Source organism: Streptomyces sp. NPDC054796, assembly GCF_053611545.1.
The window spans coordinates 1-55,113 of record NZ_JBSHAO010000049.1 but is presented as its reverse complement, the minus strand read 5'-3'; the positions used below and the strand labels follow the sequence as shown (position 1 = coordinate 55,113).

Annotated in this window: 55 protein-coding genes (1 of these 55 only partly in view); 29 read left to right on the top strand and 26 right to left on the bottom strand. The window is 71.8% G+C overall.

Annotated features, from left to right (window positions below; all coding sequences use genetic code 11):
• Both ACWGJ2_RS31185 and ACWGJ2_RS31180 read right to left on the bottom strand, forming a co-directional pair.
• Positions 1-746, bottom strand: the 5' portion of a protein-coding gene (locus tag ACWGJ2_RS31185) for a PH domain-containing protein (RefSeq protein WP_453349635.1). The gene continues 580 nt to the left of window position 1, outside the view; the window shows 746 of its 1,326 coding nt (coding positions 1-746); it begins with the start codon at positions 744-746; its stop codon lies beyond the left edge, outside the window.
• A gap of 32 nt (positions 747-778) precedes the next feature.
• The gene (locus ACWGJ2_RS31180) at positions 779-1,318 is read right to left on the bottom strand and encodes a PH domain-containing protein (protein ID WP_453349634.1); all 540 of its coding nucleotides are present in this window, start codon (positions 1,316-1,318) and stop codon (positions 779-781) included.
• A 163-nt stretch (positions 1,319-1,481) separates the two neighbouring features.
• Here ACWGJ2_RS31180 and ACWGJ2_RS31175 point away from each other — a divergent pair, with 163 nt between their 5' ends.
• Positions 1,482-2,618, top strand: a complete 1,137-nt coding sequence (locus tag ACWGJ2_RS31175) for an NADH-quinone oxidoreductase subunit D (protein ID WP_453349645.1) — start codon at positions 1,482-1,484, stop codon at positions 2,616-2,618.
• A gap of 320 nt (positions 2,619-2,938) precedes the next feature.
• Here ACWGJ2_RS31175 and ACWGJ2_RS31170 read toward each other — a convergent pair whose 3' ends face one another.
• From ACWGJ2_RS31170 to ACWGJ2_RS31155, 4 genes are all read right to left on the bottom strand, one after another.
• Positions 2,939-4,234, bottom strand: coding sequence for a hypothetical protein (locus ACWGJ2_RS31170; protein ID WP_453349633.1), 1,296 nt, complete (start codon positions 4,232-4,234; stop codon positions 2,939-2,941).
• Positions 4,235-4,371: 137 nt separating this feature from the next.
• A complete protein-coding gene (locus ACWGJ2_RS31165; RefSeq protein WP_453349632.1) occupies positions 4,372-5,358 on the bottom strand; it encodes an ABC transporter substrate-binding protein in 987 nt (328 codons plus the stop codon).
• A gap of 54 nt (positions 5,359-5,412) precedes the next feature.
• Positions 5,413-6,192, bottom strand: a complete 780-nt coding sequence (locus ACWGJ2_RS31160; protein WP_453349644.1) for an ABC transporter permease — start codon at positions 6,190-6,192, stop codon at positions 5,413-5,415.
• Positions 6,193-6,194: 2 nt separating this feature from the next.
• Positions 6,195-6,980 (bottom strand): ABC transporter permease, encoded by a 786-nt coding sequence (locus tag ACWGJ2_RS31155; protein WP_453349631.1) that lies wholly within the window; start codon positions 6,978-6,980, stop codon positions 6,195-6,197.
• A 212-nt stretch (positions 6,981-7,192) separates the two neighbouring features.
• Here ACWGJ2_RS31155 and ACWGJ2_RS31150 point away from each other — a divergent pair, with 212 nt between their 5' ends.
• The 8 genes from ACWGJ2_RS31150 (at position 7,193) to ACWGJ2_RS31115 (ending at position 13,102) form a co-directional block, all read left to right on the top strand.
• Complete coding sequence (locus tag ACWGJ2_RS31150) at positions 7,193-8,377, top strand: ABC transporter ATP-binding protein (protein ID WP_453349630.1); 1,185 nt, start codon at positions 7,193-7,195, stop codon at positions 8,375-8,377.
• Between the two features lie 289 nt (positions 8,378-8,666).
• Positions 8,667-9,206, top strand: coding sequence for a cysteine dioxygenase (locus ACWGJ2_RS31145; protein WP_453349643.1), 540 nt, complete (start codon positions 8,667-8,669; stop codon positions 9,204-9,206).
• Positions 9,207-9,283: 77 nt separating this feature from the next.
• On the top strand, positions 9,284-9,733 hold the full coding sequence (locus ACWGJ2_RS31140; RefSeq protein ID WP_453349642.1) for a rhodanese-like domain-containing protein: 450 nt from the start codon (positions 9,284-9,286) through the stop codon (positions 9,731-9,733).
• A gap of 16 nt (positions 9,734-9,749) precedes the next feature.
• Positions 9,750-10,655 (top strand): dihydropteroate synthase, encoded by a 906-nt coding sequence (gene folP / locus ACWGJ2_RS31135; RefSeq protein ID WP_453349629.1) that lies wholly within the window; start codon positions 9,750-9,752, stop codon positions 10,653-10,655.
• Positions 10,652-11,146, top strand: coding sequence for a nuclear transport factor 2 family protein (locus tag ACWGJ2_RS31130; RefSeq protein ID WP_453349628.1), 495 nt, complete (start codon positions 10,652-10,654; stop codon positions 11,144-11,146). The genes folP and ACWGJ2_RS31130 overlap by 4 nt, the downstream gene beginning before the upstream one ends.
• A gap of 352 nt (positions 11,147-11,498) precedes the next feature.
• On the top strand, positions 11,499-11,858 hold the full coding sequence (gene folB, locus ACWGJ2_RS31125) for a dihydroneopterin aldolase (RefSeq protein ID WP_453349627.1): 360 nt from the start codon (positions 11,499-11,501) through the stop codon (positions 11,856-11,858).
• Positions 11,855-12,451, top strand: a complete 597-nt coding sequence (folK, locus tag ACWGJ2_RS31120; protein WP_453349626.1) for a 2-amino-4-hydroxy-6-hydroxymethyldihydropteridine diphosphokinase — start codon at positions 11,855-11,857, stop codon at positions 12,449-12,451. Before folB ends, folK begins: the two co-directional genes overlap by 4 nt.
• 159 nt (positions 12,452-12,610) lie before the next feature.
• The gene (locus ACWGJ2_RS31115; protein WP_453349625.1) at positions 12,611-13,102 is read left to right on the top strand and encodes a DUF3180 domain-containing protein; all 492 of its coding nucleotides are present in this window, start codon (positions 12,611-12,613) and stop codon (positions 13,100-13,102) included.
• A gap of 35 nt (positions 13,103-13,137) precedes the next feature.
• On the opposite strand, the gene ACWGJ2_RS31110 is transcribed toward ACWGJ2_RS31115, so the two are convergent.
• Positions 13,138-14,088, bottom strand: coding sequence for a LysR family transcriptional regulator (locus tag ACWGJ2_RS31110; RefSeq protein ID WP_453349624.1), 951 nt, complete (start codon positions 14,086-14,088; stop codon positions 13,138-13,140).
• A gap of 94 nt (positions 14,089-14,182) precedes the next feature.
• Here ACWGJ2_RS31110 and ACWGJ2_RS31105 point away from each other — a divergent pair, with 94 nt between their 5' ends.
• The 3 genes from ACWGJ2_RS31105 to ACWGJ2_RS31095 all read left to right on the top strand — a co-directional run bounded on the left by ACWGJ2_RS31105 (position 14,183) and on the right by ACWGJ2_RS31095 (position 17,670).
• The gene (locus ACWGJ2_RS31105; RefSeq protein WP_453349623.1) at positions 14,183-15,775 is read left to right on the top strand and encodes an MFS transporter; all 1,593 of its coding nucleotides are present in this window, start codon (positions 14,183-14,185) and stop codon (positions 15,773-15,775) included.
• Positions 15,776-15,862: 87 nt separating this feature from the next.
• Positions 15,863-16,585 carry a cyclase family protein gene (locus ACWGJ2_RS31100; protein WP_453349622.1) on the top strand — a complete coding sequence of 241 codons (723 nt, stop codon included), beginning with the start codon at positions 15,863-15,865 and terminating at the stop codon, positions 16,583-16,585.
• 161 nt (positions 16,586-16,746) lie between these two features.
• Positions 16,747-17,670, top strand: a complete 924-nt coding sequence (locus ACWGJ2_RS31095) for a LysR family transcriptional regulator (RefSeq protein WP_453349621.1) — start codon at positions 16,747-16,749, stop codon at positions 17,668-17,670.
• 66 nt (positions 17,671-17,736) lie between these two features.
• Here ACWGJ2_RS31095 and ACWGJ2_RS31090 read toward each other — a convergent pair whose 3' ends face one another.
• Positions 17,737-18,330, bottom strand: coding sequence for a pyridoxamine 5'-phosphate oxidase family protein (locus tag ACWGJ2_RS31090; protein WP_453349620.1), 594 nt, complete (start codon positions 18,328-18,330; stop codon positions 17,737-17,739).
• Positions 18,331-18,748: 418 nt separating this feature from the next.
• On the opposite strand from ACWGJ2_RS31090, the gene ACWGJ2_RS31085 reads away from it, so the two are divergent.
• Genes ACWGJ2_RS31085 through ACWGJ2_RS31065 form a run of 5 tightly spaced genes read left to right on the top strand, consistent with a single transcriptional unit; the run spans position 18,749 to position 22,844 of the window.
• Positions 18,749-19,465 carry a 2OG-Fe dioxygenase family protein gene (locus ACWGJ2_RS31085; RefSeq protein WP_453349619.1) on the top strand — a complete coding sequence of 239 codons (717 nt, stop codon included), beginning with the start codon at positions 18,749-18,751 and terminating at the stop codon, positions 19,463-19,465.
• A 53-nt stretch (positions 19,466-19,518) separates the two neighbouring features.
• Positions 19,519-20,487 carry an iron-containing redox enzyme family protein gene (locus ACWGJ2_RS31080; RefSeq protein ID WP_453349618.1) on the top strand — a complete coding sequence of 323 codons (969 nt, stop codon included), beginning with the start codon at positions 19,519-19,521 and terminating at the stop codon, positions 20,485-20,487.
• Positions 20,488-20,495: 8 nt separating this feature from the next.
• Positions 20,496-21,590 (top strand): fatty acid desaturase family protein, encoded by a 1,095-nt coding sequence (locus ACWGJ2_RS31075; RefSeq protein WP_453349617.1) that lies wholly within the window; start codon positions 20,496-20,498, stop codon positions 21,588-21,590.
• Entirely contained in the window at positions 21,587-22,090 is a 504-nt protein-coding gene (locus ACWGJ2_RS31070; protein WP_453349616.1) for a hypothetical protein, read from the top strand. The genes ACWGJ2_RS31075 and ACWGJ2_RS31070 overlap by 4 nt, the downstream gene beginning before the upstream one ends.
• Positions 22,091-22,103: 13 nt before the next feature.
• Positions 22,104-22,844: a nitroreductase family protein gene (locus ACWGJ2_RS31065; protein ID WP_453349615.1), complete on the top strand. Its 741-nt coding sequence runs from the start codon at positions 22,104-22,106 to the stop codon at positions 22,842-22,844.
• A gap of 91 nt (positions 22,845-22,935) precedes the next feature.
• On the opposite strand, the gene folE is transcribed toward ACWGJ2_RS31065, so the two are convergent.
• From folE to dacB, 6 genes are all read right to left on the bottom strand, one after another.
• A complete protein-coding gene (gene folE / locus ACWGJ2_RS31060; RefSeq protein WP_453349614.1) occupies positions 22,936-23,538 on the bottom strand; it encodes a GTP cyclohydrolase I FolE in 603 nt (200 codons plus the stop codon).
• 139 nt (positions 23,539-23,677) lie between these two features.
• A complete protein-coding gene (gene ftsH / locus ACWGJ2_RS31055; protein WP_453349613.1) occupies positions 23,678-25,711 on the bottom strand; it encodes an ATP-dependent zinc metalloprotease FtsH in 2,034 nt (677 codons plus the stop codon).
• 243 nt (positions 25,712-25,954) lie between these two features.
• Positions 25,955-26,494: a hypoxanthine phosphoribosyltransferase gene (hpt, locus tag ACWGJ2_RS31050; RefSeq protein ID WP_453349612.1), complete on the bottom strand. Its 540-nt coding sequence runs from the start codon at positions 26,492-26,494 to the stop codon at positions 25,955-25,957.
• Between the two features lie 87 nt (positions 26,495-26,581).
• Positions 26,582-27,751: a tRNA lysidine(34) synthetase TilS gene (gene tilS, locus ACWGJ2_RS31045; protein WP_453349611.1), complete on the bottom strand. Its 1,170-nt coding sequence runs from the start codon at positions 27,749-27,751 to the stop codon at positions 26,582-26,584.
• Between the two features lie 163 nt (positions 27,752-27,914).
• Positions 27,915-29,075, bottom strand: a complete 1,161-nt coding sequence (locus ACWGJ2_RS31040) for a zinc-dependent metalloprotease (protein ID WP_453349610.1) — start codon at positions 29,073-29,075, stop codon at positions 27,915-27,917.
• A gap of 171 nt (positions 29,076-29,246) precedes the next feature.
• Entirely contained in the window at positions 29,247-30,833 is a 1,587-nt protein-coding gene (dacB, locus tag ACWGJ2_RS31035) for a D-alanyl-D-alanine carboxypeptidase/D-alanyl-D-alanine endopeptidase (RefSeq protein WP_453349609.1), read from the bottom strand.
• Between the two features lie 85 nt (positions 30,834-30,918).
• Here dacB and ACWGJ2_RS31030 point away from each other — a divergent pair, with 85 nt between their 5' ends.
• A complete protein-coding gene (locus tag ACWGJ2_RS31030; protein ID WP_453349608.1) occupies positions 30,919-31,410 on the top strand; it encodes an inorganic diphosphatase in 492 nt (163 codons plus the stop codon).
• A 1,198-nt stretch (positions 31,411-32,608) separates the two neighbouring features.
• Here the strand turns inward: ACWGJ2_RS31030 and ACWGJ2_RS31025 are convergent.
• The 3 genes from ACWGJ2_RS31025 to ACWGJ2_RS31015 form a co-directional block, all read right to left on the bottom strand.
• Positions 32,609-34,261 (bottom strand): threonine/serine ThrE exporter family protein, encoded by a 1,653-nt coding sequence (locus ACWGJ2_RS31025; protein WP_453349607.1) that lies wholly within the window; start codon positions 34,259-34,261, stop codon positions 32,609-32,611.
• Positions 34,262-34,974: 713 nt separating this feature from the next.
• Positions 34,975-35,733: a MerR family transcriptional regulator gene (locus tag ACWGJ2_RS31020; protein WP_453349606.1), complete on the bottom strand. Its 759-nt coding sequence runs from the start codon at positions 35,731-35,733 to the stop codon at positions 34,975-34,977.
• Positions 35,734-35,842: 109 nt separating this feature from the next.
• Positions 35,843-36,463 (bottom strand): PadR family transcriptional regulator, encoded by a 621-nt coding sequence (locus ACWGJ2_RS31015; protein WP_453349605.1) that lies wholly within the window; start codon positions 36,461-36,463, stop codon positions 35,843-35,845.
• A 180-nt stretch (positions 36,464-36,643) separates the two neighbouring features.
• On the opposite strand from ACWGJ2_RS31015, the gene ACWGJ2_RS31010 reads away from it, so the two are divergent.
• Positions 36,644-37,405: a bleomycin resistance protein gene (locus ACWGJ2_RS31010; protein WP_453349604.1), complete on the top strand. Its 762-nt coding sequence runs from the start codon at positions 36,644-36,646 to the stop codon at positions 37,403-37,405.
• A gap of 86 nt (positions 37,406-37,491) precedes the next feature.
• Here ACWGJ2_RS31010 and ACWGJ2_RS31005 read toward each other — a convergent pair whose 3' ends face one another.
• Together ACWGJ2_RS31005 and ACWGJ2_RS31000 are read right to left on the bottom strand one after the other, a co-directional pair.
• The gene (locus ACWGJ2_RS31005) at positions 37,492-38,949 is read right to left on the bottom strand and encodes an aldehyde dehydrogenase family protein (protein ID WP_453349603.1); all 1,458 of its coding nucleotides are present in this window, start codon (positions 38,947-38,949) and stop codon (positions 37,492-37,494) included.
• A 94-nt stretch (positions 38,950-39,043) separates the two neighbouring features.
• Positions 39,044-39,883 (bottom strand): helix-turn-helix domain-containing protein, encoded by an 840-nt coding sequence (locus tag ACWGJ2_RS31000; protein ID WP_453349602.1) that lies wholly within the window; start codon positions 39,881-39,883, stop codon positions 39,044-39,046.
• A gap of 345 nt (positions 39,884-40,228) precedes the next feature.
• On the opposite strand from ACWGJ2_RS31000, the gene ACWGJ2_RS30995 reads away from it, so the two are divergent.
• Entirely contained in the window at positions 40,229-40,741 is a 513-nt protein-coding gene (locus ACWGJ2_RS30995) for an ATP-binding protein (RefSeq protein ID WP_453349601.1), read from the top strand.
• 205 nt (positions 40,742-40,946) lie between these two features.
• On the opposite strand, the gene ACWGJ2_RS30990 is transcribed toward ACWGJ2_RS30995, so the two are convergent.
• From ACWGJ2_RS30990 to rpmG, 5 genes are all read right to left on the bottom strand, one after another.
• Positions 40,947-41,186 (bottom strand): DUF397 domain-containing protein, encoded by a 240-nt coding sequence (locus ACWGJ2_RS30990; RefSeq protein WP_453349600.1) that lies wholly within the window; start codon positions 41,184-41,186, stop codon positions 40,947-40,949.
• Between the two features lie 313 nt (positions 41,187-41,499).
• Positions 41,500-41,736, bottom strand: a complete 237-nt coding sequence (rpsR, locus tag ACWGJ2_RS30985; protein WP_453349599.1) for a 30S ribosomal protein S18 — start codon at positions 41,734-41,736, stop codon at positions 41,500-41,502.
• 63 nt (positions 41,737-41,799) lie between these two features.
• Positions 41,800-42,990, bottom strand: a complete 1,191-nt coding sequence (locus tag ACWGJ2_RS30980; protein WP_453349598.1) for a CobW family GTP-binding protein — start codon at positions 42,988-42,990, stop codon at positions 41,800-41,802.
• Complete coding sequence (locus tag ACWGJ2_RS30975; RefSeq protein ID WP_453349597.1) at positions 42,990-43,244, bottom strand: type B 50S ribosomal protein L31; 255 nt, start codon at positions 43,242-43,244, stop codon at positions 42,990-42,992. Before ACWGJ2_RS30975 ends, ACWGJ2_RS30980 begins: the two co-directional genes overlap by 1 nt.
• A 44-nt stretch (positions 43,245-43,288) precedes the next feature.
• Positions 43,289-43,453 (bottom strand): 50S ribosomal protein L33, encoded by a 165-nt coding sequence (gene rpmG / locus ACWGJ2_RS30970; RefSeq protein WP_453349596.1) that lies wholly within the window; start codon positions 43,451-43,453, stop codon positions 43,289-43,291.
• Between the two features lie 54 nt (positions 43,454-43,507).
• Between rpmG and rpmB the strand changes: the two genes are divergently transcribed.
• From rpmB to ACWGJ2_RS30950, 4 genes are all read left to right on the top strand, one after another.
• Positions 43,508-43,744 (top strand): 50S ribosomal protein L28, encoded by a 237-nt coding sequence (gene rpmB, locus ACWGJ2_RS30965; protein WP_453349595.1) that lies wholly within the window; start codon positions 43,508-43,510, stop codon positions 43,742-43,744.
• Positions 43,744-44,049, top strand: coding sequence for a 30S ribosomal protein S14 (rpsN, locus tag ACWGJ2_RS30960; protein WP_453349594.1), 306 nt, complete (start codon positions 43,744-43,746; stop codon positions 44,047-44,049). Before rpmB ends, rpsN begins: the two co-directional genes overlap by 1 nt.
• 218 nt (positions 44,050-44,267) lie before the next feature.
• Complete coding sequence (locus ACWGJ2_RS30955; RefSeq protein WP_453349593.1) at positions 44,268-46,196, top strand: ABC transporter ATP-binding protein; 1,929 nt, start codon at positions 44,268-44,270, stop codon at positions 46,194-46,196.
• A 217-nt stretch (positions 46,197-46,413) separates the two neighbouring features.
• Positions 46,414-47,439 (top strand): rod shape-determining protein, encoded by a 1,026-nt coding sequence (locus ACWGJ2_RS30950; RefSeq protein WP_453349592.1) that lies wholly within the window; start codon positions 46,414-46,416, stop codon positions 47,437-47,439.
• A 151-nt stretch (positions 47,440-47,590) separates the two neighbouring features.
• On the opposite strand, the gene ACWGJ2_RS30945 is transcribed toward ACWGJ2_RS30950, so the two are convergent.
• A complete protein-coding gene (locus ACWGJ2_RS30945; RefSeq protein WP_453349591.1) occupies positions 47,591-48,046 on the bottom strand; it encodes a Crp/Fnr family transcriptional regulator in 456 nt (151 codons plus the stop codon).
• Between the two features lie 292 nt (positions 48,047-48,338).
• Between ACWGJ2_RS30945 and ACWGJ2_RS30940 the strand changes: the two genes are divergently transcribed.
• Entirely contained in the window at positions 48,339-48,557 is a 219-nt protein-coding gene (locus tag ACWGJ2_RS30940) for a DUF2277 domain-containing protein (RefSeq protein WP_453349590.1), read from the top strand.
• A 299-nt stretch (positions 48,558-48,856) separates the two neighbouring features.
• Entirely contained in the window at positions 48,857-50,650 is a 1,794-nt protein-coding gene (locus tag ACWGJ2_RS30935) for a BCCT family transporter (protein ID WP_453349589.1), read from the top strand.
• Between the two features lie 147 nt (positions 50,651-50,797).
• On the opposite strand, the gene ACWGJ2_RS30930 is transcribed toward ACWGJ2_RS30935, so the two are convergent.
• Positions 50,798-51,742, bottom strand: a complete 945-nt coding sequence (locus tag ACWGJ2_RS30930; RefSeq protein WP_453349588.1) for a DUF389 domain-containing protein — start codon at positions 51,740-51,742, stop codon at positions 50,798-50,800.
• A gap of 183 nt (positions 51,743-51,925) precedes the next feature.
• Here ACWGJ2_RS30930 and ACWGJ2_RS30925 point away from each other — a divergent pair, with 183 nt between their 5' ends.
• Genes ACWGJ2_RS30925 through ACWGJ2_RS30915 form a run of 3 tightly spaced genes read left to right on the top strand, consistent with a single transcriptional unit; the run spans position 51,926 to position 54,981 of the window.
• The gene (locus ACWGJ2_RS30925; protein ID WP_453349587.1) at positions 51,926-52,909 is read left to right on the top strand and encodes a Bug family tripartite tricarboxylate transporter substrate binding protein; all 984 of its coding nucleotides are present in this window, start codon (positions 51,926-51,928) and stop codon (positions 52,907-52,909) included.
• Positions 52,906-53,463, top strand: a complete 558-nt coding sequence (locus tag ACWGJ2_RS30920; protein WP_453349586.1) for a tripartite tricarboxylate transporter TctB family protein — start codon at positions 52,906-52,908, stop codon at positions 53,461-53,463. Before ACWGJ2_RS30925 ends, ACWGJ2_RS30920 begins: the two co-directional genes overlap by 4 nt.
• Positions 53,464-54,981, top strand: a complete 1,518-nt coding sequence (locus ACWGJ2_RS30915) for a tripartite tricarboxylate transporter permease (protein WP_453349585.1) — start codon at positions 53,464-53,466, stop codon at positions 54,979-54,981.
• Positions 54,982-55,113 lie beyond the last annotated feature (132 nt).

Genomic DNA, 55,113 nt, shown 5'->3' with positions numbered 1-55,113 from the left:
AGCCCGTCGGGCGATTCGCCGACGGTCCAGTCGTACTCGCGCAGGAACCGTCCCGCGCTGCTCGCCCACACCGCGCCCACCAGCGGCAGCAGCGTGGCGAGGGCGGCCCAGAGGCTGTCGCTGGCGAGGTAGATGAGGACGGGCACCACGAGGGCCGGGACGAGCAGCCCCCAGCCGGAGCCCGTCAGGAGCAGCGAGAGGAGCAGGGTGCGCGCGTCGACGCGCAGGAGTTCGCGCGCGGGGGCCTCGCCCGCCTCGGGCGCCGCGTCGGGCGCGATGCCCGCCGCGCGGGCGAGGAGTTCGGCGCGCAGCGCGACGGCCTCGCGTTCGCCGAGGAACGCCAGCTCGTCCTTGGCCTCGGTCCCGACGACGTCCAGCTTGAGCTTGGCGACGCCCGCGAGGCGGGCCAGCAGGGGCCGCCCCACGTCGACGGCCTGCACGCGGTCGAGGCGGATGTGCGCGGTGCGGCGGAAGAACAGCCCGGTGCGGATGCGCAGTTCGGTGTCCGTGACCAGATAACTGGTGAACCACCAGGACAGGAAGCCGTACGCGGCGGCGATCGGCAGCAGCACGCCGAACGCCGCCAGCAGCCAGCCCACCGTGAGCTGGGTGAACCACTCGCGGGTGCGCTCCAGGTCCTGCGCCGAGAAGGCGAGGAGCGCGGCGACGGGCGCCCAGGCGCGGCGCCAGGGCGTGATGGGGTGCAGCGGCTTGCCCTCGGGGCGCGGCGGCAGCGGTCCTGGCACCTCACGCCTCCCCGTTCACGGCGCGCACGCCGTCACAGCCCCGCCGAGCGGGCCTCGCCCAGCTCGGTCAGGCGGTCGCGCAGCCGCTCGGCCTCCTCGGGGGAGAGGCCGGGTATCGTCGCGTCCGTGGTGGCCGCGGCGGTGTGGAGCTGGAGCCTGGCCAGGCCGTAGCGCCGCTCCAGTGGACCCGAGGTGACTTCGACGAGCTGCATCCGTCCGTACGGCACGACCGTCAGCTCCCGCCACAGCACGCCGCGGCTGATGAGCAGATCGTCGACGCGCTCGGCATAGCGCCAGGACCGCCAGTTGCGCCGCAGCGCGCCCCAGCCCCAGACGGCGAAGGCGAGGGGCAGCAGCGCGAAGGCGGCCCAGCCCGGACCCGCGAACAGCCCGAGCAGCACGCCCGTCGCCACCGCGAGGGGCAGCAGTGTGGACAGCAGCACGAACCGCCGCATCGGCAGCATCGCGCGCTCCACCCCGCGCCACTGTTCGCCGTCAGGGTCCCCGGAGCCCCCGCCGGGGGCCGGGCCCGGCTCCGGACCGTCGGACTCAACGCCCGCGCCACTCGTCATACGACCAGCCTAGGCGTGACCTGTGACAGTCCGTATCAGACTCAGGGAGGAAGCTGAGAGACTAACGGCCATGAGTCAGACGGGTCAGCAGGGCCAGGCGGCGGCAGCAGCAGCGGCAGGGACAGCGGCGACGGCGACAGCGACAGCGGCCACGTCGGAGACCATGGTCGGCGTCGGCGGCGCGGCCGAGAGCACCGACATGGTGCTCAACATCGGCCCGCAGCACCCCTCCACGCACGGCGTGCTGCGGCTGCGCCTCGTGCTGGACGGCGAGCTGATCAGCGCGGCGGAGCCCGTCGTCGGCTATATGCACCGGGGCGCGGAGAAGCTCTTCGAGGCCCGCGACTACCGGCAGATCATCGTGCTCGCCAACCGCCACGACTGGCTGTCCGCGTTCTCCAACGAACTGGGCGTCGTCCTCGCCGTCGAGCGGATGCTGGGCATGGAGGTCCCCGAACGCGCCGTCTGGACGCGCACCCTGCTGGCCGAGCTGAACCGGGTGCTCAACCATCTGATGTTCCTCGGCTCGTACCCGCTGGAGCTGGGCGGGATCACGCCGGTCTTCTACGCCTTCCGGGAGCGCGAGGAGCTCCAGAACGTCATGGAGGAGATCTCCGGCGGGCGCATGCACTACATGTTCAACCGGGTCGGCGGGCTCAAGGAGGACCTGCCGGCGGGCTGGCTGGGCCGCGCCCGCCAGGCGGTGGCGGCCGTACGCGCCCGGATGGACTCCTTCGACCGGCTGGTGCTCGGCAACGAGATCTTCCGGGGCCGTACGCGCGACGTCGGCTACCTCCCCCCGGAGACGGTCCACGCCTACGGGGTCAGCGGCCCCATCGCACGCGCCTCGGGCGTCGACTTCGACCTGCGCCGCGACGAGCCGTACCTCGCCTACGCGGATCCGGAGCTGCGGAGCGCGCTGAAGGTCGTCACCCGCCAGGAGGGCGACTGCCTGGCCCGCTTCGAAGTGCTGCTGGAGCAGGCCCACAACTCCCTGGACATGGCCGACGTCTGCCTCGACCGCCTCGCGCAGCTGCCGCCCGGCCCGATCAACCAGCGGCTGCCCAAGGTACTGAAGGCCCCGGAGGGCGCCACGTACGCCTGGACGGAGAACCCGCTCGGGCTGAACGGCTACTACCTCGTCTCCAAGGGCGAGAAGACCCCGTACCGGCTGAAGCTCCGCTCGGCCTCGTACAACAACATCCAGGCCCTGACCGAACTGCTGCCGGGCACGCTGGTCGCCGACATGGTGGCGATCCTCGGCTCGTTCTTCTTCGTCGTCGGCGACATCGACAAGTAGGCCGCGCGACGGCCGAACGCGCCCGAACGCCCGGACAGCGTGACGGGGGTGGGGGCGGGAGCGGGTCGCGATCGGGGTCCTCGCCACAGCCGCGCCGTACGCGTCCGGTCGCGGCAGACACCCCGGCCGTACGAGCCGACGAACCCCGGACCGTGCGACGGAGGCGAGGCGCGATCAGGGCCGCCACCACAGCCGCGCCGTACGCGTCCGGTCGCGGCAGACACCCCGGCCGTACGAGCCGACGAGCCCCTGGGCCGTGTGCCGGGGGCGGGGCGGCATCGGGGCCGCCGCCACGGGAGACGAGCCGACGCGCCCCGCGCTCAGATCGCGCTGCGCAGCTCCGTGATGTCCAGGGCCTCGCCGGGCGAAGGCTCGGCCGCCGCTTCCTCGTCCGCGTCTGTACGGGAACGTCCCGTCCCGTCGTCGTCCGTACCCGCGCGCGCCGCCGGGTCGAAGGCCGAGGGGACCGGCTGGGCCGATGGGCGCGGGCCCTGGTTCCTGCCCGCGCCGCCCGTCGCCGCCGCGCGGGCGCGGGCCGCCGAAGCGCCCGTGAACGCGGCGGCCGTGTCCGTCGCACCGCTCGCGCCGCCCGCACCGCTCGTGCCGCTCGGGGACGCGCCCCGGTGGGGGTCCTCGTCCTCGTCGCCGCGCTTGCGCTCGGAGGGCGTGGCCTCCGACGCGCCGTCGCGCCCGCCCGTGTCCCCGTCCTGCTGCCGGGGCAGCCCCTTCGCGTCCCGGCTGTCCCTGCTGTCCTTGCCGTCCCGCCCGCCGCGCGAGTCGCCCTGCGCACCCGGCGCATTCGACGCACCCTGCGCGCCCTGGGAGCCCTTCGACGCGGCGCCGCCCTTGCCGAAGAAGTCGAAGCCGCCCGTGTCCACGCGGTGGACGCTGTCAGGGGCCGGGGAGTGCGGGACGACCGCTGAGGCCGTCGAGCGCGCGTCGGGCTCGGCGACGGGCTCGCGCGCCGCGGCCGCCGCGCGCGCCATCTCGCGCTCCATCCGACGCCGCTCCACCTGCCGCGCCGCGTTCCTCGACAGATGCCGCAGCGCCTCGTGTGCCTGGAGGTACGTCAGCGGCGAGGGCGCGCCCGCCTCGTTGCGGTGGTCCATGGCGGAGGCGGCGAGCGCCTTGGGGGCCTCGGCCGCCTCGATCTCCAGCTGGCGCCGCCCCTCCAGCGCGCTGGCCCGCTCCGTCTCCGCGTGCGCGTAGCGGCGCAGCAGCGCGGCGTGCTCGGTGCGCAGCCTGGCCAGCTCGGCGCGCTTCTCGCGCAGCTTGGACTCCAGGGCGCCACGGGACTCGCGGGCCTCTTCGAGTTCGCCCTCCAGCTCGGCCTGCCGCTCCTCGGCGCGCCACTCCAGGCTCGTCTGCTTCGCCTTCAGCTCGGCGACCCGCCTGCCCGCCGCGCGGTCCCACTTGCGCAGCATGACCGCGCCGGTGACCGCCGCGACGGCCGCCGCCGCGGCGAAGCCGCGGAGCACGACGGTCTCCGTATCGCCGATGCCCGGCTCTCCGGCCAGCCAGGCGCCACCGGCGCAGGCCAGCGCGGCGACTGCGACGGCCGCCGGGGGAAGGAGCCGGTGCAGGGGCGGCGAATGGCGATGACGTCCACGTGGCATGGCCTGGAATTTACCGTGTGTGGCGCGATCGACGACACCGGACAAAGGGCATTGTTATGCCCTCACAACCCGCGCCCCTCCAAGCCCACGGGCCGCGCCCGGACCCGCCCTCGCGACCCGGGCGGTCAACTGCCCGCTCAGAGCAGGTTCTTGGACTTGAGGTACTCCTCGGCCACGTCCTTGGGCTTCTGGCGCTCGGAGTCCACCTTGCGGTTGAGATCCGCCAGGTCCTTCGTCGTGAGCACCCGGGTCAGCTTGTCCAGCGCGTCCGCGACCTTCTTGCCGCCCGCGTCCTTCTCGTTCACGACGGGCAGGACGTTGTCCGCGTTCTGGAGGCCCTTGTCGTCCTCCAGGAGGACCAGACCGAAGTCGTCCAGCGTCGCGTCCGTCGTCGTGGTGAGCACCATCTGGTCCGTGCCCGCCTTGACGGCCTGCTTGGACTGGGTGGTGCCGACACCCTTGGGGTCCACGTCCGTGATGTCGATGCCGTAGGTCTTCTCCAGGCCCGGACGGCAGAACGGGCGCTCGTCGCACTCGTCGCCAGCGGCCAGCTTGATCTTCTCGCCCGACTCGCCCAGGTCCGACAGCGTCTTGAGCTTGTGCTTCTTCGCGAACGCCTCGGTGACGGCGAACGCGTTCTGGTCGACCGCCTTGCCCGCCGACAGCACCTTGAGCCCGCGCGGCTCGGCCAGCTTCTCCAGCGCCGTGACGGTCTCCTCGACGTCGTTCGAGGCGACGGGCTCCGCCTTGGGCCCGTTCTTCTTCGCGTTGAGGAACTCGGCGAGCGTGGCCGCGTACTCGGGCACGACGTCGATCTGGCCCTTCTCCAGGGCCGGCTCGTACAGCTCGCGGTTCTGGAGCTTCTTGATCGAGGTGGAGTAGCCCGCCTTGTCCAGCACCTTGCTGTACAGCTCCGCCATGATCTGCGACTCGGTGAAGCCCGCCGAGCCGATGACCAGCTTGCCCCCGCCGCCGGAGCCGCCGCCCTCCTCCTCCAGGCTGCTGCCGCCGCAGGCCGTCAGGGAGACAGCGAGCGCGGCGGTGGCGCCGACCGCGGTCAGGGTCCGCCGGGCGGTGAGCGGGCGCCGCTTCCGCCGGGACCGTGCGGACTCGGACTCGTACATGGGAACCACCATTCGTCGGACCGGTCGTCAGATCGTCGTTCGTCAGGCCGCTCGTCAGGCCGTCGGGTGCGCGTGCGGGGATGCCTGCGGGCGCCCGCGCGCGGGGGTCACCCTGTCATCAAAGTCGGGGGGAGTCGAACGGGAATCCGAATCCCGGGACGTGCCCGCGCGCCTGCGGCGCATCGGGTCCAGCAGCTTCTCCGCCACGACGAGCACGCCCTCCACCAGCAGCGCCAGCGCCGCGACGAGGACGGCGCCGCCGACGACCTGCGGGGTGTCGTACGTGTTGAAGCCCGCCGTGATGATCCGGCCCAGGCCGCCGCCGCCGGGCAGTGCCGCGAGGGTCGCCGTCGCGACCACCTGTACGGCGGCGGAGCGCACCCCGGTCATGATCAGCGGGAACGCGAGGGGCACCTCGACGCGGGCCAGCAACTGCCACCCGGACATGCCCATTCCGCGCGCCGCCTCGACCACGTCGCGGTCGGCCTCGCGCATCCCGACGTACGCGTTCGTCAGCAGCGGGGGCACCGCGAACAGGACCAGCGCGATGATGGTGGGCCAGTCACCCGCCGTGCCGATCGGGCTGAGCGTCAGCAGCACCAGCACCGCGAAGGTGGGCACAGCGCGCCCGGCGTTGGAGATGTTGACCGCGAGCGCGCCGCCCTTGCCGAGGTGGCCGAGCCACAGCGCGACGGGCAGCGCGATCAGCACGGCGAGCGCCAGGCAGACGCCCGTCAGATACAGGTGCTCGCCCAGCCGGTGCAGGACGCCGTTGCTCCCCGACCAGTTGCCGCCGGAGGAGAGCCACGTCCACACGTCCCCGATGACGCCCATCGTCACGCCACCGCCTTCTCTTTACGGGCCCCGGCACCGGGCCCTCTACGGAGCGCCCCTCGCCCGCGGGCCTTGCCCTTGGTGCGGGCCCAGGGCGTCAGCAGGCGCTGGAGGCCCAGCAGCGCGACGTCAGCCACCACGGCGAGGATCACGCAGATCACGGAGGCGGTCAGCACCTGGGCCTTGAAGAAGCTCTCCATGCCGTTGTAGATGAGGTTGCCGAGGCCGCCGAAGCCGACGATCGCGCCGACCGTCGTCATCGCCACCGTGGACACCGTGGCGATCCGCACCCCCGCCATCATCGCGGGCAGCGCGAGGGGCACCTCGACCTCGAAGAGGAGCCGCGTCTGGCCGTAGCCGAGGCCGCGCGCGGCCTCCCGCGCCTCCTCGGGGACGGCTTCGAGGCCCGCGAGGATGTTGCGCACCAGCACCGTCAGCGAATACAGCACCAGGCCCGTCACCACCACGGCCGCCGAGACGCCGAAGACGGGCAGCAGCAGCGCGAACATGGCCAGCGACGGCACGGTGTAGAGCACGGTGGTGAGGCCCAGCACGGCGCCCGAGGCGCGCTTCCAGCGGCGCGCGACGAGGGCGAGGGGGAAGGCGATCACCAGCCCGAGCACGACGGAGAGGACGGTGATCCACACATGCTGGCCCGTCGCGTCGAGCAGTTCCTGGCCGCGTGAGCGCACGTACTCGCCGCAGATCCAGTCGTTCGCGGAGAGACAGCTCTGCCCGGTCTGCCCCACGGCGGCACCGGCCCCGCTGACGCCACTGACCCCGCTCATCTCCGCTCACCTCCCCCGCTTCGCACGCCTGGTCTCCGGGTCGTCCCGGTCACTTTCGGGGACCCTACCGCCCGCTACCGACAGTCGGCCCGAACTGCCACACTGCCGCAACACGCCATTCACCGTGCGCGCGGAAGGATTCCACCGGCGGAAGGATTTCGTCCGCGGAGAATTCCGCCGCCAGCCACGGACCGAGCGACAAGAATGGGCCCATGATCCGCTTCGAGAACGTCACCAAGCGCTACCCCGACGGCACGACCGCCGTGGACGACCTGTCCTTCGAGGTGGCCGAGGGCGAACTGGTCACCCTCGTCGGACCCTCGGGCTGCGGCAAGACGACCACGATGAAGATGGTCAACCGCCTCATCGAGCCGACCTCGGGGCAGATCTTCCTCGACGGCGAGGACATCGCCTCCGTCGATCCCGTCGAGCTGCGCCGCCGGATCGGCTACGTCATCCAGCAGGTGGGCCTCTTCCCCCACAAGACGGTGCTGGACAACACGGGCACCGTCCCGCACCTCCTCGGCTGGTCCAAGGCGAAGCGCCGCGAACGCGCAGCCGAGCTGCTGGACCTCGTCGGCCTGGACCCCGGCGTCTTCGGCGACCGCTACCCCGACCAGCTCAGCGGCGGCCAGCGGCAGCGGGTCGGCGTCGCCCGCGCGCTCGCGGCCGACCCGCCCGTGCTGCTGATGGACGAGCCCTTCGGCGCCGTCGACCCCGTGGTGCGCGAACACCTCCAGACGGAGTTCCTGAAGCTCCAGTCCTCGCTGCACAAGACAGTGCTCTTCGTGACGCACGACATCGAGGAGGCCGTGCGGCTCGGGGACCGCATCGCGGTCTACGGAGAGGGCCGCGTCGAGCAGTTCGACCCGCCCACGAAGGTGCTGGGCGCCCCCGCGACGCCCTACGTGGCCGACTTCGTCGGCGCAGACCGCGGCCTCAAGCGGCTCTCCGTCACCCCGATCGAGACGGCCGACCTGGAGGCACCCCCCGTCGTCCACCTCGACGACCGCCTCAGCGAGGCGACGGCGCGCATGCGGGCCGAGGGCGCGCACTGGGCCGTCGTCCTGGACGACGCGGACGACCTGCACGGCTGGGTCTCGGCGGAGCCCGCGGACCCGGCCGACGCGGACGCGGAAGCCGAGGTGACGGTGCGGGACCGCGCCCGCCGCATGGAGGCGTGGCTGCCGCTGGGCGCGCCGCTGAAGCAGGCGTTCAGCACGATGCTCCAGCACGACGCGGGCTGGATCGCGGTGGTGGACGGGGCCGCGGAGGGGCACTTCCTCGGCGTGCTGACGCCGACGCGGCTGCACGAGGCGCTGCGGCGCTCGATCGACGCGGACGAGCGGGACGTGGCACGCGCGGACGTGTCGCTGGAGACGGTCCCCGAGAAGTAGCCCGCGAAAGCGGGGGCGTTCCGAGGGGCGGGACGGTGTTGACCCCGAAAAACGGGGCGTGCTCTACTCCGATCATGACCGGCACACGGCTCCAGTTCTGGCGGAGGGTCCACCTGGACCTCCTCCGCTACGCGGGCTGCGTCTGTCCCGCGTCCTGCTGACCGATCCCTTCCCACGCCGCTACGGCGCGCGCCTCGCGCGCCCTCTTACGCGCGCGCTCCCACGATCGCTTTCAGGACGGATTCCCGTGTCTTCCACCACCGCACCCGCGTCACCCGTGCCCGCGTCCCTGCCCGCACCCGCCGCGCCCCGCGACCCCCGCGCCGAGGGGCCTGGCGAGGGCCCCGGCGAGGCCGAACTTCTCGACTTCGTACGCCGCGTCGCCGCCGACACGGCGTACGTCGGCTCGCTCCCCCTCGACCCCGAGGGCCGCACCTGGCTCCGCCTCGAAGGCCCCGGCGGCAGCGAGGCGTGGCTGATCGGCTGGCCGCCAGGCACGGGCACCGGCTGGCACGACCACGGCGGCTCGCGCGGCGCGTTCGCCGCCGCTTCCGGCGCGCTGACCGAGCAGTCGCTCGCGGCGCGCATCCCCACCGAGGGCTGGCGGACGCTGGAGCTGGCCGACGGCGTCGACAGGGAGCGCGTGCTCTCCGACGGGCGCGGGCGCGCCTTCGGGCCGCACCACGTGCACCAGGTGCTGAACCAGTCCGAGGAACACGCCGTCTCGGTGCACGCGTACTACCCGCCGCTCCCCCTGATGCGCCGCTACAGCCGCACGGGCCAGGTGCTGCGCCTGGAGCACGTCGAGCAGCCGGGTGAGTGGGAGTGAGCGCCCCCGGAACGGACGCCCCCGGACAGGGCGACGGCGGCCCCGACCCCGCCCCCGCCCCCAGCCGCGTCGACGCGCTGCTGGCCCGCTCCCGCGAAGGGCTGGAGCGGCTGCCCCCGCGGGCCGCCGCCGACGCGCAGGCGGCGGGCGCGCTGCTGGTGGACATCCGGTACGCGGCGCTGCGCGAGCGCGACGGCACCGTCCCCGGCGCCCTCGTCGTCGAGCGCAACGAGCTGGAGTGGCGGCTCGACCCGACCTGTCCGCACCGTGCCCCCGAGGCCACCGGGTTCGAGCTGCCCGTCGTCGTGCTGTGCAACGAGGGCTACGCGTCCAGCCTCGCGGCGCGCTCGCTCCAGGCCCTGGGCCTCACGCGGGTCGCGGATCTGGACGGCGGCTTCCAGGCGTGGCGCGCGGCAGGACTGCCCGTCGTGCCGGGACCCGCCGGGCCGTCGGAGCCGTCGGAGCCGCCCGCCCCTCCGGGGCCGCCTGGCCCGGCTGCCCCGGGCAGCGGCCCAGCAGAGGCGTAGCGCCTACGCTGGACGCATGAGTGCTTTGCGCGGCCAGGTCGCAGGTCTGCCCGAGTGGGACCGGTGCGCCGTCATGGGAGTGGTGAACGTCACGCCTGACTCCTTCTCCGACGGCGGCAAGTGGTTCGACACCGAAGCCGCGATCAAACACGGGCTCGATCTGGTCGCGGAAGGCGCCGATCTGGTCGATGTGGGCGGCGAGTCCACCCGGCCCGGAGCCACCCGCGTCGACGAGGCCGAGGAGCTGCGCCGGGTGCTGCCCGTCGTGCGCGGTCTCGTGGAGGAGGGGGTCGTCGTCAGCGTCGACACGATGCGCGCCTCCGTGGCCGAGCAGGCGCTCGACGCGGGGGCCGCGCTGGTCAACGACGTGAGCGCGGGCCAGGCCGATCCGGCCATGATCCCGGCCGTCGCGGCGGCGGGCGCCCCGTTCGTCGTCATGCACTGGCGCGGCCAGAGCGTCGACATGAACAGCCGCGCCGTCTACGGCGACGTGGTCTCCGAGGTCATCGACGAGCTGCGCGGCAACCTGGACCGGGCCGTCTCGGGCGGCATCGCCCCCGAGCGGATCGTCGTGGACCCCGGCCTGGGCTTCGCCAAGCGGGCCGAGCACGATCTCGCGCTGGTCGCCGCGACGGGGCGGCTGCGCCGCGAGCTGGGCCTGCCGCTGCTGGTGGCCGCCTCGCGCAAGCGGTTCCTCGGCCGCGTGCTGGCCTCCGGCGAGGACGCGTCCCCGCCCCCCGCGCGCGAGCGCGACGCGGCGACGGCCGCCGTCTCCGCGCTGGCGGCCCGCGAGGGCGCCTGGGCGGTGCGGGTGCACGAGGTGCGGGCGAGCGCGGACGCGGTACGGGTCGCGCACGCCGTCGAGCGCGCGGACAGCGCGCACGCCGCGCCGGGCACGTCGGGCACTGGGCGCGCCGAGTGAGCAGCGCCCGTACGGACATCGAGGCGGTGGAAGCCGCCAACACCGCGCTCTACGAGGCCGTCGAGCACGGCGATCTCGACGCGCTGGCCGAGCTGTGGCTGGACGACGAGATCAGCGTGGTGCACCCGGGGTGGCCGGTGCTGACGGGGCGCGACGAGGTGCTGCGCTCCTACGCGCTGATCATGGCGAACACCGAGTACATCCAGTTCTTCCTGACCGACGTGGAGATCTCCGTCCTGGGCGACACGGCCCTGGTCCGCTGCACCGAGAACATCCTCAGCGGCGGCCCGGCGGAGGAGGACGGCTCGGCGGGCCCCCTGGTGGGCGGCCTCGTCGTGGCGACGAACGTCTTCCGCCGCGCCGAGGACGGAGCGGGCGGCGAGGGCGGCGGTGGCTGGAAGGTGTGGGCGCACCACGGCTCGCCTGTGCTCGTCGAACGCGAGGACGAGGACGACGACTCGGAGCCCGGCGAGGGCGACATCGAACTCTGAACCGAGCCCTCTGCCGAGCCCCGAACCGAACTCCGGGCGAATTCCGCGGGGCTGTCCGCGTACGTCCGCGCGGACGTACGCCCAACCGCCCATCACCGTCAGCGGAGCGTGGGAGAGGCCACTCGTTAGGGCAACGTCATCGGGAATGCGAGAGTGGCCCGGGGCGCTGTCGGGTAGGCCGCGACGCGGGACGCGAGGGGGCACCCCTCGCAGCTCCGGTCCGGCTCTGTCCATAGCCCCCGCGGGCTGGCACTGTCCGTGCTCGCAGGTAGATTCGATTCGGTGGCACGCCCGCGGTGCATGCTGCATTCGTACGACCAAGGACCGAGGACCGAAGACGGGAGTGATACGCGTGGACCGTGTCGCGCTGCGCGGCGTGAGGGCCCGCGGGCATCACGGCGTGTTCGAGCGGGAACGCGTGGAGGGTCAGACCTTCATCGTGGATGTGGACATGGGCCTCGACACGGGGCCCGCCGCCGTCGGAGACGATCTCGGGAAGACCGTTCACTACGGCGTCGTGGCGGAGGAGGTCGTGGCGGTCGTGGAAGGCGAGCCCGTCGATCTGATCGAGACCCTCGCCCAGCGCATCGCCGACACCTGCCTCGCACACGAGGCCGTACGGGAGGTCGAGGTCGTGGTGCACAAGCCCGAAGCCCCGATCACCGTGCCCTTTGACGACGTGACCATCACTATCAAGCGGAGCCGCGCATGACGCCGAACAGTGACCCGACCGTACAGCCGGTGCCCGCTGCCGTGGTGCACCAGGTCGACGCGGCCGACACGACTTTGCACAACCCCCAGTACGCCGTGGTCTCCCTCGGCAGCAACGTCGGGGACCGCCTGGAGAAACTCCAGAGCGCCGTCGACGCGCTCGCCGACACCCCGGGCCTCAAGGTCAAGGGCGTCTCTCCCGTCTACGAGACCGAGCCGTGGGGCGTGGAGCCCGGCAGCCAGCCCTCGTACTTCAACGCGGTGGTCGTCGTGAAGACCACCCTGCCGCCGTCCTCGCTGCTGGAGCGCGGGCACGCGATCGAAGAGGCCCTGGAGCGGACGCGGGACGAGAAGTGGGGCCCGCGCACGATCGACGTGGACATCGTCACCTACCAGGACGTCGTCTCCGACGACCCGACGCTGACCCTCCCCCACCCGCACGCGCACGAGCGTGCCTTCGTGCTGGTGCCGTGGCTCGACGTGGACCCGGAGGCGGTCGTCCCCGGCCGCGGCGCCGCGGCCGAGCTGCTGGCGCGCCTGGGGACCGAGGGCGTCACGGCGCGCGCGGACCTGGAACTCAGCCTGCCCGAATAGTCGTTGGGCTCCCGTGTTGCGTTTTCCCGGAGGGGCGGTTTCCCGGGGGCTCCCCCGGGAGCCCCCGGCCGGTGCCGCGGCGGCGGCCCCGCCGGGTCGATCCGGACGAGACCGTGAGCCGGCACGTGAGGCGACAGACGAGACCGTGAGGCGACAGACGTGAAGGAACTCCGTATCCGCACCCTGGCGGGGCTCTTCGCCGTGGCCGGAATCCTGTCGTGGGCGGGCGCGCGGCTGTGGGACACCGTGGGCACCCTGCCCAGCGTCCCGGTCGCGGCGCCCGTCGTGCTCGCCGTCATCGCCGTGGTGCTGCTGGCCACCGCGCTGTCGCTGCGGGCCCGGCTCAAGGCCCAGCGCGAGCGGGAGCCGGGCGCCAAGGGCGTCGATCCGATGATGGCGGCGCGCGCCGTCCTCTTCGGGCAGGCCAGCGCGCTGGTCGCGTCGCTGGTCGCCGGGATGTACGGAGGGGCCGGGGTCTATCTGCTGCTGGGCGCGCCCGACGCGGCGGCCCGGCGCGATCAGACCGTCTACGCGGGCCTGTCCGTGCTCGCCGGGATCGCCGTGGTGGCCGCCGCGGTCTTCCTGGAGCGCGTCTGCAAGCTGCCCGACGACGACAGCGACGAGCAGCCCCCGGCCGCCTCGGCCGCCTGACGCCCATCGCCCATCGCCCATCGCCCATCGGGGGCCTAACCGCTCGGCGCCGCGGCCACGCCCGCAGCCCGTGCCGCCTCCCCGGCAGCCTCCGTCGGCGCCCAGTGCTCGCGCGCGATGGCGGACAGCTCCTGGAGCACCCGCGTCGGGCTGCGGTCCTTGTGGCGGACGAAGAACACCTCCAGCACCGGTTCCTTGTCCCAGCGCAGCTCGGCCAGCTCGCCCCGCCGCACCTCGTCGGCGACGGAGGCGGCGGGCAGCATGGCCACCCCGAGACCGGCCGACGCACAGCGCTTGAGCGCCTCCACGCTGACGAACTCCATCGTCGGCGGACGCAACTGGAAGCGCCGCAGCTCCCGGTCCATCACCGTGCGCTGGGCGCATCCCTCCTCGATGAGGAGCAGCGTCTCGGCGCCCAGGTCCACGGTGCGCACCCGCTCCCGCGCGGCGAGCCGGTGCTCGGGCCTGGCCACCAGGCGCATCGGCTCGCGCATCATGAACTCGGCGTGCACCATCGGGTTCTCGACGGACTCCTCCAGCAGGAAGCCCACGTCGAGCGTGCCCTCGGCCAGCGAGGCGAGCAACTGGGGCCGCCCGGCGGGGCCGAAGGAGACCCTGAGCTGCGGGAACGTGTCCTGGAGCGCGCGCAGCACGGGCGGCAGCCGGTAGGCGCACAGGCTCTCCGGCGCGGCGATGCGCAGGGTGCCGCGGATCTTCCCGGGGTCGTCGCTGGCGCCCTGGACCGCCTCGCGGGTCTGTTCCGCGTAGCCGACGAGGACCTGCGCGTAGCCGCACAGTTCGCGTCCGGAGTCGGTGAGCGCGACCCGGCGCCCCAGCCGTTCGAAGAGGGGCACTTCGAGATCGGCCTCCAGGGCCTTGATGTGGGCCGTGACGCTGGACTGGACGTAACCCAGCTCCTGCGCCGCGCGGGTGAAGTTGAGGTGCCGCGCGACCGAGAGGAACGTCGTCAGATGCTTCAGCTCCATCTCCCCATCGTAAGCGCACCCATCGCGAATGCCGATCGGGAGCATCGAGAACATTCGTTGGACGTGATGAGTCCGGTACCCGTAAACACGAGGTATGGCACTTTCCGTCACTCGACAGCGCGGGCGCACCGGTGACCCGCCCACCGACGACCGCCGCACCGGCACGACGGGCTCCACGCGCTCCGGCCGTTCCGGCCGCTCCGACCCGACGGGGCTGAACGGCCGGGACTTCCGGCTGCTCATGATCGCCACGCTCGGCACCTTCGCGAACTACGCGGCGCTGCTCGCCGTCGTCCCCCTGTGGTCGGCCGAAGGCGGCGCCAAGTACGGCGGCGTGGGCGCGGCGACGGGGGTGACCATGGCGGCCACGGTCGCCGTGCAGTTCTGCATGGGGAGCCTGCTGCGACGGCTCTCGCTGCGGCAGATCCTGGCCGTCGGAGCGCTGCTGCTGGGGCTGCCGACGTTCGCCTACCCGTTCTCGTCCGGCCTCGGCTTCGTGCTGGCCGTGTGCGCCGTGCGCGGCGTCGGCTTCGGCATGGTGGCCGTCGCGGGCAGCGCGCTGACGGCCGATCTGGTGCCGGAGCACCAGCGCGGCAGGGCCGTGGGCCGCTACGGGTTCGCGGTGGGGCTGCCGCAGGTGGTGCTGCTGCCGCTCGGGGTGTGGACGGCGACGGCGTTCGGCTTCACGGCCGTCTTCCTGGTCACGGGCGCGCTGTGCGTGCTGACGGTGCCGCTGGTGCTGGCCATGAGCGGGCGCCGGGCGCCCAGGCTCGCGGAGGAGGTCCGGGACGACGGACGAGTCGACGGCCAGGCCGACGGCCAGGGGGGCGAGGCAGACGCGCGGGAGGGGAGCGCGTCGGCCGGTGTGCACGAGCCGGGCACGGGCGGTCCCGGCGGCACGGCCGGTACGGACCGTACGGCCGGTACGGACGCGCAGCCCCGCGGCTTCGCCCGCTACCGCGAACTGGCCACTCCCTTCGCGCTGCTCCTGGCCTCGGCGGGCGCGCTGGGCGGGCTGACCTCGTTCCTGCCGCTCTCCCTCGACGCGCCCGGGACAGCCCCCGTCACGCTGACCGTCCTGTTCACCGCGGGCATGGTGGGCCGCTGGGCGGCGGGGGTGCGCAGCGACCGCGTCGGCGTCGGCGGACTGCTGCCCGCCTCCGTGGCCGCCTGCGCCCTGGGCATGGCGGGCTTCGCTGCCACCGACGCGCTGGGCGGCGCGGGGAGCGTCGCCGAGGGCGTCGCCGCCGTGGCCTCGGCCGCCGTGTTCGGGCTGGGCTTCGGCGCCCTCCAGAACGACACCCTCGTGGTGATGTTCCGCCGCGCGGGCCCCGAGGGCAGCGGCACGGCCAGCACCGTCTGGAACATGGCGTACGACGGCGGTACGGGCGCGGGCTCCCTCGCGACGGGCCTGCTCGCGCAGGGGCTCGGCTTCGCGGGCGGCTTCGTCACGGCGGCGCTCGTCATCGCCGGGACAGCACCCTGGTCCCGCCCCTCGAAGCACCGCCCGGCGCCGCACCACGCGGAACGGCACCACGCGGAACCGCGCAGCCCGGAACCGCACCACCCGGAACCGCACCCTCCAGAACCGCATCGGCCCCGAGTACCCCGGCCCGAGGCGCACGCCACCCAGGCACACCAAAACGTCACGGCCCGGCCGGAGGACCCCCACGAACCGGCTGGCTAGCACGCGCTGGCTGGAACACAGCGGCCACTCGTGACGACTCGCCGCCCATGTCCGAACATCAGAACCACGCAACGAGGAGGCTCCCTCATGGCGAACCAGTCGCTTCCGCCCCGCGTCACCGGGCGGCATCACAACGGTGCGTCACGCGGCACCAGCATCGTCGACCTCAGTCACGAGATCGTTTCCGGCTCCACGGGATACCCCGGGCTGCCGCAACCCGAGCTGACCCCCTACATCACCCATGAGGAGTCCCGGGAGCTGTACGACCCCGGCTACACCTTCTACACCGGCAAGCTGTGCATGGTCGGCCAGAGCGGCACCTACATGGACGTGCCGTTCCACGCCTTCGCCGACGGCTTCGACCTGACGCGGCTCGATCTGCGGCAGGTCGTCAACGTGCCCGTCACGCTGATCGAGACCGACAAGCAGGAGATACCGCCCGAGGTCTTCGCGAAGGCGGATCTGACCGGGCACGCGGTGCTCATCAGGACAGGTTGGTCGCGGTTCTGGGAGACCGAGGCGTACGCGAACGGCCAGCACCCGCACCTGTCGGCCGACGCGGCGAAACTGCTGGCCGAGGCGGACCCCGCCGTCGTCGGGATCGACTCCCTCAACATGGACGGCACCCACACCGGCTCCAGGCCCGCGCACCACGAACTCCTCGGCGCCGGGATCCCGCTCGTCGAGCACCTCACGAACCTGGACCAGGTACCCGACAAGGGCGCGCGGTTCACGGCCGTCCCCGTCAAGGTCTCGGGGCTGGGCACCTTCCCGGTGCGCGCGTTCGCCTCCTGGACGCGGTGGATGTGACGGGCGTGGCGGGAGTGGGGGACGCGAGGGGCGCGACGGGCACGAGGGGCGCGACGGGAGTGATGAGTGTGACGTGACATCGGCCGACCGACGCCCGCGCTCAGGGCGTGGTGACGCCCTGAGCGTGCCACCGACCTCCCCCCACCGAGCGAAAGGCAGTCATGGCGACCCTTCAGCAGTTTCGGACGCTGCGGTCGGTACAGGTGCACGGCGGTATCCACGCCGCTGCCAAAGAGCTTCACCTCTCCCCCTCGGCGGTCTCCCAGCAGATCAAAGCGCTCGCCTCCGAGTGCGGCTTCTCGCTCCTCGAACCCGACGGCCGGGGCGTCCGGCTGACGGACAGCGGTTCGGAACTGGCCCAGATCGGCTCGCAGATCTCGGAGCTGTGGGAGCGCTCCGTCAGCCGGCGGCAGCGTGATCCGGGCCCGGTGCGCGGCGCCCGGCGGCCGGTGCGCCTCGGTGCCTTCCCGTCGGCCATGGCCAGCAGCGTGCTGCCCGCGCTCGACCAGCCCGAGCGGCTGGGCTTCGGCGTCGAGCTGTTCGAGACCACCCCGTACGAGGGCCGCGACCTGGTGGAGGAGGGCACCCTGGACGCCGCGCTCTCGATACAGGAGGTGACGCGCGACGACAGCGCCCCGTGCCAGGTGGCGCCGCTGTGGCACGACCCGTTCGTGCTGGTGGGGCCGCGCGGGCTGCTGTCCTCGGTGCTGCGCTCCGACTCCCCGCGCGCGCTGTCGGCTACCCCGTGGGTGCTGCCCAGGGTCGGCTCGGACTGCGACCGGCTGCTGTCCAACCACTTCGCGCGGCACGGCATCCGCGCCCACGCCGTCGGCCGTACGGACGACTGGCTGCTGGCCCAGCGCATGGCCACGGTCCTGCGCGCCGTCGCCTATGTGCCGTCCTCCGCGCTGCTCCAGGACTCGGAGCTGAGCCGCGCCGTGGACATGGGCAGCGTCAACGCGCCCGCGCGGACCGTGGCCCTGGTGGCGCCGCCCGCCGCCGCGGCCACCACCTGGTTCCCCGTGCTCCAGCGCCATCTGAAGCGGGCCCACACCCGGACGACGGGGATGGCCTACAGCACCTGAGCCACCGCCCCGTCCGTCCCGCCCGCTCTCCCCGCTCCCCCTGCCCCCTTGACGGGGCCCTGCCCCTCACCGGGCGCCGCGACGCACCAGGCCGTCGTACTCGGTCTTCAGCTTCCAGTCCGGGTCCGGCGGCACGTGTCCGGGCTGCGGGATGTACTTGGAGTGCCCGGCCCGCCTGACGTCGTGCAGATAGCGCGGGCAGTTCTCGAACGCCTCCCTGATGTCCACCTGGACCACGGCGTCCGCCTCGTGGAACGCGTCGAGGAGAACGGGGTCGGTGGAGACGCGGGCATCGCCGTTGACGCGGAGCTTGATGGGCTTTTCGTAGTCGATGAACAGCATGCCGACGCGCGGATTCTCCAGGATGTTTCCGAGACTGCGGAACATGCCGTTGCCGTCGTAGCTGGGAAAAAGAAGGACGCCCGGTTCGGGAATGCGCACAAAGCCGGGAAGCCCGCCCTTGTACGAGCAGTCCGGCGCGCCCGAGGCGTCCACGGTGGCCAGGTAGAAGCAGTCCGCCGCGCGCACGATCTCCTGCGCGTCGGCGTCGAGTTCAGCGGCCACATACCTCCCCGCGATGTGATCGGCGAGCCGTTCCGTGCCGATCGTCCGCTGCATCTGCCGGGCGCCGCTTCCGTAGAACTCATCCGTCGTTGTCACTTCCCGCGCTCCCTTCGGCCGGTTGCTTGTGCGCCACCCTGGCCCCGCCTGTACGCACCGACAACGACCGTTCGAAATCCCTGTACGGTCCACCGTTCCAGGTTTCCGTTGAATGCGGCACTTCTCCGGGAGCGCCCGCGTCAGGACCTTCGCACCGTATTCGGCTGTCGTCCGGCATCTGAACATGATCGGGAATGAGTGGATCATTTACTCATTCGATCCGGTGCGGATTTTCCGGATGGGGCCGCAGAGACTCATGTGTGTCCCTGCGGTCCACAGCGAGCGGAACTCGCCAGAACCCGTCAGGTACCCGCGAGGAAACCCCCTGGAACCCCTCAGGAACCCCCAAGGAACCCGCGAGCTGAACGGAAGCGAACGGGACGGAAATTCCTCGTGACCTCCGGACGAGAGGAAGCGCATGTCCCCCCGGTTATCAGCACAAGCGCTGCGCGACCAGTGGTACTCACGCGGCCAGGCCGAAGACCTGATCGGTCCCGAGGCGAACTCGTCGAGGGACTGGAAACTGTTCGCGGAAAGCTGGAACGGCCTCCCCGTCGACACCTTCATGGGAGGCGGGGAAACCTACCGGCGCCGTCGCCACACCGTGTTCAACGTCCACACCGACGGGCAGTTCGAGCAGCTCGCCCCGCGCCCGTACGTACAGAGCTCGGAGATCAACAACCTGGAGGGCGACGTACAGCGGTACTTCGAGCCCATCGAGCCCGAGGTCACCGGCAGCGCCCTGTTCGCCGGGCTCCTCTCGGGGCTCAGCGCGATCCTCGAAGAGCTGCACGGCCCCGACGTGTGGCACCACCAGTGCTTCCAGAACCGCATCGTCACCAGCACCGAGAAGACCGGCGACCCCACACCCTGGGGCCCGCACTGCGACGGCGTCGACTACGTCGTCACCCTGCTCGTCGCACGCCACAACGTGCGCGGAGGGCGCACAGGCCTCTACGACGCCGGTACCAAGGAGCGGCTGCACGCGGAGACGCTGCTGCCCGGCGATCTGCTGATCGCCGACGACACCCGCACCCTCCACGACGCCACCCCGCTCACCCCGGTCGACCCGGCAGAACCCGGGCACCGCGATGTCTTCATCGACGTCATCACGCGCGGCTCCGAACCCCGATGAGCCCCGCGGCCTCTCCGAACGTCAAACCCGATCCGCTCGGAAGGAGCCGGACCATGACCATCACCGCCACCTCCACCTCCACCCTCACCACCCCGCGCCCCCGCTTCGAGGACGAACTGAACCGCGCCTTTCCCGCCGACGGCGCCCCGCCCGAGCCGGCGGCCCGCGAGGCGCTGCTCTCCCAGCTGCACGCGCACTACGTGGCCTACATGTCGGGCCCGGAGGACTTCACGCGCGTGCCGCGGCTCAACACCGACCCGCAGATCACCGCCACCGAGGAGGCGTGGCTGCGCTGGGAGGACGCACAGGTCGACGAGTCGCAACTGCCGAAAACCGGTGAGGAGTTCCGCGAGTGGTTCCTGGCCGTCGCGGACGCGCACACACAGCCCGAGTTCTGCCGCTACCTCGCCGAGGACGCCACCCTCGAACAGATGGCGCTGTTCTTCATGGGTGAGGAGCTGGTGGACAGCAAGTTCGACGACCTCATGGCCATGGTGCAGATAGGCACCGAGGGGCACACCAAGCTCACCATCGCCGAGAACTACTGGGACGAGATGGGCGAGGGCGACATCAACGGGGTGCACACCCGGATGTTCGAGCACTCCGCCGTCTACATGCGGGCCCGGCTCGCCGACGCGGGCGTCGACCGCAGCGCCCTCAACTGCCCCGAGGCGTTCGAGAACGCGTCCCTGCTCCTCATGTACGGCATCCACCGCCACCTCAACCCGAGGGCGCTGGGCGCGATGGGCGTACTGGAACAGAGCGCGTCCCCCCGCTTCCAGGCGATGGTCGACGGCTGCGACCGGCTCGGCGTGCCCTCGGACGTCATCGACTACCAGCGCGTCCACGTCCATGTGGACGCCGACCACGGAGAGGAGTGGTTCAAGGGCGTCTTCGTGCCCCTCGTCGGCCGCTCCCCCGAGCTGCTGCGCGAGATCAGCCTCGGCGTGGCCACCCGGGTACGCGTCGCGAACGCGTACTACCAGCGCATCTGGGGCGCGATGCGCGCCCTTCAGAGGTGAGGCGGCCCATGTACCGTTCCTCATCCGACACGAACCCGGCGCCGCGCACGGCGGCCCCGAACAGCGGCACCGCAGCCGCCCCGGCCAACGGCACGGCGGCGACGGACACCGGCACCACCGCGCCCCGTACCGACCGCAAGGCCGCGGCACGGGACGACGGCGGGGTCCTCTTCCGCAAGGTACGGGTGTCCGCCAGGGACCAGCGGGTCTTCATCGGCAAGCTCGTCCTGGCCCTGGCTCTCGCGGGCGGGGCCGGATATCTGGCCCTGCGCCCGAACTGGCTCGTGGCGCTGCTCGGCGCCTGCCTGCTGGGCGCCGTCTACACCCACATGGTGGAGTTGCAGCACCAGTGCCTGCACCACTCCTCGTTCCGCTCCTCCCGGCCGCACCGGCTGGTCGGAGTGCCACTGGGAGCGCCGCTGCTGGTCGCCTACAGCCACTACCGCGTACGGCACCTCCAGCACCACCGCCACCTCGGCACCCCGCAGGACTCGGAGTTCTTCGGCTTCGACACCCGCAAGCCGCTGACCTGGGGCCAGTTGCTGCGCGGCGCGTTCGACTACGCGCGGCTGCTGGGCGTCGCCCGTGACATCGGGCTCTCCCTGGCCAACCGCTGGACGTACGACCTGGGCCAGATCGCCGAGCGCCGGCGACGCGAGGTGAACGCCGAGTACCGGCTGTTCGGGCTGCTCATCGTCGCCGCCGTCGCGGCCGTACCGCTCGGCGCAGGCGAGCTGGTGCTGCGCCTGTGGGTGCTGCCGCTGCTGTTCGCGGTGCCGATGCACTTCCTGGTGGAGCTTCCCGAGCACATCCTGTGCGACACCGAGACCACGGACGTGCTGCGCAACACCCGCTCCATCAAGGGGAGCTGGTTCACCACCTGGTACACCAACGGCAACAACCTGCACGTGGAGCACCACGCGGCCATGACCGTCCCCATCAACCAGCTGCCACAGCGGCACGACGAGGTGCGGCGCCGCGCCGTCCACGTCGAGTCGAGCTATCCGGCGTTCTTCCGCCAGGTGATCAAGGCGGTGCGCCCCGGATCCCGACCCCCGTCCCCGGAGCAAGAGACCGCAGTCAGCACGGGAGCCCTGCGATGACCGTCTCCGCACACCTCCGCGCCCGTATCCAGGTACGCGGCGCCGCCATCCACCACTCGACGCTCCTGTCCGACGGCGCGATACCCGGCCTCACCGGCATGTCGTGCGTGGACGACACCGTCCATCTGGACGTGCCCGAGGGCGAGTTCCGGATCGATCTGCTGGAGCGGCCTGGCCAGGGCACCCTGCTCACCTTCCGGGCCGTCTTCCGCGAGGAACCGCCTGCCGAGGGCACGTGGTGGTCGAGCTGGGAGACCGAGATCGCGGCCCCGGCCGCCTCGCCCCAGGTGAGCGGCACGCTGGTGGCCGAGATCAACGAGAGCCGCCGCCGCTTCGCAGCAGCGCTGGCGGACGCGCGAGCGCACGCGCTGGCATCAGCATCGGCGCGTCCGGATCCGGGGCCGGGGCCGGGTCCGGGTCCGGGTCCGGACAGCCGGGCCCCGTCGGCCAAGGGCAGTGCCTCGTCGGCCAAGGGCGACGGACCGCTCGCGGCGGCCTGAGAGGAGGAGCGCCATGGAGCTGACGGAAGCGGTGCTCACCCGACGCAGCAGGAAGGATCTGGCCGAGCCCGCACCGGACACGGCCGAGTTCACCGCGCTCCTCCAGGCGGCGGCCTCGGCCCCCGACCACGGCCGGCTGCGGCCGTGGCGGTGGGTACTGCTCCGCGGCGCCCAGCGCTCCCTGCTCGGCGCGGCCTTCGCGGCCCACGCGCCCGTCCCCGCACGGGACCGGGCCGCCGCGAAGGCCCGCCGGGCGCCCCTCCTGGCGTCGGTGGTGTTCGCCCCCAGGCGGGACACCTCCGTCCCGGAGTGGGAGCAGCTCGCGGCGACCGCGGGAGTCGTGCACAGCCTCGAACTGCTGCTGCACGACAGGGGGTGGGGAAGCATCTGGCGCACGGGCCGCGAGGTGGACTCCCCCGTCGTACGGGAGACGCTCGGCCTCGCCCCGGACGAGAAGCTGCTCGGCTGGCTCTACATCGGCACCCCGCTGCCGGAGCAGCAGGAACAGCCGGAGCAGCAGGAGCAGCCGGGCCCGGATACCGGGGAACAGGGAGGCGTCGTCGGCACCGGCACCGGCACCCAGGGGAACGGCGCGGCTCCAGGGCCCCGCGCCGCGCTCAGGCCCGGTGCGCCGCGACGGGTGCCGAAGCGCACGGCTCCCGTCGACGCCCTCGTCTCCACCGTCCTGCCCCCGCATCCACCGTCCGCCGGTACCGCCCCGGCGGCGACCCTCAGAAGAAGGACCGCGTCCTGAGCCAGTGACGCCGTCGTGTGCGTGGCACCACCACGCGCGCGGCGGCGTCGCCGGTTCGACGGCCCCGAGGCCGCCCCCGTCGCTCGGGGACTCAGCGGAGGATCAGGCTCATCGCCTCGGAGCGGGTCGCCGCGTCGCGCAACTGGCCCCGGACGGCCGAGGTGAGCGTCTTCGCACCCGGCTTGCGGATGCCCCGCATCGACATGCACATGTGCTCGCACTCGATGACGACGATGACCCCGCGCGGCTCCAGTATCCGCATGAGGGAGTCGGCGATCTGCGTGGTCAGCCGCTCCTGGACCTGGGGGCGGCGCGCGAACACGTCCACCAGACGGGCCAGCTTCGACAGCCCGGTGATCTTGCCGCTGGCGGCCGGAATGTACCCCACGTGGGCGACGCCGTGGAACGGCACGAGGTGGTGCTCGCACGTCGAGAAGACCTCGATGTCCTTGACCAGGACCATCTCGTCGTGGCCGAGGTCGAAGGTCGTGGTCAGCACGTCCTCCGGCTCCTGCCGCAGCCCGGCGAATATCTCCTTGTAGGCGCGGGCCACGCGGCTGGGAGTCTCCAGCAGGCCCTCGCGGTCGGGGTCCTCACCCACGGCGATCAGGAGTTCACGGACGGCGTTCTCGGCCCGCTTCTCGTCGAACTCGCCGATCTTGCCCTCGCCGTCCAGAGTCACCGGGTCGGTCATCAGTTGCCTCGTTCCTCGCACATGTGCAGCAATAAGCCGCGCCCCTCAGGTTAAAACCCGAGGGGCGCGGCTCACATTCCAGGTCCGTTCCCGCGGCCGGTGAGGCCGGTCACACGGGAAACGCGCTGGTCATCGCAGGTCAGTTCTCCGTCGGATCGACGGGCTCGACAATGGCGTCCGAGTCCCGCGGGCCGATCTCCTTGCCGCCGCTCTTGTCGAGCGCGGGCGAGGAACCGTTGGCACCGTTGGCCAGGGCCGGAGCCGAGACCGGGGGCCGGGTGGAGGGGGTGCGCCGCGAGGAGCCCGTCCATGCGGGGCGAGCGGGACGCTTGACGACCGTGGCGAAGACCTCGGCGATCTCCTCCTTGTTCAGCGTCTCCTTCTCCAGCAGGGCGAGGACCAGATTGTCGAGGACGTCGCGGTTCTCCACCAGGATTTCCCAGGCTTCGTTGTGCGCCGTCTCGATCAGCTTCTTGACCTCCTCGTCCACCAGCCCGGCGACCTCCTCGGAGTAGTCGCGCTGGTGGCCCATCTCCTTGCCCAGGAAGGGCTCGGAGTTGTCGGAGCCGAACTTGATCGCGCCAAGCCGCTCGGTCATGCCGTACTGCGTGACCATGGCGCGGGCCGTCGCCGTCGCCTTCTCGATGTCGTTCGCCGCACCCGTCGTCGGATCGTGGAAGACCAGCTCCTCCGCCGCGCGCCCGCCCAGCATGTACGCCAACTGGTCGAGCATCTCGTTGCGCGTGGTGGAGTACTTGTCCTCGTCGGGCAGCACCATGGTGTAGCCCAGCGCCCTGCCTCTCGACAGGATCGTGATCTTGTGAACGGGATCGGAGTTGGGCGAGGCCGCCGCGACCAGGGCGTGACCGCCCTCGTGGTACGCGGTGATCTTCTTTTCCTTGTCGCTCATGATCCGGGTCCGCTTCTGCGGGCCCGCCACGACGCGGTCGATCGCCTCGTCCAGGAACTTGTTGTCGATCAGCTTCTGGTCGCTGCGCGCCGTGAGCAGCGCGGCCTCGTTGAGGACGTTGCTCAGATCGGCGCCCGTGAAGCCCGGGGTGCGCCGGGCGACCGCGCTCAGATCCACGTCGGCAGCCATCGGCTTGCCCTTCTGGTGGACCTGGAGGATCTCCAGACGGCCCTGCATGTCCGGGCGGTCCACCGCGATCTGGCGGTCGAACCGGCCGGGACGCAGCAGCGCCGGGTCCAGGATGTCCGGGCGGTTGGTGGCGGCGATCAGGATGACGCCGCCCTTCACGTCGAACCCGTCCATCTCCACGAGCAGCTGGTTCAGCGTCTGCTCGCGCTCGTCGTGACCGCCGCCCATGCCCGCACCTCGGTGCCGGCCGACGGCGTCGATCTCGTCGACGAAGACGATGGCGGGTGCGTTGGCCTTGGCCTGCTCGAACAGGTCACGGACGCGCGAGGCGCCCACACCCACGAACATCTCCACGAAGTCGGAGCCGGAGATCGAGTAGAAGGGGACACCGGCCTCGCCCGCGACGGCGCGGGCCAGGAGCGTCTTACCCGTACCGGGCGGGCCGTAGAGCAGCACACCCTTGGGGATCTTGGCACCGACCGCCTGGAACTTGGCGGGCTCCTGGAGGAACTCCTTGATCTCCTGGAGTTCCTCGCACGCCTCGTCGGACCCCGCGACGTCCGAGAACGTCGTCTTCGGGGTGTCCTTGGTGATCAGCTTGGCCTTGGACTTGCCGAAGTTCATCACCCGGCTGCCGCCGCCCTGCATCTGATTCATCAGGAACAGGAAGACGACGATGATGAGCACGAACGGCAGCAGCGAGAGCAGCATCCCGACGAACGGGTTCTGCTTCTGCGGCGCGACCGTGTACCCCTTGGGGATTTCCTTCTGCTCGAATTTGGCCTGGAGCTTCTTGGCGAGATCGACACCCTGGTCGTCGATGTAGCTCGCCTTGATCTTGTCGCTGTCTTCGACCTTGGCGCCGTCCTTGAGCTCAAGCTTGACGACTTGTTCGTCGCCGGTTGTGAGCTCGGCCGACTTCACCTTGTCCTGGTCGATCGCCTGGACGACCTGGCCCGTGTCCACCGTCTTGTAGCCGCCGGACGAGCCGACGACCTGCATCAACACGACCACGGCAAGGACGGCCAGCACGATCCACATGACCGGCCCGCGGAAGTATCGCTTCACGTCCATCCATACGGAGCGCGTGCGCCCCGTCCCTCCTGCCACAGTGAGTTGAAAAGCCTGACCTTCGGACGGTACCCCAGCATTGTCACCCGGCGCCGCCGAGGACGGTCAACTGAAACCCCTCCGCATGCTCCAACGGCCCGAAACCGCCCTGTGTTCCCGCCCCGGCGGCCCCGCGGGGCCCGGGGGGACACGTCGCGGGCCGTTGCGCCGACCGGCTGCACCGCCGCCGACGGCTCACCGGCGCGCTCAGCCGCCGTAGACGTGCGGGGCGAGCGTGCCGACGAAGGGGAGGTTGCGGTACTTCTCGGCGTAGTCGAGCCCGTAGCCCACGACGAACTCGTTCGGGATGTCGAAGCCGACCCACTTCACGTCGATCGCCACCTTCGCCGCGTCGGGCTTGCGCAGCAGCGTGCAGACGTTCAGCGAGGCGGGCTCGCGCGAGCCCAGGTTGGACAGCAGCCACGAGAGCGTCAGACCGGAGTCGATGATGTCCTCGACGATCAGGACGTGCTTGCCCTTGATGTCCGTGTCCAGGTCCTTGAGGATCCGGACGACGCCGGAGGACTGGGTCCCCGCGCCGTAGGAGGACACCGCCATCCAGTCCATCGTGACCGGGGTGGAGACGGTGCGCGCCAGGTCTGCCATGACCATGACGGCGCCCTTGAGGACGCCGACGAGAAGCAGGTCCTTGCCCGCGTACTCCGCGTCGATCTTCGCGGCCAGCTCTGCCAGCTTCGCGTCGATCTCTTCCTTGGTGATGAGCACCGACTTCAGGTCGGTGCTCATGTCTTTCTCGTCCACCCGTGCCGCTCTCGTTCGAGGTCCCGTCTCACGGCGCCCACGACTCCGACGGCGCCGACGCCGACGGCGGCGTCAGCTCAGTGGTGTCGGTGAGGCCGGTGAGCCATGCCGGACGACCAGTCTGCCACCCTGCCTCCTGGCCTCGACACGGCCGGGCAGGTTGATGGCCCGCTGCCCGCGCCACGCGGTGACCAGACGGTCCACCTCCTCGATGTGCCGCGCGAAGAGCGAGCCGGCCGGCGCGCCCGCCTCGATGGCGGCACGGCGCAGCACCCGGCGCCGGACGGCGGGCGGCAGCCCGTGCAGCCGCTTGGTGTCCAGCTCGCAGCCGTCCCAGCCCTCGGTGCCCGGCGCGTCCGTGCGTACGACGCGCTCGGCGTCGGCCGCCCAGGCGTCGAGCGCGTCCGCGTCGTCACGGGAGAGCTGGGCCGTACGGGCGAGGGCCTCGACGACGCCCTTGCCGAGCGCCTTCTCCAGCACGGGCAGCACCTCGTGGCGCACGCGGGAGCGGGTGTAGGCCGGATCGGCGTTGTGGGGGTCGTCCCATACGGGGAGGGACTGGACCATGCACGCCTTGCGGGTGGTCTGGCGGTCGACGGCGAGGAAGGGGCGGCGGTACAGCTCCGAGGTGCCCGAGATGGCGGCCATGCCGGAGAGGGAGCGGGTGCCGGAGCCCCTGGCCAGACCCAGGAGCACCGTCTCCGCCTGATCGTCGCGGGTGTGCCCGAGCAGCACGGCCGCCGCGCCGAGCCGCCGGGCCGCCTCGTCCAGCGCGGCGTACCGCGCGTCACGGGCGGCGGCCTCGGGGCCCGTGCCCGTACGGCCGATGGTGACGGCCGCCGACTCGGCGGGGGTGAGGCCGAGCGCGGTCAGCCTGGCCACGACATCGAGGGCGCGCTCCTCGGAGCCGGGCTGGAGGCCGTGATCGACGGTGACGCCTCCGGCGCGGACGCCGAGCCGGGGGGCTTCGAAGGCGAGGGCCGAGGCAAGGGCCATGGAATCGGCGCCGCCCGAGCAGGCGACGAGCACGAGCGGGGGCCCGGCGCTGTGAGGGGAGGCGGCGGAAGCGGCGGGCGCTGAGGCGTCGCGGGGGCCGCCGTGGGCACCGGGACCCGCGGGCGCGTGGGCCCAGGTGGGGGGCGTGGGGGAGGAGCCTTCGCGGGCGGCGTGCTCGCTCAGGACATCGTGGAGTGCGCGGCGGACCGCCAGGCGTATTGCGGCGACCGCGGGATGGGGACCCATTGTCCGTTTCACATCCTCGAAGGGGGGTTGTCACTCAGAGTGCGTCGATAGTGACAGAGACGAACCGTATTCCCCGAGCATCGCACGCGCACCCGGCGATCTCGGTCCCTCAGAAGGGTGATTGCCGGGGATTCCGGTGGTCTGTGCGGCGCCCCGATGGTCCTCAGTCCGTCTTGCGGTGCACCCGTGCGATCCAGTCCGCCGGTTTGGCGATCTCCGCCTTGGTGGGCAGCGTGTTCGGGGACGTCCACACCCTGTTGAAACCGTCCATGCCGACCTCGTCGCAGACGGCGCGCACGAAGCGCTCCCCGTCGCGGTACTGGCGCAGTTTCGCGTCGAGCCCGAGCAGCTTGCGCAGCGCCTGGTCGAGGCGGCCCGCGCCACTGGCCCTGCGCTGCTGGAACTTCTCCCTGATCTCGGCGACGGAGGGCACGACCTGCGGCCCCACCCCGTCCATCACGTAGTCCGCGTGGCCCTCCAGCAGCGACATCACGGCCGTGAGCCGCCCCAGGATCTCGCGCTGCGCCGGGGTCTGGACCAGCTCGACGAAGCTGCCCCTGGCCCCCTCGTCAGCATCGTCCGCACCGCCTTCGGCCCCCTCGCCCCGCTCGCCCTCCGGCCTGCTCCCGGTCAGCGACTGGACGGCCTCGCGCAGCCGCTCCAGCAGCGTAGAGGGGTCCATCTCGGTCTCGCCGAGGAAGGACTGGATCTCGCCGCGCAGGTGGTCGCGCAGCCAGGGGACGGCCGTGAACTGGGTGCGGTGCGTCTCCTCGTGCAGGCACACCCACAGCCGGAAGTCGTGCGGGTCCACCTCCAGCTCCCGCTCCACGTGCACGATGTTCGGCGCGACGAGCAGCAGCCGCCCGCCCCCGTCGGGGCCGGCGGGCAGCTCGCGGCTGGCCGGGGCGAACGTCTCGTACTGCCCGAGGACGCGCGAGGAGAGGAAGGACAGCAGCATGCCGACCTCGACGCCCGTCACCTTGCCGCCGACGGTGCCGAGCACCGAGCCGCCGGGGATGCTCGCGCGGCGCTCCCGCATCTTGCCCAGCAGCGGGGACAGCAGCTCGCGGAAGCCCGCGACGTTGGCGCGCACCCAGCCGGGCCGGTCCACGACGAGGACGGGCGTGTCCCCGGCCTCCCCGGGGGGCGTCAGCCGGGTGAAGCCCCGCACGTGCTCCTCCGACGCCTTCGCGTGCCGGCGCAGCTCCGTGACGACGTCGCGCGCCTCGTCCCTGCTGACTTCGGGCCCCGGCCGTACGAGCCGGGTCGCGGTCGCGACCGCGAGATTCCAGTCGACCATCTCCACACCACCGAGGCTCGTCATGACTTCACGGTACGTGCCGCCGGAGCCGTTCGGGAGGTCACCGCTGGACGGGCCTGGACGAGCCTGGACGGTCCCGGAGCGAAAGCCCGGCCTCCATACGGCCTTCCCGGTACGCGGACGGGGACGGAAGCGGGCTCCGGGAGGGGACCCGCGAGTGGCCGCGCGGGGCGGTCAGCCCGACGAGGGCGAGTCGCGGCAGCCGCAGTTGGCCAGGGCCGAGGCCATCCGGTCCAGCGCGTTCTTCGCGCCCTCGGCGTCCTTGGTCCCCGAGGTCATGAAGGCGAAGGCCAGCAGCCGCCCGTCCGCGTCCACGACCGTGCCCGCCAGGGTGTTTATGCCGGTCAGCGTGCCCGTCTTGGCCCGTACGAGGCCCGCCCCCGGCTTGTTCTGCTCGTCGCCGTAGCGCTCCTCCAGCGTGCCCGTGAAGCCCGCGACGGGCAGGCCCGTGAGGACGGAGCGCAGCTCCGTGCGGCCGGGGTCCGCGGCCCGCGCCAGCAGTTGAGTCAGCAGCCCGGCCGAGACCTTGTCGGCGCGGTCCAGTCCGCTGCCGTCGGCGAAGCGCGCGCCCTGCACGGGCAGACCCAGCTTGTCCAGCTCGCGCCGCACGGCGGTCTCCGCGCCCGCGAAGCTGGGCTCCTCGCCCTTGGCGAGCGCGGTCTGCCGGGCGAGGGCCTCGGCGATGTCGTTGTCACTGTTGGTCAGCATCCGCTCCACCAGCTCGGACAGCGGCGCCGAACGGTGATCGCCCAGCTCCTTCGCCCGCGCGGGCGCCCCCGCCCGCTCCGGGCCCCCCTTGACCTCGACGCCCTGCCGCTCCAGCGCCTCGGCGAAGTCCTCGGCCGCGTCCCTGGCCGGGTCGGCAGAGCGGGGTGCCGGGCCGTGGTCGGAACCGTCGAGCCGCCCCTCGTTCACCATCAGCGGGGTGACGGCCGCGATGTTCTCGTTGGGGCTTATGGGGTGCTGGGTGGTGCCCTTGTAGCGGGAGGTGTCATAGCCGACGGAGACCTCGGGGGCCCCGCCGCCCTTGTCGGCCTTCTTCAGCGAGCGGGCCGTCTCCTTCGCGATCTCGCGGATCCCGTCCGCGTCGAGCGTCGGATCGCCGCCGCCGACGAGCACCACGCTCCCGCCCCCGCCACGCACCGCCCTGGTCTCGATCCGGTGGCCGTCCCCGCGCGCGGAGAGCGCCGCGACGGCCGTGGCCAGCTTCACCGTCGACGCCGGGGTGGCGGACACGCCTGCGCCGACGGTGTAGAGCTTGCGCCCGGTGGCCGCGTCCACGACGGAAGCGCTGCGTACGGGGCCCAGCGCGGCGTCCTCGAGCAGCGGCTCCAGCGCGTCGGCGAGCGCGGAGGAGGTGGGGGGCGGGACGTTGCCCGAGCCAGGGCCGCGCGTCGGCTCGTCGGCTGCGTCGGTACCGAGGGCGCCGAGCACGTCGGGCGCGTCCTCGGGCGCGGGGCCGCGTCCGTCACCCGCGCCGCCGGTGTGCTTCGCGCCACTCCCCCGGTCCTGGGAGGCGGCCCAGGCGCGCTCGGCCGTACGCTGGCCCGAGTCCCACGGCCCCGTCGCGGCGACCGCCACGACGGCGACCACGAGTCCCAGAACGGCGGAGCCCGCCGTCACGACGGCCGTCTGCCGCTCCCGCGGCGACGCGGTCCGCCAGCGCTGCCGGGCCGTCCGTACGGACCGCAGGGTGTACGCCCGCACCGCTCGGTAGGCCCGGATCGCGGTGTTCCGCACCTCGGATGCGGTGTCACGCACCTCGACCAGCCCCTTTCGCGAGCGCGTACGTCCGTGGGGGACACTTAACCATCAGATACATGTGCTGATCACGGAGGAGCCTCCCTTGGAGTTCGACGTCGTCATCGAGATCCCGAAGGGGTCGCGGAACAAGTACGAGGTGGACCACGAGACCGGTCGCATCCGGCTCGACCGCCACCTCTTCACTTCGACCGTCTACCCGGCCGACTACGGCTTCGTCGACAACACCCTGGGCGAGGACGGCGACCCGCTGGACGCGCTGGTGCTGTTGGAGGAGCCCACCTTCCCCGGCTGCATCATCAAGTGCCGTGCGATCGGCATGTTCCGCATGACGGACGAGGCGGGCGGCGACGACAAGCTGCTGTGCGTGCCCGCGTCCGACCCGCGCATGGAGCACCTGCGGGACATCCACCACGTGAGCGAGTTCGACCGGCTGGAGATCCAGCACTTCTTCGAGGTCTACAAGGACCTGGAGCCCGGCAAGTCGGTCGAGGGCGCGAACTGGGTCGGCCGCGCGGATGCGGAGTCCGAGGTCGAGGCCTCCGTGAAGCGCCTCGAGGCCAACGGCGGCCACTGACCGCTCGCCACTGGGGCCGCACGAGGCGATCACGGGTACGCCCGCGAGCCAGCGTGACGCCTTCGAAGGGGCGCCCTTCCTTGTGTGGGGGGCGCCCCTTCGGCTTGGGGTCCCCCTTGTCGGGGGTGTTGCGCGGGGTGCGGAAGGAAACGGTGGGTTCTGGTTGACCGGGGGTGTTGCGCGGGACGGTTCGCCGGTGAGGTGGGCGCCGTAGGGTCCCGCGCTGATTTTTGTGCCGCTGCACGCGTGGGGCTCCCTTCGCGGGGGCGGAGCGCCGTTTCCGGGTACGGGCCGGTGGCTACGGCGCGGCGTGTGGACCGGTTGTTCGCGGCCAGGGCCGCGTGATTCTTGGCTTGTGCCGGTGGCCGTGTGGGATTGCTGTGTGGTGGGGGTCGGCGCCGCGCCGGGGTGTCTCCTCGGCGTGAAGCCATCGTGTTCGGCTTTCCGCCGGTGACTTTCTCGACCTGCGGGGACACCCCACCGCACCACCTCCCACCCGGTGGCCACCCTCCGGCCCGCTCCCCTTGCTGTGGACAAGCCTCCCCCTCGGCGGAACGAGTGGGCACCGGGACTGCGCCCCCTTCGCCGGGGGTATTGCGCGGGACGGTCGGCCCGTGGAGTGGGGACCGTAGGTCCCGCACTGGTTTTCGTACCCCTGCCGACCCGGAGCGGGGGTGGGCCACCGGCGGGACGGGGACGCGGTGGGGTGTCCCCGCAGGCCGAGACGAACGACGGCAGAAAGCCGAAAACGAGACCTTCACGCCGAGGAGACACCCCGGCGCGGCACCGGACACCCCCACCCACACACCCCACACGGCCACCGGCACAAACCAAGAACCACGCGGCGCCAGCCGCAACGCACCGCACCACACGCCGCGCCGAAGCCACCACCCGCACCCGACCACGACGCCCCGCCGGGCGACGGCGCCAAAAGTTGTGGGCAATCGTCCCGCTGGCGAGGGGGCACCTCCCAGCGGTAACTGGGGGAGGGTGGGCACAACCCGTGCCACCGGCCCGCCACACGCGAACGAAACCCCAAGAGGGCGCCAGGCAAGGCGCACCCCTGCGAGAAACGGGCACCCCGTGTGGCCTTCACCGCGCACCCCGTGAAGGGGCGCGGACCGGTGAAGGGGGAACCCCCCGTTTCCTTCCGCACCCCGCGAAGGGAGCCGCACTCCCGCGAAGGGGAACCGTTTCCTTAGAAGCCTCGGGTGCGCTTGGCCGCGCGGCGGCCCGGGAGGGGGGTGTCGACGCCCGGGGTCTTGATGAAGAGGCGGGCCAGCTCGCCGCCGAGGTTCACGCCGATCGCGATGCCCAGCGCGATCGCCGCCGCCTGCGACAGGTGCTGGATCCCCTTGTCCATCTCGCCCTGCGCGATGTTCAGCAGCCCGAAGTACGTCGCACTACCAGGCAGCAGCGGCCCGATCGCAGCCGTGATGTACGGCAGCGAGGAAGCGAACTGGTACCGGGACAGCAACTGGCCGAAGAGGCCGACCAGTCCGGCGGCGGCCACCGTCGAGGGCACCGTGTCCACGGGCCCGACGTCGTGCAGCGCACCGTAGACCACCCAGGCGACGCCCCCGTTCAGCGTGGCCAGCAGCACGGTGTGACGTTCCTGCTGAAGCAGCACACAGAAGGCGAGCGCCAGCAGCATGGCCGCGAAGAGCTGGATGAACGGGCGCTCCTCGCGCTGGAGCTGGTCCGGGACCAGCTCGGCCCTGAGCTGCGCGCCGATGTAGAGGACGAGCAGGACGCCGCAGACGATGCCGACGATGAGGTAGACGACCTCCAGCAGGCGCGCCGCTGCGGTGATGTAGAAGCCGGTCAGCCCGTCGTGCACGGCCGCGACCAGCGCCCGCCCGGGGATCAGCGCGAAGAGTCCACCGGTGATGACCGCCGCCGCCTTGAACTGGGACGAGTCGCCCGGAAGGGTCAGCGCGACCGTGACCCCTATGGCGGCGGGCGGCATCGCGGCGGCCACGAACTGGTAGAACTCCGGCAGCCCGCGCCCGGCGCACATCCACGCGAGCCGGTCGCCGAGCATCGCGCCCAGCGCGGCCAGCACGAACACCAGCCCGTCACCGCCTACGAGCATGGACGCGGCGCCCGAGAGCGCGCCGCTCGCCATGGTGAGCGCGCCCTTGGAGTACGGGTGCCGGTTACGCCGTATCGCGGCGAGGCGGCGGTACGCCTCCTCCAGGGAGACGTCGCCCTTGGTGATGTCGTCGACGAGCCGGAAGACGGCGGCCAGCCGCGTGTAGTCGGTGCCCCGGCGGCGCACGGTGCGCCCGACCGTCACAGGGTCGTCGACCAGCGAGGGCTGGTGGGTGATCGAGATGAGGGTGAAGGTCACGGTCGGTTCGCAGCGGTCCAGGCCGTACGCCTGGGCCACGCCGAACATCGCCGCCTCGACGTCCTCCGCACCCTCGCCGCCCGCGAGCAGCAGCTCGCCGATGCGGAGCGTGAGGTCGAGGACGCGCGGGACGGCGAAGCCGGGTTCCGCTTCCTCGGTTCTGGTGGGCCGGTCGAGCGCGGGCCGCTCCGCGAGCGGCATGCGGATCATGGTCCGCATGCGGTCCTGCCAGGGCGTGCCAGGACGGGCGAGCGGGCCGATCTGGGGGATGCCGTCGGGCGGTGTGAACGCGCTGCTGAACTCCTGTGGCGGTGAGGTCAGCAGTCCCTCGGGCACGGCGAACTCGGAGGTGGGGGACTCGTCCTCGGGGGGAGGCGGCATGGGCACGCCGAGCGGCGGCGTGAACGCGCTGTGCGCCTCGTCCGAGAGCGGCTTGGCGTCCTCCGGGCTGTCCGCAGGCTCTCCTGCCCCGCCGTTCCGCTTGGGGTCCCCGACCACTTTCTGTCCGCTCCTTACCTCTTGAGACGTTAAGCCTCCACTTGATGCCACATGCTCGACGCCGGGTCAGGTACGGGCGGTTCCCTCCAACCGTGGTGGCGGTGGGGTGATTCTGCCCGCACAAGCGCAGGCCCTGTCCCGGGTTCGCCTACGAACCGAAGCATAAGATGGGTTTCGTTTCACTGCCTTTGACGGTCGGTGGGTGGGACGCTCGGCGCATGGGTCACTTCTGCCCACGTGAACTCACGTGACCCGCGACTGTCCAGCCGAAACCCGCACCCGGTACCCCTTCCTGATCCGCCGCGCGGTCCCCCGTCGCGCCGCCGGGCCCGGCGATCGGGGCCCTGTGGTCGGATCGGTCCGATGTCGCTGAACTGTCAGTCGTACGTCGATCCGACGCCTCCGTCAGGGCACCTCGCCCTGACCGCGCCCCAGATGCAGCCGTGCGGCGCAACCCGGACGGCCCTGGACGCACCCGTCACGGCGCCCGCCGCGCGCCCGCCCCGGCATCCGCCACGACCGCGGGCCCGGACGTGTCCGGGACATGACGGGGCCCTGTGGTTCACGGACCGTGGCGGAGCCGCCGGGAAGGGGCCGCCCGGGTCACGGTCCCACGAGGGTGCGGCGCCCGCCCCGGCCCGTACGGACGTGGCGAGGGCCCGCCTCCCCGAGACGGGCCCTCGCTCCCCCGCACGGCCGCGCGACGGCCGCCGTCACTCGCCGCGTGCGGCGTTCGCCCGCATGATGTCCCTCATGTAGACGGCGAGACCTGGCCGGATCTTTTCGTAGTACGCGGTGAACCGCGCGTCCTCGACGTACATCTCGCCGAGCTTGACGTGCATCTCGCGCGAGCACGCGTAGTTGGTGCGCGTGATGAACAGCCGGTGCTCCTCGGCCAGCGCCACCGCCTCGGCGGAGTCCGCCGGTGCGCCGCTCGCCTGGAGGTCCGCGATCCGCCGGTGGATACCGTCGAACTCCTCCTGGAAGCTCTTCCAGTCGTCCTTGGTGTAGCGCGCCGTGCGGCGCTGCGACTCGCGGTAGGCGTCCGTGCCGCCCCACCGCCGCTCCGCTTCCGCCGCGTACTGGTCCGGGTCGAACTCCCCGAAGACCTCGAACTTCTCCTCGGGTGTCAGGTTGATCCCCATCTTCCGTGCCTCCATGGCCCGTTCGACGGCCTCGGCCATCTCCCGCAGCTTGCCGATCCGCGACTCCAGCAGCTCGTGCTGGCGGCGCAGATGTGCCATCGGATCCGCTTCCGGATCGTCGAGCAGCACGGCGACCTCCTCCAGCGGAAAGCCCAGCTCCCGGTAGAAGAGGACGCGCTGCAACCGGTCCAGGTCGGCGTCGCTGTAGCGCCGGTGCCCCGCGTGGGTGCGGTCGCCCGGCGTCAGCAGCCCGATCTCGTCGTAGTGGTGCAGCGTGCGCACCGTCACGCCGGAGAACGCGGCGACCTGGCCGACGGAGTAGCTCATGCCCGTCTCCTTCGCTTCCCTTACGGCGACCACGGTGCTGCCTCACGCCACGTGAGGCGCAAGCCCCGGCGGCACGGGACAGGGGGCGCGGGCGGGGGCCCGGAGGGGGCTACTCGTCCGCGAACGGGTTCGGCACGCCCTCGGGGAGGACGTCCGGGGTCCGCTCACCCTCGCCCGCCATGACATACGCGCCGCCCTCCAGCCGCGCGATCAGGCCACGCGTCCACGCGGCGGCGCTGTCGGAGTTGTGCACCCACAGGTCCATGATCTCGCCGATGTGGCCCCACTCGGCGGGCGTGCCCTCCTCAGGCCGCCAGTGCCGCGTGACCTCGCTCCGCCACGCCTCCAGCGAAGCCACCCGCTCCTTGAGCAGCGCGACGGCCTCCTCGCGGGGCAGGTCGACGAGGAAGCCCACGCCCGAGGTCAGCATGTCCTGCTTCTCCTCGATCGACGTGAGCGCGTGCCGCAGCAGCCTCATGAACTCGGCCTCGCCCTCGGAGGTCAGCTCGTACTCCGTACGCGGCGGACCGCCCGCCGTGCTCGGCGCGGTCTCGTGGGCGCGGAGCAGTCCCTGCTTGGCCATGTGTTTCAGCGCGTGGTAGATCGACCCGGGTTTGGCGTTCGACCACTCGTGGGCCCCCCAGAACTCCAGGTCGTTGCGGACCATGTAGCCGTGTGCCCGCCCGTGCTGGCGCACCGCTCCCAGCACCAGCAGCCGGATCGCCGACATCGTCTCCCTCTCCGCGCCTGCGCGCCGCCGCGCCTCCGCACTGCCCGCCTCCGCACCTGCGCGTCTTCACGCCTCCGCGCCCGGTCCTTGACACAAGGTGTCATCCCGTGTCCTGGACCAGACTAGACGGCGCACGTAATCAAGTTTGACTAGCCTCGCAGGCGTGTCTAGCCTCACCCCATGGGCGACCAGAGAGAGCAGACGATCCCGATCCTCCCGTGCCCCTCCGTCCCGGATCTCGTGGACTTCTACGCGACGCTCGGCTTCGAGACCACCCATCTCCAGACCCGGCCCAACCCGTTCGCCTCGCTCCGCTACGGCGCCGAAGGCGACGGCTTCGAGCTTCAGTTCTTCGGCCACAAGTCCGTGGTCCCCGAGGAGTCCTGGAGCACCTGCTACGTACTGACCGAACGGGTCGACGAGCTGTACGCCGCCTTCCGCGCCGGTCTCAAGCGCGCCTACGGCCGCGTGCCCACCCGGGGCATCCCCCGGCTCGGGCAGCTCAAGGACACCTCGTACGGAGTGCGGCAGTTCCTGCTCACCGACCCCGGCGGCAACTGCGTGCGGATCGGCCAGCCCAACGGCGAGAGCATGGACCACGCGCCCATGCCCAAGGAGAAGTTCGCGCGGGCGCTGCGCCAGGCGTGGCTGCTCGGCGTCTCCAGGGGCGCCAAGGGCGACGCGGCCCAGGGCGCCAGAATCCTCGACCACGCGCTCGCGACCGCGACGCCCGCCTCGGCGGCCGAACGCCTCAAGGCGCTCGTCCTGCGGGCCGACCTCGCCTGCACGCTCGACGATCCCGCGCTCGCCGCCTCGCTGCTCGCCGAGGTGCGGAAGGCCGAGGACGGGCTCGGCGCCGCCGAGCGGACGGCGCTGAGCGACGACCTCATCCGCGCCGCCGACCTCCGCGACACCCTCCGGGAGGCGGCACAGGACGGGTGAGGGGCGGATGACGGCCTGGCGGACCGGAAACCGGCCCGGCCGCCCGGCCGACGCAAAAAATCCGGCCGGTCAGAATCAGAACAGCGTCAGAAGGGGAAGCCGCTGCGGCCGTGCTGGATGGAGATCCACTTGGTGGTGGTGAACGCCTCCACCATCTGGTCCCCGTTCAGCCGTCCCAGCCCCGAGCTCTTCTCGCCGCCGAACGGGACGATCGGCTCGTCCGCGACCGTCGAGTCGTTGACGTGCACCATGCCGGTGTCGATGCGCCGCGCCACCCGGATGCCCCGGTCGATGTCGCCGGTGTGCACCGCGCCGCCCAGCCCGTAGGGCGTGTCGTTGGCCACGCGCACGGCCTCTTCCTCGCCGTCGACCTGGATGATCACGGCGACGGGCCCGAAGATCTCCTCGCGCAGCGCGGGCGAGTCGTCGGGCAGGTCGGTGAGGACGCTCGGCGAGACGACGTTGCCGTCGACCGTGCCGCGCAGCAGCGCCGTCGCACCGCCCGCCACGGCCTGCTCGACCAGCGCGTTGACGCTCTCGGCCTGGGAGGAGTTGATGAGCGGGCCGATGTGCGTGCTGGGGTCCTCCGGGTCGCCGACCTTCAGCCCTTCCACCTTGGCGACGAACTTCGCCGTGAACTCCTCGGCCACGCTGCGGTCCACGACGAGCCTGTTGGCCGCCATGCAGACCTGCCCGTGGTGCACGAAGCGGCTGAACACGGCCGCTTCCACCGCGTAGTCGACGTCGGCGTCGTCCAGGACGATCAGCGCGCTGTTGCCGCCCAGTTCGAGGATCGCCCGCTTGAAGTGGCTCGCCGCGACGGTGGCGACGTGCCGGCCGACCTTGTCGGAGCCCGTGAAGGAGATGACCTTGGGCACCGGGTGCTCCAGCAGCGCGTCCCCGATCTCCGCGATGTCGGTGATGACGACGTTCAGCAGCCCCGGGGGCAGCCCCGCCTCCTCCAGCACCTTGGCGACGAGCGCCCCGCCGCACACCGGGGTGTTCTGGTGGGGTTTGAGGACGACCGCGTTGCCGAGCGCGAGCGCGGGCGCCACCGACTTCAGAGAGAGGAGGAAGGGGAAGTTGAAGGGGGAGACGACGCCGACGACGCCCACGGGGACGCGGTAGACGCGGTTCTCCTTACCGTCAACGGGCGAGGGCACGATGCGGCCCTCCGCGCGCAGCGCGAGCTGGATCGCCTCGCGCAGGAACTCCTTGGCCAGATGCAGCTCGAAGGCCGCCTTGAGCCGGGTGCCGCCCAGCTCGGCGATGATCGCCTCCGTTATCTCCTGCTCGCTCTCCTCGATGATGCGTATCGCACGCTCGAAGACCAGCCGGCGGGAGTACGGATTGGTGGCGGCCCAGTCCCCCTGGGCACGCTCGGCGGCGCGGTACGCCTGGTCGATCTCGTCGACGGTCGCGACGGTGATCGACGCCAGCTTCTCCCCGTTGTACGGGTTGAAGTCGATGATGTCCCAGGAGCCGTTCCCCGGACGCCACTCACCGTCGATGTACTGAAGCGCCAAGTCCGTGAAGTAGGACATGCCATTCCTTCTGGGGGCTGGAAGGGGCGACGCGGCGCCGCACGGCGCGGCACCACTCAGCTCGGTGCTGATGGCATGTCATCGTACTTGTCTCTTACGCGAGTTGGCGGATCCTGTGGAGATGCTCGCGGGTCTCGGACGGGGACAGACTGTTGTCCACCAGCCGCTCCAGTACCTGCTCGTACTGCGCGACCTCGTCCCGCTTGTCCAGGTACAGGGCGCTGGTGAGCTGCTCCAGGTAGACGATGTCGTTCAGGTCGGACTCCGGGAAGCGCAGCAGCGTGAAGGCGCCGCTCTCCGCCGGATGGCCGCCCAGCTCGAAGGGGACGACCTGGACCGTGACGTTGGGCCGCTCGGAGATCTCGGCCAGGTGCCGGAGCTGCGCGTCCATGATGGCGCGGCTGCCGAACGGGCGGCGCAGCGCCGCCTCGTCGAGCACGCAGAGGAAGTGCGGCGCGTTCTCGCCGAGCAGCAGCTTCTGCCGCTCCTGGCGCAGCGCGACGCGGCGCTCGACCTCCTCCTCGGGGATGTGCTCCTTGTGCCCGGCGGTGACGACCGCGTGTGCGTAGTCCTCGGTCTGGAGCAGCCCGTGGATGAACTGCACCTCGTAGGTGTTGATGTGGGACGCGGCGCCTTCGAGCCCGACGTAGGTCTGGAACCAGCCGGGCAGCACGTCGCTGTACGTGTGCCACCAGCCCGCGATGCTGGACTCGCGGGCGAGGCCCAGGAGCGGCTCGCGCTCGGCCTCGTCGGTGACTCCGTAGAGCGTGAGCAGATCTTCGACGTCGCGCGCTTTGAAACTCACCCGGCCCAGCTCCATCCGGCTGATCTTGGACTCGGAGGCTCGGATCGAGTATCCGGCGGCCTCACGGGTCACGCCCCGTGCCTCGCGGAGCCGCCGCAACTGGGACCCGAGCAGGATGCGTCGCACCATCGACCCACTTGAGCTACTCGCCCCGTTGACGCCGCTATTCACACCGCTTGCCGCTTTCGTTTCCATTTCGATCAGCCCTCCGCCCCTGCCTGAAGGGCAGTGTGCCATCAATGCGCTCCGTTGCGTGCCCGTGCGGTTACAGACGATCGAAAGTATCGCGTGCACGTGCATCTGCCCTTGCATCTGCTGTGGGCATTGGGAACCATGGGGGAAAGCACAAGTGCACTCGGTGCCAGGCACGTTGGCGACGCGTTCAGCACTGTGCAGCGAGACCCGTCCGGAGGAGCACAGCCGACAGGATCCACACAGGATCGACACTGCCGCGAACGCCAGGAGTGGCTCGTCATGGGGACCGAAGGATCGACCGTGCTAGAGCCTTTATGGCAAGGGCTCCCGCCTCTCGACCCGACAGCCGTCTCCGGCTCGGCGTCCTGTGCACTTTCCCCACGCTACGAAGCGGTCAAGAGCGCCCGCGAGTTCACGCGGACGACGCTCCTGAGATGGGACCTGGTGACCGAGTTCGACAGCGTGGCGCTCGTCGTCTCGGAACTGGTGACGAACGCGCTGCGCCACGCGCTGCCCGCCGAAGAAGGGCCCGCCGGGGCGCGGCCCGAGCAGGAGCCGCAGGTGCGGCTGCATCTGATGCGCTGGTCGGCGCGGCTGGTGTGCGCGGTGCGCGACCCCAGCGACAAGGCGCCGGAGACGCGCGCCTGCGACGACGAACTGGTGGACTTCTCCGCCGAGTCGGGGCGCGGCCTCTATCTCGTCGGCTCGTTCAGCGACAGCTGGGGCTGGCACCCGCTGTCCGGAGCCCTCGCGGGCAAGGTCGTCTGGGCCCTGTTCCGGCTCAACCCGTGACGGCCCGCCTCGACCCGTGACACCCGTGACGAGGCTCTCCACCCCGTCACCCTCCTCGCCCTGGCGCGATTCCGCGCCCCGGAGCAACCCCGTACGCGGAAAAGGCGTCCTCCAGGGCACCCGAGCACGCGTACGGGCAGCCGCACGGGCACACGTACGGAACTGACCGCGTTCCGCGCGACGCAGCGGAGCGGGGCGGGGCGGATCAGTCCCGCACGAGGTGGTCGAACTCGCCGTCCTTCACGCCCAGGAGCATCGCCTCCATCTCGGCGGGCGTGTAGACGAGCGCGGGGCCGTCGGGGAAGCGCGAGTTGCGCACCGCGATGTCCCCGCCGGGGAGCTTGGCGAACTCCACACAGGTCCCCTGCGAGTTGCTGTGACGGCTCTTCTGCCACGCGACCTCGGGGAGGTCCCTGGCGGCCATGCCGTTGTACGCGTGAGGCACTTGGATCTCCCGGGACTAGTGCTGTGGGGGGCGGCGCCGGGCAGTGCCGAACCGCCCAACTGACGGGGATCATAACGTCGTTCACGTGCCTCTGCATGTGCCAATGCACGTGCACGACACCCTGTCGCGGCCTCATCACAGCCGGTCAAAGCGGGTCGCACAGAGCTGACCCCCCGTTACCCGGGGTCCCCATCCGCCCCTCGGCGCACGGCGGGAACACGCAGAGGGGGCACCGCCCGGGTCCTCGCCCGGACGGTGCCCCCGAGGGGCCCGCGGCTGGCGCACGGGGTCGCCCCCGCGCCTGGTTCCCGCGTCAGCGGGAGGCGTACGGGAGCAGCGCCATCTCGCGGGCGTTCTTGATCGCGCGGGCCAACTGCCGCTGCTGCTGGGCCGTGACGCGGGTGACGCGACGGCTGCGGATCTTGCCGCGGTCGGAGATGAACTTCCGCAGCAGTTCGGTGTCCTTGTAGTCGATGTAGGTGATCCCGGCCGCGTCGAGCGGGTTCCTGCGGCTCTTGACGGGCTTGTGGTGCGGGGTTCGACGGGCCATGCGCGTGCGTTCCTTTGTTCCTTTACCTGGGTGGGGGTGAGGGGGCGGGCGGCCGGGGCGGCGCTACGAGACGGGGTCGAGCAGTTCGTCGAAGGCCGCGGGGAGGCGGCGCCACGCGTCGGGCCCGCCCGCGTACTCGGCGTCGGTCAGCACGCACGAGTCGAGCAGCTCGCGCAGCCCGTCCGCGTCCAGACCGGGCGCCGTGAAGACCAGGTGCTGGCCGCGGTCGCCGTGCTCGGGGTGCCAGCCGAGGGCCGCGGCGGCGCGGCGTACCGGCGGCACCAGCTCCCAGGCCGCGTCCGGCAGCGAGGCGAGCCAGGGCCCGGCGTTCTCCACGCACAGCGCGCCGCCCGCCGCGTCCCAGGAGAGCAGCGTGTCGGGGCGGTCGGCGAGCCAGAAGCGGCCACGGCTGCGGACTGCCGCGCAGGTCAGGTCCTCCAGCGCCGCGTACAGCCGCTCCGGGTGGAAGGGCCTGCGCCGCTCCCAGACGAGCGTGGCCACGCCCTCCGCGTCCGCCTCCTGCGGCAGCAGCGCGCAGGCCGGGTGCTGACGGGCAGCGGCGGCGGCGACGTCGAAGCCGACCGTCGCGGCGCGGGCGAAGTCCGGCGCGTCCACGCGCACCTGGTCCGCGACGGGGTGCAGTTGCGCCAGCAGCGCCATGTCCGCGCCCTCGGCCTCCTCCGTGCCGTCTGCGAGGGCGAGCACGGGCGCGTACTCCAGTTGCCGCGCGAAGGTGTCGCCCACCGTGCGCTGGTCGGAGGGCGCCGCGGCGAGCCCGGCCTCGGCGAGGTCGTCGCCGTTGCCGAGGTACGGGAGCAGCAGCGCGGGATCGACCGCCGTGACGACCCCGGTCAGACGCATCCCGGGCCCGCCGTGCGCGTCGATGACCTCGGCCATCGCGCGCGGCTCGACCGAGTCCCACAGCTCGACGACGGCCAGCCCGCACGCGCCGCTGTCCGCGAGCCGCTCCAGCTCGGGCACCAGGTCCTCGCGCAGGGCGCAGCAGGCGCAGTCGTTGACGAGCGGTGCCTCGCCCTCGTCCAGCACGCCCCGCGCCGAGCGCACGGTGCGGCGCACGGCTCCGGCCGCCGCCGCTGCCGTCAGGTCGTGGTGGAGCGCGACGCTCGTGGGCACGGTGGTCAGCAGCCGTTCGACGGCCGCCCGCCTGGCCTCGGCGTGCAGCCCGGCGACGAGGACGACGGGCATCAGGCCCGGGCCCGCGTGCGGGGCGCCCGCCTCTTCCGCGCCCGCCATCAGTGGTCCTCGCGCTTGCCGTAGCGGCGCTCGAAGCGCTCGACGCGGCCCGCGGTGTCCATGACGCGCGCGGTGCCCGTGTAGAAGGGGTGGCTCGCCGAGGAGATCTCGACGTCGATCACCGGGTAGGTGCGGCCGTCCTCCCACTCGACGGTCTTGTCGCTGGTGGCCGTCGACCGGGTGAGGAAGGCGAAGTCGCCGGCGCGGTCACGGAAGACGACGGGCTGGTACGTGGGGTGGATTCCGGGCTTCATGGGGGTTCTCCTCGCCGGTCGGCGGGTCGAGCGGGTGAGCGGGGTCAGCGGGTCTCGCGGAAGGCGACGTGGCGCCGCGCGACGGGGTCGTACTTGCGCAGCTCCAGGCGGTCGGGGTCGTTCCTGCGGTTCTTGCGGGTCACGTAGGTGTAGCCGGTGCCTGCCGTGGAGCGGAGCTTGATCAGGGGTCGTAGTTCGCTGCGTGCCATATGGGCTACTCTACACAAACGACAATCGTTTTCAATAAGAGAGGAGACCGGCCCTTGTCCGCGCACTGCCAGCTCACCGGACGCCAGCCCGGGTTCGGCAAGAACATCTCGCACTCCCACCGCCGCACCAGCCGCCGCTTCGACCCCAACGTGCAGCGCAAGCGCTACTGGCTGCCCAGCGAGGGCCGTCACGTGCGGCTCACGCTCAGCACGAAGGGCATCAAGACCGTGGACGTCATCGGCATCGAGGCCGCGGTCGCCCGTATCCGCGCACAGGGAGGCCGGGTCTGATGGCGAAGCAGAGCAAGATCGCGAAGAACGAGAAGCGGCGGCTCGTCGTCGCCCGCTACGCCGCACGCCGCGCCGCACTCAAGGCCGTCATCCGGAACCCGCGGACGCCGGAGGACGAACGGCTCGCCGCGCAGCGCGAGCTGGGCCGCCAGCCGCGCGACGCGAGCGCCACCCGCGTGCGCAACCGGGACAGCGTCGACGGCCGCCCGCGCGGGCACCTGCGCGCGTTCGGGCTCTCGCGGATCAACGTCCGCGAGCAGGCGCACGCCGGATATCTGCCGGGGGTGCGCAAGTCGAGCTGGTGAGCCGGGCCTGATCCGGACTGGTGCCGTGGCACGGGCCACGGCACCAGCGGTCCGCGCGCTCTCCCCTTTTATGTACCGCCGCCCCCGCTCCGGTGCCATGCTGCGAACAGAACCCTTGACTTGAAGTTTCCTTCAACTTCTACGGTCGTGGACGACGCACCGCACCACCCCGCACCACCCGCGTCACCACAACCGAACCGAGCGGACCGGAGAGCGCCATGAGCATGGAGATGACCGCGTGGAACGCGCTGTACAACTCGCGCCACGCACTGGAGGACGCACACCCTTTCTCGCGCGCCGCCGTCGCCCGCATCCTCAGATTCGCGAGCGGCCACCGCCGCAAACTGGTGGCCTTCCTCCTCCTGAGCAGCGTCCTCGCGCTCCTCGCCGTCGCCACCCCGCTCCTCGCGGGCAAGGTCATGAACGCCATCGTCGACGGCGCCGCGTCCAGCACCGTCGTCACGCTGGCCGTGCTGATCGCGGTGATAGCCGTCGCCGAGGCCGGGACCGGGATCCTGACCCGCTGGCTCTCGGCCCGTATCGGCGAGGGCCTGATCCTCGATCTGCGCACCGCCGTCTACGACCACGTGCAGCGGATGCCCGTCGCCTTCTTCACCCGCACCCGCACGGGCGCGCTGGTCAGCCGCCTCAACAACGACGTCATCGGCGCGCAGCGCGCGTTCAGCAACACGCTCTCCGGGGTCGTCAGCAATCTGGTGACGCTGCTGCTCACGCTCGCGGTGATGCTGCGCCTGTCCTGGCAGATCACGCTCCTCGCCCTCGTGCTGCTGCCGCTGTTCGTGCTGCCCGCGCGGCGCATGGGCACCCGGCTGGCCCGGCTGGAGCGGGAGCGCGCCAACCACAACGCCGTGATGAGCACCCAGATGACCGAGCGCTTCTCCGCGCCGGGCGCCACCCTCATCAAGCTCTTCGGCAGGCCCGACGAGGAGTCGGCCGAGTTCGCCCAGCGGGCCGGGCGTGTACGGGACATCGGGGTCCGTACGGCCATGCTCCAGGAGATCTTCTTCACCGCGCTCACCCTCGTCGCGGCCCTCGCACTCGCCCTCGTCTACGGGCTCGGCGGCGTCTTCGCGCTGCGCGGCTCCCTCGACGCCGGTGCCGTCGTCTCCCTCGCCCTGCTGCTCACCCGCCTCTACGCGCCGCTGACCTCACTGGCCAGCGCCCGCGTCGAGGTGATGAGCGCGCTGGTCAGCTTCCAGCGCGTCTTCGAGGTGCTGGACCTCAAGCCGCTGATCGCCGAGAAGCCGGACGCGGTCGAGGTGCCCGAGGGCCCGGTCGGCGTGGAGTTCGAGGACGTCGGCTTCGCCTACCCCTCACCCGACAAGGTGTCCCTCGCCTCCCTGGAGGAGGTCGCCACGCTGGACACGCGCGGCGGCGAGACGGTGCTGCACGGCATCTCGTTCCGCGCCGAGCCGGGCCAGATGGTCGCCCTCGTCGGCTCGTCGGGCGCGGGCAAGTCCACCATCGCCTCGCTGGCGCCGCGCCTCTACGACGCCGACACCGGCACCGTGCGGATCGGCGGCACCGACGTACGCGACCTGACCGCGGAGTCCCTGCGGCACACCCTCGGCATGGTCACCCAGGACGGCCACCTCTTCCACGACACCATCCGCGCCAACCTGCTGCTGCCCCGCCCGGAGGCCACGGACGAGGAGCTGTGGGACGCGCTGCGCCGCTCGCGCCTCGACGGGCTCGTCGCCTCGCTCCCCGACGGCCTCGAAACCCTCGTCGGCGAACGCGGCTACCGCCTCTCGGGCGGCGAACGGCAGCGGCTGACGATCGCCCGGCTGCTGCTGGCCAGGCCGCGCGTCGTCATCCTGGACGAGGCGACGGCGCACCTCGACTCCACCTCGGAGGCGGCCGTCCAGGAGGCGCTGGCCGAGGCACTGGCCGGGCGGACCTCCGTCGTCATCGCCCACCGGCTCTCGACGGTACGGGCAGCCGACGTCATCCTCGTGCTGGAGGAGGGCCGCATCGTGGAGCGCGGCACCCACGAGGAGCTGCTGGCGCTCGGCGGGCGCTACGAGCAGCTCTACCGCACCCAGTTCAGCGAGGACGACGAGCGGCACGACGGGGCGGAGGAGCCGCCGAGGGCGCCGAAGGCGCGGCCCCGTCCCGTCGGCTGACGCCCGCCAGGGCCATCGGCCGACGCCCGCCAGGGCCGTCAGGACCGTCGGCTGACGCGCCGCCGGAACCGTCCGCTGACACCCCGCCAGAAACGGCCTCGCCCGTCCGGCTCAGCCCGGCGCGCGGGGCCGTTCCCGTGCACGCAGGATGATGATCGGGCCACGCTCCGCGCTCGGCCCGGCCGCTCTCCGCCCATCGGGAAGGACCGGAACCTCAGTGACCTACAGCCTCGACAACCTGCGCCGCTGCTCCGTGGCCGTCGACCTCGGGTCGAGCCGGACGCGCGTCTACATCAAGCAGGCGGGGCTCGTCGTCGACGAGCCGTCCGTCGTCGCCGTGAACACCTTCACCGGGGCGCTCTTCGCCGTCGGCACCTCGGCCGACGAGATGGACCGCCGCACGCCCGACTACATCCGGGTCGTCCGCCCCGTCTCCAACGGCACCGTCATCGACACCGAGATGGCCCAGCGCATGCTGCGGGCCCTCGTGGGCACCTCGGTGCGCCGGGCCTGGCGGCGCTGGGGCGCCATGCTGCGCACCGCCGTCACCACCCCGTACGACGCGGACCCGCTCGCGCGCCGCGCCCTCGTCGAGACCCTGACGGGCGTGGGCGCGCGCCGGGTCGAGCTGGTGGACGCGCCGACGGCGGCGGGTGTCGGCTGCGGGCTGCCCGTCGAACAGCCCGAGGCCACGATGATCCTGGTCTGCGGCGCGACGAGCACGCAGGTCGCGGTGCTCTCGCTGGGCTCGATCGTGGCCGCGTCCAGCGTCGCCATGGGCGGCGACACCATCCAGCGCGCCATGGTCCAGCACCTGCGCAACCACCACGAGCTGCTGCTGCCCAGCCAGGCCGTCCGCCCCCTGCACCTCGCGCTCAACGGCGGCGGCACGACGGGCCAGGCGTCCGAGGTGCTGGGCCGCGATGTGACGACGGGCCTCGCCCGCACCGTGAGCATCGACGCGTCCGACGTACGGGCCGCGGTCCAGGTCCCGCTGACCGCGCTCTCCGACGCGATCCGCGACGTGCTCCACCGCTGCCCGCCCGACCTGGTCGCCGACCTCGCCGAGCGCGGCATGGTGCTGGCCGGGGGCAGCTCGCGGCTCCCCGGGCTCGACGAGTGGCTGCGCCAGGTCACGGGCATGGCCGTGCACATCGCCGACCAGCCCGAGCTGAGCGCCGTCAACGGACTGGCGGCCCTGGTGGAGGGCCGCGTCTCCCCGCTGCGGGTCGGTGCGCAGTAGCCCACCCGTACGCGGCGGGGCCGCGACGGGCGCGCTCGGGAGCGGGCGGCGCGGCTCGCGGGCCGCGCGTGGAAGGTGCGCGCGCGGCCCGCTCCTGCGGGAGCGCGGCTCACTCCGAAGGGAGCGCGGCTCACTCCGAAGGGAGCGCGGCTCACTCCGAAGGGAGCGCGTACGGGCCGAAGAGGTCGATCAGCCGGGTGCGGGAGCGCTGGAGGCGCTGCCCGATGACCCCGGCGACGGAGTGGGTGAGCGCGTGCCCCAGCTCCCTGTCCCGCTCGCAGAGCGCCCGCACCGTGTCCGCCTCGAACTGGAGCGCGCGCACGGGGCTCGCGGCCTCGCCGCCCATCTGCCAGGTGAAGGGCGGGAACATCCAGGACCAGCCGACGAGTTCGCCGTGCCCCAGGCTGTCGATGACCACCGCACGCCGCCCCGGGACATGCATGTCGAGCGTGACGGAACCGGTGTGGATGATCCAGAAGCGGTCGGCCCGGCCGCCCTCCTCGAACATCCGGTCTCCGGCGGCGAAGGCCACGTCCCGGCCGAGCGCACGGAGCTGCTCCCGCTGATCCGGTGGAAGAGTGCCGAGCACTCCAGACATAGTGCGCATAACCGCCTCCTCCCGTTCACGGTACCTCGCCGCCATTCGAGTGGCGAGCGAGAGCGTAACCGCAGGTCAGAGCGGGCGCGATGGAGAGGCGACCAGGGTGCTCACCGGGATGCCCACCGGGGTGCCCTGCGGGCTGGACGAGCCGCACCGGGGGTTGGCTCGTCCAGCCCGGTCCTCCCCCTCCCCCACTTCTCCATCATGACCGCGCGGGCCTGCTCCCGGAGGGGGCCGAACGGCCCTACTCCCCGCCGAACCGCCCCCTTCGCCGAGCCGTCGGCGTACGGTCGACGGCATGTGCCGAAGCATCAAGACCCTGCGCCCCCCGTACGCGGAGGCCGTCACCGACGAGGACGTCCGCGCCGCCGCGCTCCAGTACGTGCGCAAGGTGTCCGGCTTCCGTCAGCCCGCCGCGCACAACGCGGAGGCGTTCGAGCTGGCCGTCGACCGGATCGCCGCGGCCACGGAGGAGCTGCTGTCCTCACTGGAGGTCCGCGGCACCCACGGCACCTGAGCGCCCCGCGCCCGCGCGGCCTCCCCTCGCCCCTCGATCCGTATCCCTTCAGATCCCGAAGACTGTGCCGGGTCATTCGAACGGCCCATACGAACCCGTACAGGACGGGGGTTGCCGAGCCGCCCGCTCAGCCGTTATTACCCTCTTGAGCTGCGGAAACCGGTCCCGATGGAGGCCCTGTCACGGTTTTCGTCGCTCAAACCTCGAACGGCTGTCCCTTTGCGTATTGTTGACTCTTCATCAGCACATGCCGCGCGTGAAGTCGGGTAGCCGCTTCCCGTGCTTGCCCTGTCCAAAAGATGAAAGGTCCCAGCGTGCCGGAGGAACGGGTGGAACGGAACGCACCAGAGAAGGAGTCGCCGCCAGGCGCCTCACCGAGCCTGCGGACCTCCCTGGTCCCGCAGACCGACCGCGTGGTCTTCGGCGTCACGGCGCTGCTGACCCTCGCGTTCGTCATCTGGGGAGGCGTCGCGAGCGGCTCCCTGGAAGACATCTCGACGAAGATGCTCACCTGGACCATGCACAACGGCGGCTGGGCCTTCGTGCTCGCCGCCTCCGGGTTCGTCGTCTTCGCTCTCTGGCTGGCGTTCAGCCGTTACGGAAAGATCACCCTCGGCAAGGAGGGAGAGGAACCCGAGTTCAAGACCGTCTCATGGGTCGCGATGATGTTCAGCGCGGGCATGGGCATCGGCCTGATGTTCTACGGGGTGAACGAGCCGCTCACCCACTTCGCGGACCCGCCGCCCGGTACCAACCCGTCCGGCAACTCCGAGGCCATGGAGCACTCCATGGCCACGACGCTCTTCCACTGGACGCTGCACCCGTGGTCGATCTACGCGGTGGTGGGCCTGGCCATCGCGTACAGCTGTTTCCGGCGCGGACGGCGGCAGACGATCAGCGCGGTCTTCACTCCGCTGATCGGCGAGCGGCACGCCAACGGCGGCGTCGGCAAGGTCATCGACATCCTCGCCATCTTCGCCACCCTCTTCGGATCCGCCGCCTCGCTGGGCCTCGGTGCCCTCCAGATCAGCAGCGGTGTGAAGGAGGTCGGCTGGGCCGACGGCGTCAGCGAGGGCCTGCTGGTCCTGATCATCGTGGTGCTGACGGCGGCCTTCGTCGCCTCCGCGGTCTCCGGCATCGCCAAGGGCATCCAGTGGCTGTCCAACATCAACATGGTGCTCGCCGGTCTGCTGGTGCTGTTCATCTTCATCGCGGGTCCGACGATCCTGATGCTGAACCTGCTGCCCACCTCGGTCGGCTCGTTCATCGGCGACCTGCCGCAGCTCGCGGCCCGTACGGAGGCGACCGGCGGCAAGAACGTCGCGGACTGGCTCTCGGGCTGGACCGTCTTCTACTGGGCGTGGTGGATCTCCTGGACGCCCTTCGTCGGCATGTTCATCGCGCGCATCAGCCGCGGCCGTACGATCCGCCAGTTCGTCGGCGGCGTCATCCTGGTGCCGAGCGTCGTGAGCCTCGTCTGGTTCGCGATCTTCGGCGGCACGGCCATCCACCTGGAGGAGCACGGCGCGAAGCTCACCGACGAGGCGACGGCCGAGGGCCAGCTCTTCGCGGTGCTGCGGGAGTACCCGATCGTCAGCGTCACGACCCTCGTCGTGATGATCCTGGTCGGCATCTTCTTCGTCTCCGGCGCGGACGCCGCGTCGATCGTCATGGGCACCCTCTCCCAGAAGGGCACGCTGGAGCCGACCAGGCCCGTCGTGATCATCTGGGGTGTGCTGACCGGTGCGGTCGCCGCGATCATGCTGCTGATCGGAGGCGGCGGGGATACGGCACTCACGGGGTTGAAGAACCTCACGATCCTTGTCGCCGTGCCGTTCACGGTCGTGATGATCGGGCTCTGTGTCGCGCTCATGCGTGACCTGCGCCAGGACCGTCTCATCGTGATCGGCGAGCGCGGCGAGGAGGCCATCGAGACGGCCGTCGTCGCCGGTCACGAGCAGTACGGCGGCGACTTCGAGATCCGGATCGGCCCCACCACCGGGACCGACGAGGACGAGGACGAGTCCGACGGACCGGCCGACGGCGACCACGGCAGCGCCCCGAAGGTCACGGCCACCCGCCTGGACGACTAGCCCGCGGGACCCGGGAAGCCTGCGCGGCCCGGGACGAAAAAGCGCCCTGTCACGAGCACTTCGTGACGGGGCGCTTTCGCGTCGCAGGAGCCAGGGGCCAGAGGCCAGGGCCCAGGGGCCGACGGCCCACGCCAAAGAGGGGTGGCCTCAGCCGGACACCGCTGGCCGCTTAGCGCGCTGGCGGGCCCAAAACGCCTTCTGCGCCAGCAGAGTGACCGTTCCGGCCAGCAGGATTCCCGCCGTGTTCACGCCGAGCTGCACGGCGGAGCCCCACGTCTCGCCGAGGTCCCCGTAGCTCAGCGCGAGGGCCGCGTTCGCGGCGGCGGGCACCGTGGTCACCGAGATCGCGACGCCCACCAGCGCCCCGGACTTGGACGAGGTGAGGGAGAGGATCCCGGCGACACCGGCCAGCAGGGCGACGACGAACGACGAGAGGTCGGGCTGCCAGATGAACTCCGTCGAGGGGTGCGGCGCGTGGTACTGCTCCTCCGAGAAGACCCCGGTCACATCCATCACCATGCCGAACACGCCCGTCGCCACCATCGCCAGCGGAAAGCCCACGAGCAGCGCGCCCAGCGAGCGCCACGCCAGCCACCAGGCCCGTCGCACCAGCCCCGTGCACACCCCGGCGAGCGGCCCGAACTCGGGCCCGACGACCATCGCGCCGACGATCAGGATCTCGCTGTCGAGCATCACACCGCAGGCGGCGAGCATCGTCGCGAGGGTGAGGAAGGCCAGGTAGGTGACCGAGAGCCGCGACTCCTCGTGCGTCGCGTCGGTCAGCGAGTCCCACAGCACCGCGTCCACGCCCTCGCCGGGCGCGTCGGTCTCGGCCTTGTCGGCGCGTTCGGAGAGGGACAGATCGATGTTCTCGACGGTGATGCAGCCGTCGGCGGGCAGCCCGAGACCGCGCAGCTCTCCGATCAGATCGTCCGCCGCCTCCCGTGCGACGTCGCACATGACGACGTCGCCCTCGGGGTCGCGCGCGGCACCGGCCAGCACCGCGAGGTGCGCCGTGCCGACCGTCGTACGCAGCAGTTCCACGACCGTTTCCGTGCGGTCGTGGGGTGTGATCATCCGCAGATGGAGCATGGCGGAACTTTACGGTGCCCGCGCGGGCGCCCGCGCCGGGATGCCGTGAACAAAAGGACCACAACGAACACAAGATTCCTTAGCTGCACAGGGGGCGACACCGCCGTATGGGGTGTGCAGCATGTGGCCCGTCCCACACGCTCCTACCCCCTAGGTTTCACCACCGGAAGGCGGTGCCCCCGCGTGCGCCTGCGCACCTATCTTTCCCCGCTCGGGGCGGCGCTGCTCCTGCTGATCGGCCCCCCGCTGATCACCACGGGCAGCGGCGCCGAGACCGGGACGAACATCCCCGGGCTCCAGTTCATGGTGCCCAACACCCCCGGCGGCGGTTACGACATCACCGCCCGTACCGCGGCCAAGAACGCGGAGGACGCCGGGCTGAGCCACAACGTCGAGGTGTTCAACCTGCCCGGCGCGGGCGGCACCGTCGGGCTCTCCCGGCTGGTCAACGAGCGCGGCAACGGCAAGCTGGCCATGTCCATGGGCCTGGGCGTCGTCGGCGCCGTGCACACCAACCACTCCCCCTCCGGGCTGGCCGACGCGACACCCATCGCGCGGCTCGTCGAGGAGCCGGACATCGTGGTCGTCGCCAAGGACTCCAAGTACAAGACGTTCGAGCAGCTCCTCGCGGACTGGAAGAAGAACCCGCGCAAGCTGGCCGTGGGCGGCGGCTCCTCCGCCGGCGGGCCCGACCACTTGGCGCCGATGCTCATGGCGGGCAAGGCGGGCATCGACACCAAGTCCGTCAACTACGTGCCCTTCGACGGCGGCGGCGAGCTGCTGGCCTCGGTCCTGGGCGGCAAGGTCGCCTTCGGCGTCTCCGGGATCGGCGAGTACCGCGATCAGATCGAGTCCGGCGAGCTGCGGATGCTCGCCGTGACGGGCCCCGAGCGCATCAAGGGTTTCGACGCGCCGACGCTCAAAGAGGCGGGCGTGGACGTGGAGTTCACCAACTGGCGCGGCGTGATGGCACCGCCAGGGCTCTCCGACGCCGAGCGCGACAAGCTCATCCACTTCTTCGACGCGCTCCACAAGTCCCCCGAGTGGAAGAAGTCGCTGGCCAAGAACGGCTGGGACGACGCGTATCTGACGGGCGAGAAGTACGGCCGCTTCCTGAAGGGCCAGGACAAGCGCGTCGACACGGTACTGAAGGGACTGGGCCAGTGAGCGGCACCGACACCGACACCCCCGCGCGGGAGCCGGAACCCGGAAGCGCGCCGGGCGGGCTGCGCGCCAAGCTGCGCGGACGCTCCGAACTCGGCGTCAGCGTCCTGCTGCTGGCCGTCGGCGTCCTCGTCCTCACGGACGCGGTCACCATGGACACCGTCTCCTCGCAGCGCGGGCCCGTCGGGCCCAGGACCGTGCCCCTCGTCGTGGGCTGCGCGCTGCTGCTCGTCGCCGCCGTGCTCGCCGTCGACGTGCTGCGCGGCGGTCGCGGCGAGGCCGAGGGCGGCGAGGACGTGGACCTGGACGAGCCCGGCGACTGGCGCACCGTCGCCCTCCTCGCGGGCGTCTTCCTCGCCTTCGCCGCGCTCATCGACCCGCTCGGCTTCCCCCTCTCCGGAGCGCTGCTGTTCTGGGGCTCTGCCTACGCGCTGGGCTCCCGCAACCCGGTCCGCGATCCGCTGATCGCCGCCGTGCTGGCCTTCGCCACGTACGCGCTCTTCAACACCGCGCTGGGCGTCCCGCTGCCGGGCGGCCCGCTGATGGGGGTGATCTGAGTGGATTCGCTGAACTCACTCCTCGACGGATTCGGCACCGCGCTGACCCCGCTCAACCTGCTGTGGGCGGCCGTCGGCGTGCTGCTGGGCACCGCCATCGGCGTCCTGCCGGGCATCGGCCCTGCCATGGCCGTCGCGCTGCTGCTGCCCGTGACGTACGGGCTGGACCCGACGGGCGCGTTCATCATGTTCGCCGGCATCTACTACGGCGGCATGTTCGGCGGCTCGACCACCTCGATCCTGCTCAACACCCCCGGTGAGAGCGCCGCCGTCGTCGCCGCCATCGAGGGCAACCCGATGGCCAAGTCGGGGCGCGGCTCCCAGGCGCTGGCCGCCGCCGCCATCGGCCACTTCGCGGGCGGCATCATCGGCACGGTGCTGCTGGTGGCGCTGGCGCCGACGGTCGCCTCGCTCGCCGTGGACATCGGCGCGCCCGACTACTTCGCGATCATGGTGCTGGCCTTCATCGCCGTCACCTCGGTGCTGGGCTCCTCGCGGGTACGCGGCTTCGCCTCCCTGCTCATCGGCCTCACCCTGGGCCTGGTCGGGCTCGACCAGATGACGGGCCAGCAGCGGCTGACCTTCGGCAGCCTCCAGCTCTCGGACGGCATCGACGTGGTCATCGTCGCCGTCGGCCTCTTCGCCATCGGTGAGGCTTTGTGGGTCGCGGCCCATCTGCGGCGCGGGCAGGGCGAGTCGATCCCCGTAGGACAGCCCTGGCTGGGCCGCTCCGACCTGCGGCGCACCTGGCGGCCGTGGCTGCGCGGGCCGCTGATCGGCTTCCCGTTCGGCGCGATCCCGGCGGGCGGCGCTGAGATCCCGACGTTCCTGTCGTACGTGACGGAGAAGCGCCTCTCCAAGCACAAGGACCAGTTCGGCAAGGGCGCCATCGAGGGCGTCGCGGGCCCTGAGTCGGCGGCCTCGGCGTCGGCGGCCGGGACGCTGGTCTCGATGCTCACGCTCGGGCTGCCGACGACGGCCGTCGCGGCGGTCATGCTGGCCGCGTTCCAGCAGTACGGCATCCAGCCGGGCCCGCTGCTCTTCGAGCGGGAGCCGGAGCTGGTGTGGGGCCTGATCGCCTCGCTGTTCGTCGGCATGGTGCTGCTGCTCGTCCTCAACCTGCCGCTGGCCCCCGTCTGGGCCAAGCTGCTGCGCATCCCGCGCCCGTATCTCTACGCGGGCATCCTCTTCTTCGCGGGCGTCGGCGCCTACGCGGTCGGCGGCGAGGCCATCGACCTGGTGATCCTCCTCGTCATCGGCCTCATCGGGCTGATGATGCGGCGCTTCGGGCTGCCCGTGCTGCCCGCCGTGATCGGCGTCATCCTCGGCCCGTCGGCGGAACAGCAGCTTCGACGTGCGCTCCAGATCAGCGACGGGAGCGTGACGGGGCTGGTGAACACCCCGTTCGCGGTGACGGTGTACGCCGTGATCGTCGTGCTGCTGGCCTGGCCGTGGCTGAAGCGGGGGGCGCTGGCGCTGGTGGGGCGGGGGAACGGGGAGGGGGCACGGAAGGACTGAGCGCGGGGCGGAGGGGGCGGGATCGGCAGGGGCGGCGAGCGGGGGGTGCCTCTATGTCCTTCGTCAAGCCTGAGCTGGTCATGCGGCGGTTGTTTCAGGGAGGCGGGGTTCGTAGAAGGTGCCGTCGCGGAG

What these genes read in the sequence shown, in the direction of transcription:
- ACWGJ2_RS31165 (WP_453349632.1), bottom strand. Translation starts at nt 5,358, where the DNA reads ATGTACGAGTCCGAGTCCGCACGGTCCCGGCGGAAGCGGCGCCCGCTC.
- ACWGJ2_RS31160 (WP_453349644.1), bottom strand. Translation starts at nt 6,192, where the DNA reads ATGGGCGTCATCGGGGACGTGTGGACGTGGCTCTCCTCCGGCGGCAAC.
- folP (WP_453349629.1), top strand. Translation starts at nt 9,750, where the DNA reads ATGAGTGCTTTGCGCGGCCAGGTCGCAGGTCTGCCCGAGTGGGACCGG.
- ACWGJ2_RS31070 (WP_453349616.1), top strand. Translation starts at nt 21,587, where the DNA reads ATGACCGTCTCCGCACACCTCCGCGCCCGTATCCAGGTACGCGGCGCC.
- ACWGJ2_RS30955 (WP_453349593.1), top strand. Translation starts at nt 44,268, where the DNA reads ATGAGCATGGAGATGACCGCGTGGAACGCGCTGTACAACTCGCGCCAC.
- ACWGJ2_RS31040 (WP_453349610.1), bottom strand. Translation starts at nt 29,075, where the DNA reads ATGACGAGCCTCGGTGGTGTGGAGATGGTCGACTGGAATCTCGCGGTC.
- tilS (WP_453349611.1), bottom strand. Translation starts at nt 27,751, where the DNA reads ATGGGTCCCCATCCCGCGGTCGCCGCAATACGCCTGGCGGTCCGCCGC.
- ACWGJ2_RS31175 (WP_453349645.1), top strand. Translation starts at nt 1,482, where the DNA reads ATGGTCGGCGTCGGCGGCGCGGCCGAGAGCACCGACATGGTGCTCAAC.
- ACWGJ2_RS31110 (WP_453349624.1), bottom strand. Translation starts at nt 14,088, where the DNA reads ATGGAGCTGAAGCATCTGACGACGTTCCTCTCGGTCGCGCGGCACCTC.
- ACWGJ2_RS30975 (WP_453349597.1), bottom strand. Translation starts at nt 43,244, where the DNA reads ATGAAGCCCGGAATCCACCCCACGTACCAGCCCGTCGTCTTCCGTGAC.
- folK (WP_453349626.1), top strand. Translation starts at nt 11,855, where the DNA reads ATGACGCCGAACAGTGACCCGACCGTACAGCCGGTGCCCGCTGCCGTG.
- ACWGJ2_RS31080 (WP_453349618.1), top strand. Translation starts at nt 19,519, where the DNA reads ATGACCATCACCGCCACCTCCACCTCCACCCTCACCACCCCGCGCCCC.
- hpt (WP_453349612.1), bottom strand. Translation starts at nt 26,494, where the DNA reads ATGAGCACCGACCTGAAGTCGGTGCTCATCACCAAGGAAGAGATCGAC.
- ACWGJ2_RS31105 (WP_453349623.1), top strand. Translation starts at nt 14,183, where the DNA reads ATGGCACTTTCCGTCACTCGACAGCGCGGGCGCACCGGTGACCCGCCC.
- ACWGJ2_RS31015 (WP_453349605.1), bottom strand. Translation starts at nt 36,463, where the DNA reads ATGTCGGCGATCCGGCTGCTGGTGCTGGGAGCGGTGCGCCAGCACGGG.
- ACWGJ2_RS30935 (WP_453349589.1), top strand. Translation starts at nt 48,857, where the DNA reads ATGAAAGGTCCCAGCGTGCCGGAGGAACGGGTGGAACGGAACGCACCA.
- ACWGJ2_RS31010 (WP_453349604.1), top strand. Translation starts at nt 36,644, where the DNA reads ATGGGCGACCAGAGAGAGCAGACGATCCCGATCCTCCCGTGCCCCTCC.
- ACWGJ2_RS31100 (WP_453349622.1), top strand. Translation starts at nt 15,863, where the DNA reads ATGGCGAACCAGTCGCTTCCGCCCCGCGTCACCGGGCGGCATCACAAC.
- ACWGJ2_RS31095 (WP_453349621.1), top strand. Translation starts at nt 16,747, where the DNA reads ATGGCGACCCTTCAGCAGTTTCGGACGCTGCGGTCGGTACAGGTGCAC.
- ACWGJ2_RS31150 (WP_453349630.1), top strand. Translation starts at nt 7,193, where the DNA reads ATGATCCGCTTCGAGAACGTCACCAAGCGCTACCCCGACGGCACGACC.
- rpsR (WP_453349599.1), bottom strand. Translation starts at nt 41,736, where the DNA reads ATGGCCCGTCGAACCCCGCACCACAAGCCCGTCAAGAGCCGCAGGAAC.
- ACWGJ2_RS31005 (WP_453349603.1), bottom strand. Translation starts at nt 38,949, where the DNA reads ATGTCCTACTTCACGGACTTGGCGCTTCAGTACATCGACGGTGAGTGG.
- ACWGJ2_RS31085 (WP_453349619.1), top strand. Translation starts at nt 18,749, where the DNA reads ATGTCCCCCCGGTTATCAGCACAAGCGCTGCGCGACCAGTGGTACTCA.
- ACWGJ2_RS31180 (WP_453349634.1), bottom strand. Translation starts at nt 1,318, where the DNA reads ATGACGAGTGGCGCGGGCGTTGAGTCCGACGGTCCGGAGCCGGGCCCG.
- ACWGJ2_RS30945 (WP_453349591.1), bottom strand. Translation starts at nt 48,046, where the DNA reads ATGCGCACTATGTCTGGAGTGCTCGGCACTCTTCCACCGGATCAGCGG.
- rpsN (WP_453349594.1), top strand. Translation starts at nt 43,744, where the DNA reads ATGGCGAAGCAGAGCAAGATCGCGAAGAACGAGAAGCGGCGGCTCGTC.
- ACWGJ2_RS31170 (WP_453349633.1), bottom strand. Translation starts at nt 4,234, where the DNA reads ATGCCACGTGGACGTCATCGCCATTCGCCGCCCCTGCACCGGCTCCTT.
- ACWGJ2_RS31065 (WP_453349615.1), top strand. Translation starts at nt 22,104, where the DNA reads ATGGAGCTGACGGAAGCGGTGCTCACCCGACGCAGCAGGAAGGATCTG.
- ACWGJ2_RS30930 (WP_453349588.1), bottom strand. Translation starts at nt 51,742, where the DNA reads ATGCTCCATCTGCGGATGATCACACCCCACGACCGCACGGAAACGGTC.
- ACWGJ2_RS30940 (WP_453349590.1), top strand. Translation starts at nt 48,339, where the DNA reads ATGTGCCGAAGCATCAAGACCCTGCGCCCCCCGTACGCGGAGGCCGTC.
- folE (WP_453349614.1), bottom strand. Translation starts at nt 23,538, where the DNA reads ATGACCGACCCGGTGACTCTGGACGGCGAGGGCAAGATCGGCGAGTTC.
- ACWGJ2_RS31075 (WP_453349617.1), top strand. Translation starts at nt 20,496, where the DNA reads ATGTACCGTTCCTCATCCGACACGAACCCGGCGCCGCGCACGGCGGCC.
- ACWGJ2_RS31020 (WP_453349606.1), bottom strand. Translation starts at nt 35,733, where the DNA reads ATGAGCTACTCCGTCGGCCAGGTCGCCGCGTTCTCCGGCGTGACGGTG.
- ACWGJ2_RS30995 (WP_453349601.1), top strand. Translation starts at nt 40,229, where the DNA reads ATGGGGACCGAAGGATCGACCGTGCTAGAGCCTTTATGGCAAGGGCTC.
- ACWGJ2_RS30980 (WP_453349598.1), bottom strand. Translation starts at nt 42,990, where the DNA reads ATGGCGGGCGCGGAAGAGGCGGGCGCCCCGCACGCGGGCCCGGGCCTG.
- ftsH (WP_453349613.1), bottom strand. Translation starts at nt 25,711, where the DNA reads ATGGACGTGAAGCGATACTTCCGCGGGCCGGTCATGTGGATCGTGCTG.
- rpmG (WP_453349596.1), bottom strand. Translation starts at nt 43,453, where the DNA reads ATGGCACGCAGCGAACTACGACCCCTGATCAAGCTCCGCTCCACGGCA.
- ACWGJ2_RS31155 (WP_453349631.1), bottom strand. Translation starts at nt 6,980, where the DNA reads ATGAGCGGGGTCAGTGGCGTCAGCGGGGCCGGTGCCGCCGTGGGGCAG.
- ACWGJ2_RS31000 (WP_453349602.1), bottom strand. Translation starts at nt 39,883, where the DNA reads ATGGTGCGACGCATCCTGCTCGGGTCCCAGTTGCGGCGGCTCCGCGAG.